The sequence below is a fragment of the Streptomyces maremycinicus genome (assembly GCF_001184025.1).
GTDB classification, from domain to species: domain Bacteria; phylum Actinomycetota; class Actinomycetes; order Streptomycetales; family Streptomycetaceae; genus Streptomyces; species Streptomyces maremycinicus.
Map to the genome: position 1 here is coordinate 169386 of NZ_BBYG01000014.1, position 57671 is coordinate 227056.

At 73.6% G+C, this 57671-nt stretch carries 44 protein-coding genes (2 of these 44 cut by a window edge); 21 read left to right on the forward strand and 23 right to left on the reverse strand.

Translation table 11 applies throughout. The features are described from left to right. The 3 genes in view from AOQ37_RS19040 to AOQ37_RS19050 are tightly spaced (at most 59 nt apart) and all read right to left on the reverse strand, a layout consistent with a single transcriptional unit that may run on beyond the window. Positions 1–1448, reverse strand: the 5' portion of a protein-coding gene (locus AOQ37_RS19040) for a prolyl oligopeptidase family serine peptidase (RefSeq protein WP_062645759.1). 784 nt of this gene lie to the left of the window's left edge; 1448 of the gene's 2232 nt are visible here — the first part of the coding sequence; the start codon lies at positions 1446–1448; its stop codon lies beyond the left edge, outside the window. Further along, positions 1421–3205 (reverse strand): N-acetylglutaminylglutamine amidotransferase, encoded by a 1785-nt coding sequence (locus tag AOQ37_RS19045; protein ID WP_062645760.1) that lies wholly within the window; start codon positions 3203–3205, stop codon positions 1421–1423. The genes AOQ37_RS19040 and AOQ37_RS19045 overlap by 28 nt, the downstream gene beginning before the upstream one ends. 59 nt (positions 3206–3264) lie before the next feature. After that, positions 3265–4452 (reverse strand): carboxylate-amine ligase, encoded by a 1188-nt coding sequence (locus tag AOQ37_RS19050; protein WP_062645761.1) that lies wholly within the window; start codon positions 4450–4452, stop codon positions 3265–3267. A gap of 338 nt (positions 4453–4790) precedes the next feature. On the opposite strand from AOQ37_RS19050, the gene AOQ37_RS19055 reads away from it, so the two are divergent. Next, positions 4791–6989 carry a DUF4139 domain-containing protein gene (locus AOQ37_RS19055; protein ID WP_078890264.1) on the forward strand — a complete coding sequence of 733 codons (2199 nt, stop codon included), beginning with the start codon at positions 4791–4793 and terminating at the stop codon, positions 6987–6989. Positions 6990–6997: 8 nt separating this feature from the next. Continuing rightward, positions 6998–8557, forward strand: coding sequence for a mucoidy inhibitor MuiA family protein (locus AOQ37_RS19060; RefSeq protein ID WP_062645763.1), 1560 nt, complete (start codon positions 6998–7000; stop codon positions 8555–8557). A 97-nt stretch (positions 8558–8654) separates the two neighbouring features. Here the strand turns inward: AOQ37_RS19060 and lexA are convergent, their stop codons facing one another. The 4 genes from lexA to AOQ37_RS19080 all read right to left on the reverse strand — a co-directional run bounded on the left by lexA (position 8655) and on the right by AOQ37_RS19080 (position 12244). Continuing rightward, entirely contained in the window at positions 8655–9326 is a 672-nt protein-coding gene (lexA, locus tag AOQ37_RS19065) for a transcriptional repressor LexA (protein ID WP_062645764.1), read from the reverse strand. Between the two features lie 138 nt (positions 9327–9464). Further along, positions 9465–10523 carry a threonine aldolase family protein gene (locus tag AOQ37_RS19070; RefSeq protein WP_062645765.1) on the reverse strand — a complete coding sequence of 353 codons (1059 nt, stop codon included), beginning with the start codon at positions 10521–10523 and terminating at the stop codon, positions 9465–9467. A gap of 92 nt (positions 10524–10615) precedes the next feature. Then, positions 10616–11266, reverse strand: coding sequence for a TetR/AcrR family transcriptional regulator C-terminal domain-containing protein (locus AOQ37_RS19075; protein WP_062645766.1), 651 nt, complete (start codon positions 11264–11266; stop codon positions 10616–10618). 624 nt (positions 11267–11890) lie between these two features. Beyond that, on the reverse strand, positions 11891–12244 hold the full coding sequence (locus AOQ37_RS19080; protein ID WP_062645767.1) for an ArsR/SmtB family transcription factor: 354 nt from the start codon (positions 12242–12244) through the stop codon (positions 11891–11893). A 137-nt stretch (positions 12245–12381) separates the two neighbouring features. Between AOQ37_RS19080 and AOQ37_RS19085 the strand changes: the two genes are divergently transcribed. Both AOQ37_RS19085 and AOQ37_RS19090 read left to right on the forward strand, forming a co-directional pair. Continuing rightward, the gene (locus AOQ37_RS19085; RefSeq protein WP_062645768.1) at positions 12382–13362 is read left to right on the forward strand and encodes a quinone oxidoreductase family protein; all 981 of its coding nucleotides are present in this window, start codon (positions 12382–12384) and stop codon (positions 13360–13362) included. Positions 13363–13603: 241 nt separating this feature from the next. Beyond that, positions 13604–15415 carry a serine/threonine-protein kinase gene (locus tag AOQ37_RS19090; protein ID WP_062645769.1) on the forward strand — a complete coding sequence of 604 codons (1812 nt, stop codon included), beginning with the start codon at positions 13604–13606 and terminating at the stop codon, positions 15413–15415. A 13-nt stretch (positions 15416–15428) separates the two neighbouring features. Here the strand turns inward: AOQ37_RS19090 and AOQ37_RS19095 are convergent, their stop codons facing one another. Continuing rightward, positions 15429–15851 (reverse strand): VOC family protein, encoded by a 423-nt coding sequence (locus AOQ37_RS19095; RefSeq protein WP_062645770.1) that lies wholly within the window; start codon positions 15849–15851, stop codon positions 15429–15431. A 92-nt stretch (positions 15852–15943) separates the two neighbouring features. On the opposite strand from AOQ37_RS19095, the gene AOQ37_RS19100 reads away from it, so the two are divergent. Beyond that, the gene (locus AOQ37_RS19100) at positions 15944–16996 is read left to right on the forward strand and encodes a helix-turn-helix transcriptional regulator (RefSeq protein ID WP_062645771.1); all 1053 of its coding nucleotides are present in this window, start codon (positions 15944–15946) and stop codon (positions 16994–16996) included. Between the two features lie 94 nt (positions 16997–17090). Further along, positions 17091–18269: a spore photoproduct lyase family protein gene (locus tag AOQ37_RS19105; RefSeq protein WP_062645772.1), complete on the forward strand. Its 1179-nt coding sequence runs from the start codon at positions 17091–17093 to the stop codon at positions 18267–18269. A gap of 418 nt (positions 18270–18687) precedes the next feature. Here AOQ37_RS19105 and AOQ37_RS19110 read toward each other — a convergent pair whose 3' ends face one another. Next, the gene (locus tag AOQ37_RS19110) at positions 18688–19371 is read right to left on the reverse strand and encodes a ScbR family autoregulator-binding transcription factor (protein ID WP_234436951.1); all 684 of its coding nucleotides are present in this window, start codon (positions 19369–19371) and stop codon (positions 18688–18690) included. 222 nt (positions 19372–19593) lie between these two features. Then, complete coding sequence (locus AOQ37_RS19115; protein ID WP_062645773.1) at positions 19594–20328, reverse strand: SDR family oxidoreductase; 735 nt, start codon at positions 20326–20328, stop codon at positions 19594–19596. 111 nt (positions 20329–20439) lie between these two features. On the opposite strand from AOQ37_RS19115, the gene AOQ37_RS19120 reads away from it, so the two are divergent. Beyond that, positions 20440–21054 carry a TetR/AcrR family transcriptional regulator gene (locus tag AOQ37_RS19120; RefSeq protein ID WP_062645774.1) on the forward strand — a complete coding sequence of 205 codons (615 nt, stop codon included), beginning with the start codon at positions 20440–20442 and terminating at the stop codon, positions 21052–21054. A 192-nt stretch (positions 21055–21246) separates the two neighbouring features. Next, on the forward strand, positions 21247–22167 hold the full coding sequence (locus tag AOQ37_RS19125) for an SGNH/GDSL hydrolase family protein (protein WP_199825052.1): 921 nt from the start codon (positions 21247–21249) through the stop codon (positions 22165–22167). Between the two features lie 40 nt (positions 22168–22207). Here the strand turns inward: AOQ37_RS19125 and AOQ37_RS19130 are convergent, their stop codons facing one another. Next, positions 22208–22525, reverse strand: coding sequence for a hypothetical protein (locus tag AOQ37_RS19130; protein WP_062645775.1), 318 nt, complete (start codon positions 22523–22525; stop codon positions 22208–22210). Between the two features lie 165 nt (positions 22526–22690). Between AOQ37_RS19130 and AOQ37_RS19135 the strand changes: the two genes are divergently transcribed. After that, the gene (locus tag AOQ37_RS19135; RefSeq protein WP_062645776.1) at positions 22691–24835 is read left to right on the forward strand and encodes an FUSC family protein; all 2145 of its coding nucleotides are present in this window, start codon (positions 22691–22693) and stop codon (positions 24833–24835) included. A gap of 57 nt (positions 24836–24892) precedes the next feature. Here the strand turns inward: AOQ37_RS19135 and AOQ37_RS19140 are convergent, their stop codons facing one another. Next, positions 24893–26275 (reverse strand): cytochrome P450, encoded by a 1383-nt coding sequence (locus AOQ37_RS19140; RefSeq protein WP_062645777.1) that lies wholly within the window; start codon positions 26273–26275, stop codon positions 24893–24895. Between the two features lie 163 nt (positions 26276–26438). Between AOQ37_RS19140 and AOQ37_RS19145 the strand changes: the two genes are divergently transcribed. Both AOQ37_RS19145 and AOQ37_RS19150 read left to right on the forward strand, forming a co-directional pair. After that, positions 26439–26840, forward strand: coding sequence for a DUF6153 family protein (locus AOQ37_RS19145; RefSeq protein WP_199825053.1), 402 nt, complete (start codon positions 26439–26441; stop codon positions 26838–26840). A gap of 91 nt (positions 26841–26931) precedes the next feature. Then, entirely contained in the window at positions 26932–27627 is a 696-nt protein-coding gene (locus AOQ37_RS19150) for a DUF305 domain-containing protein (protein ID WP_062645778.1), read from the forward strand. A gap of 140 nt (positions 27628–27767) precedes the next feature. On the opposite strand, the gene AOQ37_RS19155 is transcribed toward AOQ37_RS19150, so the two are convergent. The 4 genes from AOQ37_RS19155 to AOQ37_RS19170 form a co-directional block, all read right to left on the reverse strand. Continuing rightward, the gene (locus AOQ37_RS19155; protein WP_062645779.1) at positions 27768–28562 is read right to left on the reverse strand and encodes a class I SAM-dependent methyltransferase; all 795 of its coding nucleotides are present in this window, start codon (positions 28560–28562) and stop codon (positions 27768–27770) included. A gap of 193 nt (positions 28563–28755) precedes the next feature. Beyond that, positions 28756–29754, reverse strand: coding sequence for a type I glyceraldehyde-3-phosphate dehydrogenase (gap, locus tag AOQ37_RS19160; protein WP_062645780.1), 999 nt, complete (start codon positions 29752–29754; stop codon positions 28756–28758). Between the two features lie 311 nt (positions 29755–30065). Continuing rightward, positions 30066–31022: a GlxA family transcriptional regulator gene (locus tag AOQ37_RS19165; protein WP_062645781.1), complete on the reverse strand. Its 957-nt coding sequence runs from the start codon at positions 31020–31022 to the stop codon at positions 30066–30068. 54 nt (positions 31023–31076) lie between these two features. Continuing rightward, positions 31077–31511: a DUF7144 family membrane protein gene (locus AOQ37_RS19170; protein WP_234436952.1), complete on the reverse strand. Its 435-nt coding sequence runs from the start codon at positions 31509–31511 to the stop codon at positions 31077–31079. Between the two features lie 256 nt (positions 31512–31767). Here AOQ37_RS19170 and AOQ37_RS19175 point away from each other — a divergent pair, with 256 nt between their 5' ends. Continuing rightward, a complete protein-coding gene (locus AOQ37_RS19175; protein WP_062645783.1) occupies positions 31768–33591 on the forward strand; it encodes a glycoside hydrolase family 15 protein in 1824 nt (607 codons plus the stop codon). Between the two features lie 144 nt (positions 33592–33735). Here the strand turns inward: AOQ37_RS19175 and AOQ37_RS19180 are convergent, their stop codons facing one another. Both AOQ37_RS19180 and AOQ37_RS19185 read right to left on the reverse strand, forming a co-directional pair. Continuing rightward, positions 33736–35064 (reverse strand): DUF2254 domain-containing protein, encoded by a 1329-nt coding sequence (locus AOQ37_RS19180; RefSeq protein ID WP_062645784.1) that lies wholly within the window; start codon positions 35062–35064, stop codon positions 33736–33738. After that, entirely contained in the window at positions 35061–36818 is a 1758-nt protein-coding gene (locus tag AOQ37_RS19185) for a cation:proton antiporter (protein WP_062645785.1), read from the reverse strand. Before AOQ37_RS19185 ends, AOQ37_RS19180 begins: the two co-directional genes overlap by 4 nt. Positions 36819–37164: 346 nt before the next feature. Between AOQ37_RS19185 and AOQ37_RS19190 the strand changes: the two genes are divergently transcribed. Beyond that, complete coding sequence (locus tag AOQ37_RS19190) at positions 37165–38346, forward strand: S1 family peptidase (protein WP_062645786.1); 1182 nt, start codon at positions 37165–37167, stop codon at positions 38344–38346. Between the two features lie 191 nt (positions 38347–38537). Continuing rightward, on the forward strand, positions 38538–43691 hold the full coding sequence (locus tag AOQ37_RS40480; RefSeq protein ID WP_159401356.1) for a hypothetical protein: 5154 nt from the start codon (positions 38538–38540) through the stop codon (positions 43689–43691). A 55-nt stretch (positions 43692–43746) separates the two neighbouring features. On the opposite strand, the gene AOQ37_RS19200 is transcribed toward AOQ37_RS40480, so the two are convergent. Next, positions 43747–45402, reverse strand: coding sequence for a sigma-70 family RNA polymerase sigma factor (locus AOQ37_RS19200; protein ID WP_062645787.1), 1656 nt, complete (start codon positions 45400–45402; stop codon positions 43747–43749). Positions 45403–45716: 314 nt separating this feature from the next. Here AOQ37_RS19200 and AOQ37_RS19205 point away from each other — a divergent pair, with 314 nt between their 5' ends. Together AOQ37_RS19205 and AOQ37_RS19210 are read left to right on the forward strand one after the other, a co-directional pair. Then, a complete protein-coding gene (locus AOQ37_RS19205; protein ID WP_062645788.1) occupies positions 45717–46121 on the forward strand; it encodes a hypothetical protein in 405 nt (134 codons plus the stop codon). A 109-nt stretch (positions 46122–46230) separates the two neighbouring features. Beyond that, on the forward strand, positions 46231–47421 hold the full coding sequence (locus AOQ37_RS19210; RefSeq protein ID WP_062645789.1) for an MFS transporter: 1191 nt from the start codon (positions 46231–46233) through the stop codon (positions 47419–47421). A 477-nt stretch (positions 47422–47898) separates the two neighbouring features. Here AOQ37_RS19210 and AOQ37_RS19215 read toward each other — a convergent pair whose 3' ends face one another. Continuing rightward, positions 47899–49521, reverse strand: coding sequence for an MFS transporter (locus AOQ37_RS19215; RefSeq protein WP_062645790.1), 1623 nt, complete (start codon positions 49519–49521; stop codon positions 47899–47901). Positions 49522–49793: 272 nt separating this feature from the next. Between AOQ37_RS19215 and AOQ37_RS19220 the strand changes: the two genes are divergently transcribed. The 3 genes from AOQ37_RS19220 (at position 49794) to AOQ37_RS19230 (ending at position 53164) form a co-directional block, all read left to right on the forward strand. Then, a complete protein-coding gene (locus tag AOQ37_RS19220) occupies positions 49794–50783 on the forward strand; it encodes a hypothetical protein (RefSeq protein ID WP_234436953.1) in 990 nt (329 codons plus the stop codon). 308 nt (positions 50784–51091) lie between these two features. Further along, entirely contained in the window at positions 51092–52570 is a 1479-nt protein-coding gene (locus tag AOQ37_RS19225; protein WP_062645792.1) for a glutamate-cysteine ligase family protein, read from the forward strand. A 96-nt stretch (positions 52571–52666) separates the two neighbouring features. Further along, positions 52667–53164 carry a peptidylprolyl isomerase gene (locus AOQ37_RS19230; protein WP_062645793.1) on the forward strand — a complete coding sequence of 166 codons (498 nt, stop codon included), beginning with the start codon at positions 52667–52669 and terminating at the stop codon, positions 53162–53164. 149 nt (positions 53165–53313) lie between these two features. On the opposite strand, the gene AOQ37_RS19235 is transcribed toward AOQ37_RS19230, so the two are convergent. Further along, positions 53314–54045 (reverse strand): flavodoxin family protein, encoded by a 732-nt coding sequence (locus tag AOQ37_RS19235; RefSeq protein ID WP_062645794.1) that lies wholly within the window; start codon positions 54043–54045, stop codon positions 53314–53316. A gap of 145 nt (positions 54046–54190) precedes the next feature. On the opposite strand from AOQ37_RS19235, the gene AOQ37_RS19240 reads away from it, so the two are divergent. Then, complete coding sequence (locus tag AOQ37_RS19240; protein WP_062645795.1) at positions 54191–55192, forward strand: NAD-dependent epimerase/dehydratase family protein; 1002 nt, start codon at positions 54191–54193, stop codon at positions 55190–55192. 43 nt (positions 55193–55235) lie between these two features. Here the strand turns inward: AOQ37_RS19240 and AOQ37_RS19245 are convergent, their stop codons facing one another. Together AOQ37_RS19245 and AOQ37_RS19250 are read right to left on the reverse strand one after the other, a co-directional pair. After that, positions 55236–56345 carry a sensor histidine kinase gene (locus AOQ37_RS19245; protein ID WP_062645796.1) on the reverse strand — a complete coding sequence of 370 codons (1110 nt, stop codon included), beginning with the start codon at positions 56343–56345 and terminating at the stop codon, positions 55236–55238. Positions 56346–56347: 2 nt separating this feature from the next. Then, on the reverse strand, positions 56348–57079 hold the full coding sequence (locus AOQ37_RS19250) for a response regulator transcription factor (protein ID WP_062645797.1): 732 nt from the start codon (positions 57077–57079) through the stop codon (positions 56348–56350). A 122-nt stretch (positions 57080–57201) separates the two neighbouring features. Here AOQ37_RS19250 and AOQ37_RS19255 point away from each other — a divergent pair, with 122 nt between their 5' ends. Then, positions 57202–57671, forward strand: partial view of a glycosyltransferase family 2 protein gene (locus AOQ37_RS19255; RefSeq protein ID WP_062645798.1) — the 5' portion only. The gene runs 220 nt beyond the window's last position; 470 of the gene's 690 nt are visible here — the first part of the coding sequence; it begins with the start codon at positions 57202–57204; its stop codon lies off the right edge, out of view.

A 57671-nucleotide genomic window follows, 5' to 3' on the forward strand; every position in this document is an offset into this window, starting at 1 on the left:
CGGCCCGGCGCGGTGGCGTCCTCGTCCCGGGACGACCAGGGCGTACGCGTCAGGGTCACGCCGGCGGCGGCCCACCACACCCCGGGGCGGCGCTGGGAGCCGGACAGGGCGGGCAGCAGTCCGCGCGGGCCGACCGCCACGACACGGGTGACGACCTCGTGGGGCAGCGGGATCGGTGTCGTCGGCAGCGGTTCGTAGAGGGCGCGGCGCGTGGGGAGCGGCTCGACGAGTTCGAGCCGGCTCTCGCCCCGTTCGTTCCAGGACAGGGCGGCGGTGCGGCCGTCGTGCGACAGGGCCAGCAGGTCCAGGTCGCTGTCCGGCCGTTCCGCCATGACGGACGTGCCGTGCGGGCGGCCGTCGGTGTCGAGGGCGACGGCGAGGAGCGCCGCGAACTCGCGCCCGGCGTCGCTGCGCAGCCACAGCGTCCGCCCGTCGGGCGAGAACCGTCCGATCCACGGATCGCCGTCGGCGACCGGCACGGTGCACGTCACCTCGGAGTCGGCGGTGCGCCGCACGACCGCCTCACGCCGTCCGCGCGGCCCCCGACGCAGCAGCACGAGGCCGCCGTCACCGCTGATGTCGCACACCCGCAGGGTGGCGGCGTGCGTCTCCGTGGCGAGCAGCACGGGCGACGCCAGACCGTCGGGATCGATCAGGTAGGCCGAGAGGCCGCCGTCGGGCCGGGCCGCCGGCACCGCGGAGGCCATCGCGCCGGTCTCCGTCCCGGTCTGCCCCTTCCCTCCTGCGGCGTCGTGCGGGGTTCCGCCCAGCAGCGTCGCCCGGCCGCCCCGCTCGGCCCACTTCGCCGGCGCGCCGGTGTCCGCACGGGCCGGTCCCGCCCCGTCCGGTCGCGCCCGGGCGCCCGGTCCGGCGAGCGTGACGGCGACGGCCGAGCCGTCGTGCGCCCAGCAGCCCAGGTGGGCGGTGCTGTCCGGGTCGGCCCCGGCCAGGATGCGGTGGCCGGAGCCGTCGGGCCGTACGCAGAGCACCCTGGTGTGCTCGCCGCCGCCGGGCGCGGTGGTGTAGGCGATCCAGCGGCCGTCCGGTGACCAGGACACCTCTTTGACCGGATCCGGGTAGGAGTCGAGCAGCCGCACCTCGCTCCCGCCCAGGGGGCCGGCCCACAGCTGGGGGACGCCGCCCCGGTCGCAGATGAAGGCCGCCTCGGTGCCGTCCGGGTCGGCGGAGGGGTACCAGCATCCGTGCGCCCGCAGCCGGGTCACCGCGTCCCGCGGACCGCTCGCCTCCGGCAGCGGAACCGGCGCGGGAGCCGGGGCCGGAGCGGCACCGGTCGCGCCCGGCGACCAGGTGTCGGGGGCGTCGGCCGTCCGGAGGTCAGGGGCGTCCGCGGGCCGCAGGGCAGAGGGCGGCGGAGCGGCCGGTCCGCCGCCCGGGGCCGTCGCCGCGCTCGGCGTGTCACTCACGTGATGCCGTGTGTCTGAAGCCATGTCTCGAGCAGCGCTACTTGCCACAGGGCGTTCGCTCCCCGTCTGGTGCGGTGGTCGTCGGGCGCGTCGAGGAGTTCGGACACGTAGGACTCCTGGAAAAGTCCGCGCCGCCTCGCCTCGGGTGCCTCGAGGGCTTCGCGCACCCGTTTCAGGACCGGGCCCGCCATGTGCTTGATCGCCGGGACCGGGAAGTAGCCCTTGGGACGGTCGACGATGTCCCGGGGCAGCAGTTGCCGGCCGGCCGCCTTCAGCACGCCCTTGCCGCCGTCGGCGAGCTTGAGCTCCGGCGGGCAGGCCGCGGCCAGTTCGACCAGTTCGTGGTCGAGGAACGGCACCCGGGCCTCCAGCCCCCAGGCCATGGTCATGTTGTCGACCCGCTTGACCGGGTCGTCGACGAGCATCACGTGCGTGTCCAGGCGCAGGGACGCGTCCAGGGCCGTCTCCGCTCCGGGGACCGCCATGTGGTCCCGGACGAAACCGCCCGAGACGTCGTCGCCGGTCAGCATGCCGGGCTCGAGGATCCGGGCGAGGTCGGCGTGCGGCCGGTCGAAGTAGGTGTCCGCGTACCGCTCGGCCGCGTCCTCGCGGGCGACCTCGGCGAGCCGCGGATACCAGTGGTAGCCCGCGAGCACCTCGTCGGCGCCCTGCCCGCTCTGCACGACCTTCACCTCCTTCGACACCTGCTCGGACAGCAGATAGAAGGCGACCACGTCGTGGCTGGTCATCGGCTCGCTCATCGCCGCGACGGCGCCGTCCAGTGCCGTCGACACCCGGTCGGAGGGAACCATCAGCCGACGGTGGTCGGTACCGAACTCCCGGGCGACCAGATCCGAGTACCGGAACTCGTCGCCGTCCTCCCCGCCCTCCGACTCGAAGCCGACGCTGAACGTCATCAGGTCCCGCTGTCCCGCCCGGGCGAGCAGCGCGACGATCAGGCTGGAGTCCAGGCCGCCGGAGAGCAGGACGCCGACCTGCACGTCGGAGACCATCCGGCGGCGTACGGCCGTGCGCAGCGCGTCCAGGATCGCGTCTCGCCAGTCGTCGGCGCCCATCGCCGCGTACTCGGCCCGGCGCGCGTACGACGGCTGCCAGTAGCGGTGGTCACGGTGGGTGCCGTCCGGTTCGACGACCCGCACGGTGGCCGGCGGGAGCTTGCGCACGCCCCGCAGGACGGTGCGCGGGGCGGCGACCGTCGCGTGCCAGCTCAGGTACTGGTGGACGGCCACCGGATCGAGCGAGGTGTCCACGTCACCGGCGGCGAGCAGGGCGGGCAGGGAGGACGCGAACCGCAGCCGTCCCGGCGTCCGTGCCAGGTACAGGGGTTTGATGCCGAGCCGGTCGCGCCCCAGCACCACGCGCCCCGACCGGTGCTCGACGAGGGCGAAGGCGAACATGCCGTAGAGCCGCTCCACACAGGCGGTGCCCCACTGCCGGTAGGCCTTCAGCACCACCTCGGTGTCGGATGTCGTGACGAAGCGGTGTCCGAGGCCCCGCAGTTCCTCGCGCAGCTCCCGGTAGTTGTACACACAGCCGTTGAAGACGCCGGTGATCCCGGCGCGGGCGTCGGTCATCGGCTGCGCGGCGAGGTCCGACAGGTCGATGATCTTCAGGCGCCGGTGTCCCAGGGCCACCGCCCCCCGCGTCCAGGTCCCCCGGCCGTCCGGACCGCGGGCCACGAGCCGCTCGCTCATGCGCTCGACGGCAGCGAGGTCGGGTCGGTGACCGTCGAAGCGGATCTCCCCGCTCAGACCGCACATGAATGGCCGCCTCCGTCTCGTCCGGCGTCGGAAAAGGGGTCGTCAGCGTCCATGCCGGGTCACCTGCGGGTCAGCGGCCGCAGGAACCGCGGGGAGGGAGCCGTCACCCCGGTGGCGGACGCGACGCTCCCCGGTCCGCCGGACGACGCCCTGCCGGGCGCGCGCTCGCCGCGGGTCTCGGCGATCAGCATGTCGACACAGGCCAGCAGATCCTCCCGCTCCGCGACCCGGCGCATGCGGTGGGCCGCACTGCCGTCGGCGAGGGCCTCCTCCGCCAGCGAGCTGACGGTCTCCCAGTCGCCCTCGGCCTCCAGGACGGGCCGCAGCCGGGCGAGCAGCCGGCGCACGACCTGCCCGGCCGGCGCCTCGCGGTGGGTCTCGGGATCCACCAGACCGCCTTCGAGCCCGGACCGGGCCGCCCGCCACGAGGCGCCGCGCAGCCATTCGTGCCGCCCCTCGCACCCCGGGTCGGCGCCCGTCCGGAGCCTCTCGCGGGCCTCGGCGACCAGGGCGCGGAACAGTCCGGCGACGAGGACGACGGTCTCGGCGCGCGGGCAGGAGTCGCCGACGCGCAACTCCAGCGTTCGAAGGTGCGCGGAGGGCCGTACGTCGTAATAGATCATCCCGGGGTCGCTGATGACCCCCGACCGGACGAAATCGCGCACCGTGGCGTCGTACGCGGCCGCGTCGGGGAAACAGCCGACCGGGCCCGCGGTGGGCCAGCGCTGCCAGAGCATGGTGCGCCAGCTCGCGTATCCCGTGTCGGAACCCTGCCAGAACGGCGAACTGGCGGAGAGCGCGAGCAGGACGGGCAGCCAGGGCGAGACCGCGCACATCACCCGCACCGCGGTGTCGCGGTCGGGGACGTCCACATGGACCTGGGCACCACAGATGAGCTGTTCGTCGGCGACGGTGCGGTAGTCCTCGACCATACGGCGATAGCGCGCTCCGGCGGTGGGGTGCGCGGCCGCAGCGGGGGCGAGCGGTGCGGCACCGGCGGCCACCACGGCGAGTCCCAGCGAGGACGCGGCCGCGTCGAGCTGCCGCCTGGTGTCGGCGAGGTCGGCGTACAGGTCACGGAGGGAGGTGTGCACCGCGCTGTTCGACTCCACGGTGGACTGATGCAGTTCGGTGGTGAAGGTGCGCGGCGGGAGACGTCGCAGAAGTGAATCGGCGCGCGGCACGAGCAGCCCGCTCTCCACCTCCAGGACGTGGAACTCCTCCTCCACTCCGATACGAACGCTCACGGTCACTCCTCGGGGTGGTGCGGAGCGGCGGTCCGCTGCCGCTGAAAGACCCCTCACCTGCGCGTTCGGCGGTAGGTGAGGGAATCCGAGTCACCAGAACGCCGGTTTTCAAGCGTGCATCGCGTATGGGACGTCGGCAAATCACGGATGAGCGGGCGCCGCGGCGTCGGCACGGTGCCGGCGGCGCGGGGTCCGGCCGAGGGGGCGGTCCGCGAGGCCGGACCCGGAGGCCGCACTCGAACTCCGCGCCGCGGGAAGGCGTTCCGGCCCGCGCGGCCTGGTCCGCCGCCGGTCCGCGTAGGCTTCGCTCAGCACGGACGCGGCGGGGGGCGAGGCACATGCAGGCTCGGACGGAACAGGGCCGGACGGCACGGAGGTGGGGGTCCACCCTCGACTCGGTGGTGGTGTACGCGCAGGGCGCGGTGTGCCGCCGCCTGGCCGCGGGCAACGTGCCGCCGGACGGCCGGGTGCGGGTGACGGGACTGCCCCGCTCGCTGGACCCGGGGTCCCTGCGCGCCCGCGTCGTCGGCACCGCCGGTGTGCGCGTCACGGAGGCACGGGTCGAGGTCGAGGCCGAACCGCTCGCCGAGGCCGCGCCCGACGCGCTGCGGCGCGAGGTGGAGCGCCTGATGGACGAGAGCGCGGCCGCGCGCGGCCGCCGGGACCGGCACCTGAACCTGATCGAGGAGGTCAAGGCGCTGCGGCCGGTGCCGCCTGCCCGCAGGCGCGACGACCCGCACCGGCGCACGCCGGTCGACGCGTGGCTGGGGCTCGCCGAGTTCGTCGACGAGCGGCTGACCGGGCTGCACGCGCGCCTCGTCGAGCTGGAGGAGGCGCTGGGCCAGGCCGATCACGCGCTCTCCGTCGCCGCAGACCGGCTCGCCCGCGCCTCCACCGACGCACCGGCGGCACACGTGGAGACGACGGTCTCGGCGCTGCTGACCCTCGACGGCACCGGTGACGCCGAAGTGGAGCTGGAGTACGGCGTGCCGGGCGCGGTCTGGGTGCCGGCCTACCGCCTCACGCAGCGTCAGGGCGACAGCAGCGGCCGTCTCGTGCTGCGCGCCTCGGTGGCCCAGCGCACCGGCGAGGACTGGACCGGGGTGCGCATCGCCCTGGCCACCGCCGACCTACGGCGTCGTACCGACCTGCCCAGGCTCCGTTCCGTCCGGATCGGACGCCGTCAGCCCGCGCCGCTGCCGTCCGGCTGGCGCGAGCCGCCGACGGGCCTGGCCGACCTGTTCGCCGGGTACGACGCGGCACCCGCCCGGTCCGCCGCGGCCGTCGCTCCCCCGGCCCCCGGAGGCTCCCCCGTGGCCATGGCGGCCGGAACCGCGCCCGGCCCGGTTCCGCCGGTGTACCCGACGCCACCGCAGAGCTACGACGAACAACTCGTCGGGGCAGCTCCGGGCTACGGCGAGTCCTACGCCGGGGCGGCCCCGGGTTACGGCGCGCCGCCCCCCGTGCCGCCGGACAGCGGCGTGTATCCCCAGCCCTTCGGTGGCGGCGCGAACCTGTCCGCGCAGTCGGCGCCGGTCCGGCCGGGCGGCATGCCGCGGGCCCGCAGCATGCCCCTCGCACCGGCCGCCGCCATGGGTCCCCCGGCTGCCGCCATGGCTCCCCCGGCCGCCGCCGCCCGGGCGGCGGCACCACCGCCGCCGGCACCCGCGGCCCCCGGCGGCGCGGCACCGCAGCCGGCGGCGGGTCCGCCCCGGCCCAGCGGTGCCGAACTCGACTACACCGGCCTGGTGTTGTGCGGCCCCGACGAACAGGGCGGCCGCCGGGGCCGGCTGTTCGCGGACGCTCCCTTCGACCCGGTGGCGGCCGAGTACCGCCGCCGCGCCGAGGCGGTGACCGCTCTCCCGCTGCCCGGACACGCCGTGCGGCCGCGCGAGTCGGCAGGCTCCTTCGACCACCGTTTCGACGCCGTCGCCCGCGCCGACATCCCCTCGGACGGCACCTGGCACACCGTCACCGTCGGTGAGATCCCGGTCGGTCTGCGCACCGAGTACCTCTGCGTCCCGTCCGTGGAGCAGACCGTCTACGCGACGCTGGTGCTCTCCAACTCCACCGACCAGGCCCTGCTGGCCGGCCCGGTGGAGGTCACCGCCGGGGACGACTTCCTGCTGACCACCGCGCTGCCCACGCTGGCGCCCGGCGGTGAGCGCCGGGTGGGGCTCGGCCCGGCCCAGGGCATCCGGGTCACCCGTCGGACGAACGTGCACGAGTCGACGGCCGGGCTGCGCAACAACACCACCGTGCTCGACCACCGCGTCCACGTGGAGCTGGCCAACCAGCTCGGCGAGCCGGTCACCGTCGAGGTCCACGAGCGGGTCCCGGTCACCTCCGACGCGGACATCCGGATCGAGGAACGGGCCGACTGGACGGCGCCCCAGGACGGCGCGGAGCGGCACACACCCGGCACCCGCGTCTGGCGGGTCGACCTGCCCGCCGGCGCCACCACCGCCCTCGACGGCGGCTACGAGATCCGTATCGCGTCCGCCAAGACGCTGACCGGCGGAAACCGCAGGAGCTGACACACCCCATGTCCAAGGCACCGGAACCGATCCCCGTACCCGTCACCGCCGTCACCTGTCTGGAGGACCGCGCCCAGATCGAGCGCACCACCGTGCTCGACCTCGGGGCGGGGGTCCAGAAGCTGCGTCTCGGGCCGGTCAGCGCGCTGGCCGTGGACCGTACGCTGCACGCCGAGCTGACCGCCGGACACCCGGCGAGCGTGCTCGACGCGCGGATCGTCCGCGGCTGGACGCCCCGCGGGCCGCGGCCCGCCGCCGACGACTCCGCCCTGCGCCACCGCGTGCACACCCTCGAAGAGGAACTGCTCTCCCAGCGGCGTCGGCGCGACCGGCTGCACGCCCGTCTCGACGCGCTGGGCCGCCTCGCCGCCGATCTGCTGCGGGAGATCGGCGAAGGCGCCGGCTCCGGAGAGACCGAAGGGCCGCGGTGGGCCCGGGAACTGGACCGGGTGGACGGGGAGCGCGACTCCCACGGCGAGCAACTGCGCACCGTGGAAGCGCGGCTGTCCGTCCTCGCCACCGAACTCGCCGAGACACGGCGCGCCTTGGAGCTCGCGGAGGAGCGGCCCGCCGAACTGGTCGCCCACATCGAACTCACCGTGGAGGCGACGGCCGCCGGGCCGGCCGGCCTGCGCCTCAGCCACCTCACGCCGTGCGCGTTGTGGCGGCCCGCCTACCGGGCCGTGCTCGACGGCGACTCCCTCACGCTGGAGACCGACGCGATGGTCTGGCAGCGCACCGGCGAGGACTGGTCCGACGTCCGGCTGACACTGTCGACGGCACGCTCGGCGCAGTCCACCGAGCCGCCCCGGCTGAGCGAGGACCGGCTGACGCTCCAGGACCGCACCTCGGCGGAGCGGCGCACCGTGGACGTCGAGCTGCGCGAGGAGGACATCGCCGATCTCGGTCCGGTACCGGTACTCGGTCTGCCGGGGCTGGACGACGGCGACGAGGTACGGGTGCTGAACTCCCCGGCGCCGGTCTCCGTGCCCTCGGACGGCCGCGCCCACCGGGTGCCGCTCTCCTCCTTCAGCACGACCGCGAGCCTCGAGTACTCCTGCGCACCCGAGCTGTCCCCGCTGGTCACTCAGGTGGCACGGTTCGACAACCGGTCCGGCCACGCGCTGCTCGCCGGGCCCGTCGACCTGATCCGCGGCAGCGGGTTCACCGGTCGCGGCACCCTGGACTTCACCGCTCCGCACGCGCCGGTCGAACTCGCCTACGGCAGCCGCGACGACCACCGGGTCGTCCGGCACACCGAGGAGACCCGCGACACCGCGACGCTCACCCAGCGGACCGTGGTCACCCGGACGGTCCGCCTGCACGTGTCCCGGTTCTCCACCCCCGGCGAACAGGGCGACCGGGTCGTCGTCCTGCGCGAAAGGATCCCGGTCTCCGAGGTCTCGGCGGTGGAGGTGCGGCTCCGCAAGGAGGCCTGCTCCCCGGCCCCCGACACGGTCGACGCCGATGGCATCGCCGTCTGGAGCGTGCCCCTGCCGCCCGGCGGCCGGCGCACGGTCACCCTGGTCTACGAGTTGTCGGCGAGCGCGAAGGTCGCCGGGCTCTGAGCCGCCGTCCCCAGATCGCTCCCGGCGGCCCGCCGCCCGCCCGTCGAACGGCACGGGCCGGGCGTCGCACGGCTCCGCCTCTCGGCGGAGGGCTGACTCAGAGCAGGCGCAGGACTCCGACGACCTTTCCGAGGATCTGCGCCTGGTCGCCGCGGATCGGCGCGTAGGCCGGGTTGCGGGGCATGAGCCACACCTGTCCGTCCTGCCGTCGCAGCACCTTGACGGTGGCCTCGTCGTCCAGGAGCGCGGCGACGACGTCCCCGTGATCGGCGCTGTCCTGGCGTCGTACGGTCACGATGTCGCCGTCGCAGATCGCGGCGCCGATCATGGAGTCGCCGGAGACCGTCAGGGCGAACAGGTCGCCGTCGCCCACGACTTGGCGGGGCAGGGCGTAGACGTCCTCGACCATCTCCTCGGCGAGCAGCGGCGCGCCGGCCGCGATCCGCCCGACGAGCGGCACGTCCACCCGGGTCTCGCTCCTGCCGCCCAGGTCGGGCGCCCACGAGGGGCGGACCCGGTAGGCGCGGGGACGCTGCGGATCCCGGTAGAGCACGCCCTTGCGTTCGAGGGCCATCAGCTGATGGGCGACCGAGGACGTGCTGGCGAGCTCCACGGCCCGGCCGATCTCCCGCATCGATGGCGGATAGCCCTGCCGCTCGACGGACTGCGTGATGTAGCGGACGATGGCCGACTGGCGGCTCGTCAGCTCTCCTTCGGCGGTCCGGGGACCGGGGGGACGGCCCCGGCGGGCGGACGCGGTGTTCTCCATCCGGGGCACCTCCGTGCAAGATCGTTCGGAATGACCCTAACCTGTCATCCCCCATAAATGGAACACCTTATCGAATTCCGGAGGCCCTGGACCCGGGATCCCGGAATTCGGCGGCGTCCCGCCGAGACCCCGGGCACGTCAGCCCGCGTGGCGGACGACATCCCGGAGCAGCTGGTCGACGTCCTCCGCGGTCGTGGCGAAGGAGGTGACGAAGCGGACGACGCCCGGCTCCCAGCGGTCGTGATAGAAGGCGTAACCGTCCGCCAGGAGCCCCTCGGTGACCTGTCGGGGCAGGCGGCAGAAGACGATGTTGGCGTCGGCGGCGCCGAGCAGTCCGACCCCGGGTACGGACTTCAGCCCTTCCCTGAGACGGACGGCCATGGCGCCCGCGCGGGCCGCGTTGCGCAGCCAGAGACCGTCGGCGAGGTAGGCGTCGAGCTGGGCGGTGTGGAAGCGCATCTTGGAGGCGAGCTGACCGGCGCGCTTGGCGCGGAAGGACAGTTCGGGGGTGAGGGAGCGGTCGAAGACCACGATCGCGTCGGCGGTCATCGTGCCGTTCTTGGTGGCCCCGAAGGACAGCAGGTCGACGCCCGCCCGCCAGGTCAGGTCGGCGGGAGCGCAGCCGAGTGCGGCGACGGCTCCGGCGAACCGGGCGCCGTCCATGTGCAGCCGCAGGCCCGTCTCCCCGGCGATCGAACCGAGGGCGCGGATCTCGTCGAGGGTGTAGACCGCGCCGGTCTCCGTGGCCTGGGTGACGCTCACCACCGAAGGCTCGACGCTGTGCACGTCCCCGGCCTTGTGCCGTGCGGCAGCGCGCAGTTCGTCGGGGTCGATCTTGCCGTCGTCGCCGCCGAGCGCCACGAGCTTGGCGCCCGCCGTGTAGAACTCGGGTGCCCCGCACTCGTCGTTGTTGATGTGGCTCTCGCGATGGCACAACACGCTCCCCCAGGGCGGCGTCAACGCGGCCAGGCTCAGCGCGTTCGCCGCGGACCCCGTGGAGACCGGCAGCACGTCCACCTCGCGCTCGAAGATGTCGCTCAGACGGCGGCGGACCGCGGCCGTGCTGTCGTCGGCCCCGTAGGGCAGGGCCTGGCCGGAGGCCGCCCGGGCCACGGCCTCGATGATCTCCGGGGAGGTGCCGGCGGCGTTGTCGCTGCTGAAGACACGCGCGGTGGGGGCGGGAGCGGTGGTGCCCATGACAGGAATCCTCGCTTTACGTCGACGGCTCGACGGGGCAGGGCGGCGGCGCGTCGTGCGGGACGGCCGGGGGAACGGGGGAACGGGGTGTGTCACAGGGCGCGGCGGCGCGGGTCCGCCGCCCGGATGAGCTGGTCCAGGGCGCCGTAGTAGACCTCGTCGTCGGTCACGGCGGACACGATCGCGGTCAGGCCGCCGGTCAGCGCCGGGAACTCACCCGGGTCCAGCGCGGCCAGCGCGGTGCGGGTCAGGGCCTGGGCGGACCTCGGGTCCCGGTGGTCGACGAAGCTCGCGCTGCCGAGGGTGAGCAGATACAGGCGCCGGTACGCGACGATCGCCTCCTCGGTGCTCATCCCGGCGGCGAGACTCGCCGCGATCTGCGGCTCGACCAGACGGGCCAGCAAATTCGGGCCGAGCCAGGGCCGCGACCCGCGCAGGGCCAGCAGGCCCGGATGAGCCGCCAGCAGCCGGTACAGCGCGGTGAAGCGGGTCGCGGTGGCGGCCGCCCAGTCCGCGTCCGGGCCGACCTGCGGGAGCCGGGCGGCCAGATGGTCGGTGCACAGGTCCAGCAGTCCGGCCAGATCGGTGCAGCGGCGCTGGAGGGAGGCGAGGGAGATCTCCAGGCGGCCGGCCAGCGCCCGGAAGGTCAGGGCCTCCGGGCCGCCCTCGTCGATCAGCAACAGGGCGCACTCGGCGATACGGTCCGGCGTCGCACGGTCCAGCGAAGGAGAGTGACGGGGCATGCGGGTCATCGTACGGTACGCCGTATCGCGGGGATGCCGACCCTGACGCACGGGCGTCCGCCCGCCAACCGGAATGCCGAGTTGGCGGGATGCCGGGATGCCCGGGTGCCCGGGTGCCGGGATTTCGGATCACCGCACCGCCGCACCACCACCGCCGGATCGCCGGCCGCCACCGCCAGAACGCCGCACCGCCGTACCGCCGCACAAGGCGGGGGCACGACAGGAACGGCCCGTCGGCGACCGCAGCCGCGTGCGACATCAGGACGGCCGCTCGTTCGCAATGCCGGAGCGATTCGAGGCCGGCCGCCGGACAGAACCGATGACCACCAGGCAGACCGGATCACCACGCGAAGCCGACCGCCGGGCAGAGCGGACGAGCGGGGCGGAGCCGCCGGGCAGAGCAGAGGGCCGGGGCGGAGCCGACCGCCGGGCAGAGCACTTGACCGGGGCAGAGGTGGCCGCCAGGCGGAGCCCAACGCCGGGCAGGCCGGCCGCCAGGCAGAGCAGACGGCCGGGCAAAGGGGGCCGGGGCCGCCCGGGACGGACTCACCGGCGATGTGTCGGTACGCGGCCCCGCCGCAGCCCGGCGTCCGGCGTCAGACGCCGGTGCGTGCGGCCCGACGCTCACTCGGCGTCGGCGGCGCCGTCCTCCCGCAGAAGCAGGTCGAGCAGCCCCGGAAAGCGCTCCTCGAACTCCTCACGGCGCAGCCGGTTGACCCGTCTCGGCCCCTCGTCGCGCTGTTCGACCAGACCGGCGCCGCGCAGGACCGAGAAGTGGTGACTGAGCGCGGCCTTGCCGACGGGCACGTCGAAGCTGCCGCAGCTGCGCGTCCAGTCGGCCGAGCCCGCCAGCTCACGGATCAGTGTGATGCGCACGGGATCGGACACCGCGGACAGCGCCGTCAGCACGGACACCTCCTCGGGATCCGTGTGCACCGGCGCCGCACGGTGGCCACCGCCCGCAGCCTGGTTCGCCATGCCCCTCCTGCCCCAACGTCTGCCGGGCGGGACACCTCGCGGAGCGTCCCGGCCGGTTGCCGAGTGTTCGATGGATATCTTACAGTCCCAGTGTTCGCTTTCCATTGAACACTCATCGAGAGGTGCGGTGATCCGTCATGCGCGCGGTCGAGTTCCAGGAGTACGGCGCCCCCGAGGTGCTGGAGATCGTCACGGCCGGGATCCCCGAGCCGGGGCCGGGCCAGGTCACCGTCGAGGCCGCCTACGTCGGCGTGAACTTCGCCGACCTCAAGGCGCGCGCCGAGGGATACCGGGTGCGGTCGCTGCCGTTCCGGCCCGGCCTCGAGGTGTCCGGACGGATCCGGGCCGTCGGCGACGGCGTCCCGGGACTGCGGCCGGGGCAGGAGGTCGCCGCCCTGGTCGACGGCGGAGCCTATGCGGAGGTGGTCCTCGCCGACGCCGTCACCGTCTTCCCGCTCCCCGAGGGCCTGGACCTGCGCACCGCCGCCACCCTGCCCACCGTGGTGCCGACCGCCTACGCCCTGCTCCACGAGGTGGGGCGGCTGCGGGCCGGCGAGAGCGTGCTGGTGCAGGGCGCGGCCGGCGGCGTCGGCACGGTGGCCGGTCAGCTGGCACGGGCGGCGGGCGCCGGGGCGGTGTACGGCGTGGTGTCGTCCGCGGCGAAGGCCGAGCACGCCCTCGCGCACGGCTACGACGAGGTGTTCACCGGCGACAGGTTCGCCGCCGACGTCCGCCGCGCCACCGGCGGCAAGGGGGTCGACCTGGTGCTCGACCCGGTGGGCGGCGACACGCTGCGCCGAGGCCTCGACACACTGGCCGTCTTCGGCCGACTGGTGTCCTTCGGCAACGCGAGCGGCGCCGAGCCGTGGCAGGTGGGACAGCCCGAGCTGTACGCGCAGGGCCGTTCGGTCGGCGGTTTCTCCGTCCTGGGGCTCGCCCGGAGCGCGCCCGACGCGCTGCGCGCCCTCGCCGAGCGCGCCTTCCGTACGGTCTCCGACGGCACCGTGAGCCTCCCCGTCACCGCCGAGTTCCCGCTGGCGGACGCGGCCGAGGCGCACCGGCTGATGGGCGGGCGCACGTCGACGGGGAAGCTGCTGCTGCGCGTCGCCGACCGCTGACGGGCGCCGCACGTGCCGCCTGCCGTGGGTGCCCGGGACGCACAGGAGTCGCACATCTGTACTGATAAGTGCTGAATATCCCCTGACGGGGTTTCCGCCAGTAGGGTGAGCGGGCGGTCGAGCGAAAGAGACACCGCCACCGGGGAGTTCCGGATGTGCCGCCCTTTCGTCCGCCGCAGTACCGGAACTTCGGGCGGCCGGGCCCTTGCCGCGCCGCCCTGTGCCACCAGGGGGGCAGGCCATGCGGGTGCTCGCGGACAGATACGAACTGGTCGAGGCGGTCGGTCGCGGAGGGATGGGGGAGGTCTGGCGCGCCACGGACCGGGAGCTGGGCCGCACCGTCGCGGTGAAGGTGTTGCCGCCGGAACTCACCCAACACGAGGAGTTCCGCATCCGGTTCCGCCGGGAGGCGCGCACCGTGGCCTCGCTCAACCACCGCAACGTCGCCGTGCTGCACGACGTCGGTGAGGACACCGGCGACGACGGGACGACGCCGTTCCTGGTCATGGAGTTCATCGAGGGACGCACCCTGACCGCCGCCCTGGCCGACGGCGCGTTCACGATCGTCAGGGCGCTGGCGGTCGCCAGGGACATCGCCGACGCCCTCGCCCACAGCCACGCCCAGGGCCTGATCCACCGCGACATCAAGCCGTCCAACGTCATGCTGACCTCCGAGGGCGGCATCAAGGTCCTGGACTTCGGGATCGCGAAGGTCGTCGCGGAGACCAGCACCCGGCTCACCGCGACGGGCATGACCGTGGGCACGCCCGCCTACCTCTCCCCCGAGCAGCTCACGGGCCGCCCCGTGGACGGCCGCTCCGACCAGTACTCCACCGGCTGCCTGCTCTACGAACTGCTCACCGGCCGGCCCCCGTTCCTCGGCGACTCCCCGTTCGCGGTGATGCACCAGCACATCAGCCAGGAACCGGTCGCGCCGTCCCGGCTGCGCCCGCAGATCCCGGCCGTGGTCGACGACCTCGTGCTCCGGACCCTGGCGAAGGACCGTGAGGAGCGGCTCGGCAGCGCGGCGGAGCTGCGGGACACGCTGGCGGAGACCCTCACCGCCCTGAGCACCCCGGCGGCGCCGAGGCCGCGGACCGCCGTACCGGCTCCGGGCGCGCCCCCAACGCCCGTCGTGCCGCCCGCGCGCACGAAGGCCGACACCAGCGCGGGCCCGGGGCACACGGCACTCGCGCAGCAGGAGACCCGTACCGCGCCGACGCCGCCCAGGCCGGTCGTCCCGCCCCCCGGTGGGCCGGTCGACCCGTCCTCGCCCGGCGCCGGGACCGGAGCCCCGACGCCGCTCCCGGCGCCGCCGGAGACCGGTCCGTCGTCCGCGTCGGGCGAAGGGCGGTTCTCCCGCACCGGCGGCAAGGTTGTCGCCCTGCTGGGCCTCGTCGTCTCCGGTGTCGTCGCCCTCGGCTACCAGGACGTGTACGCGGACTCGTCCGACGAACTCGTCGGCGTGTGGGGGGCGGCCGCCGTGCTCGGGCTCGTCCTGTTCCGCTGGCTTCCGCTCGCCTCGACCCTGGTGTGGTGGGGAGCCGGGGCCCTGGTCATGGCGAGCGTGGCCATCGGCGGCGCGGCCGACGACTACGACTACACCTCGGTCACGGAGTCCGACTTCAGCACCCTCTACTACTACGACTCGACCTACGGGTCGTACTACGAACTGCCGGCGGACTCCTCCGGCTACCACCTCTTCGAGGACGACTACGCCGGCGGTTACGACCCCGCGCAGGCCGACGTCAGCAGCGACTACACCGCGCACGACAACATCGAGATCCTCGCCGCTCCGGCGCTCGTCCTGGCCACGCTCTGTCTGCTCCGCGCGCTGAGCCGCCAGCGCCCTTCGCCCCTCGCGGCGGCCGCCGGGCTGACCCTGGGCGGCCTGGGCGTCGGCTGGCTCGCTCTCGGTCCGGACGAGCAGACCGGGGTGTTCTCGGTGGCCTGGGCCGTGGTCGTCATCGCCGCCGTCGTCCAGGAGATCCGGGCCCGCAAGGACGCGCCGCCCCGTGTCCGCCGTCGGCTGCGGTTCGTCTCGGCCGAATAGCGAGCCGCCCGACTCACGAGGTCGGTGCAGCCCGGCGGGCCGGGGCGGCCTTCGCGATCGCCGCCGGGGTGACGGGGGTGAAGAAGTTGACGAGGTTGCCGTCCGGGTCGCGGAACAGCAGCGACCGGTTGCCCCAGGGCATGGTGGTGGGCTCGTTGACGAAGTCGGTCACGAAACCGGTCAGGTTCGCGTGCACGCGGTCGACGTCGTCCACCAGGAACTCCAGGATCACGCTGTGGTTGTCGGCGGGGCGGGCCGAGCCCGGCGCGAACAGGGGGACCGTGCGGGTGCCGGCGAGGGCGAGGGTGGCGCCGGGGGTGGTGAGTTCGGCGAAGTCCTCGGTGAACCACGTCGCCGGCACCCCGGTGGCCTTCTCGTAGAACTCGACGAGGCGGGGGACGTCGGCGGTGATGATCCGGATCGAGACGAAGTCCATGGTGTTCTCCCTGGTCGTGAAGCCGTTGCACCTCGCACGCTAGATCGGATACAGGACAGGATCGGTCCACTATCGACGCTAGGGTCGAAGACATGTCCCGACCCACCGGCCGCGTGCTCACCCTCCTGGAACTCCTCCAGTCGGGCGGCACCCGGACCATCCGCGAACTCGCCGACCGGCTCGGCGTGGACGGCCGCACCGTGCGGCGGTACGTGGACCAGCTGATCGACCTCGATGTGCCCGTCGAGTCGGTGCGCGGCCGCTACGGCGGCTACCGCCTCGCCCCCGGCTACCGGCTGCCGCCGCTCATGCTCAGCGACGACGAGGCGATCGCCGTGCTGCTCGGCCTGGTCGCCGGCCGCCGGACGGGGCTGACGACGGCGACAGCCACCGCGAGCGAGACGGCGGCGGCCAAGATCAGGCGCGTGCTGCCGGAGCGCCTCGCCCGCCGGCTCGACACAGTCCTGGCCTCCCTCGCCTTCACGCACCCGCCCGGCGACTTCGCCGCCCCCGACGCCGGGGTGCTGCTCACCGTGGCCGACGCGGTACGCCACCGCCGCCCGGTCGCGGTCCGGTACACCGACCGCGACGGCCGGCGCAGCGACCGCACCCTGCACCCGTACGGGATGGTGGCCCATGAGAGCCGGTGGTACGTCACCGGCAGGGACCCGGGGATCGGGGAGGAACGGACTCTCCGGCTCGACCGCGTCACCGACGCGAGGACCCTGCCCGGGTCGTTCGAGGCACCCGACGGACCGGACCCGGCCGAGCGCGTCCTGTCCGGGTTCGCCACGGCGGCGTACCGGCACGAGGTGACCCTGCGGATCCACGGGACGCCCGAGCAGATCCGCGCCCGGCTCCCCGCGAGCGTCGCGACCGTGAAGGATCTCAGCGATGGGGCGGAGCCCACGGTCGGCGCGGATCCCGGCGTCGGCGCGGAACCCACCGTCGGGGCGGGCGCGGATCCGGGGGCCGAGCGCTGGCTGCTCGTCGAACTCCGCGCCGAGCGACTCGACTGGCTGCCGCCGGTGCTCGCCTCCCTCGACCGGCCGTTCACCATCGAGCGTCCCGACGCACTGCGCGACCTCGTCATCGCGCTCGCTGACCGCCTCGCGACCCACGCGCGGCGGTCGGCGGCCCGCTGACGTGCGCCGTAAGGTGGGCGGTACGGATCGATCCGTCGGACCCCCTCGGTCCGGCCGCCGCCTCGGTCCCCTCCCCAGCCGAACCGGAAGGTCCATGCACTCCCCGTCCGCCGCCTCGGACGACGACTCCGACGCCCTGTTCGGCCTCGACGCCCTCGGCCCCGAGCCCGCCGCAGCGCACCCAAGCCGGCCGTCCTTCCGCGACTCCGAAGCCGCCCGGCGCCTGCTGCCCGTCCGGGAGATCCACGCCGAACCCGCGGCCGCCGCCTCACCGCGCGGACGGCAGATCATCGCCCGGTTCCCCCAGGCACGGCTGGTGGAGGTCGAGTCCCACTGGGGCATCCCGGGGCTGCACGGCAACGAGGGCAACGTCGCGCGCTGGGTGCGGGTCAAGGGTGAGACGCTCGTCCTCGGGGAGCGGAAGTCGCCGAGGACACGGCCCAACGGGCGGTCCGCCGACTGGATCGCGCCGGGCGCGTCCAACGGCTGCGCGATGGCCTGCGCCTACTGCTATGTGCCGCGTCGCAAGGGATACGCCAACCCGGTCACCGTCTTCACCAACATCGACCGGATCATCGCCCACATCGGTCGGCACATCGCCCGGCAGGGCCCCAAGACCGAGCCGAACCAGTGCGACCCCACGGCCTGGGTGTACGACATCGGCGAGAACGGCGACTGTTCGGTGGACGCTCTGATCTGCGACAACACCGCGGATCTCGTCCACGCCTTCCGCCGGTGGCCGACGGCCAAGGCGTCCTTCGCGACCAAGTTCGTCAACCCGGACCTGCTGACGCTGGATCCGCGCGGCCGGACCCGCGTCCGCTTCTCGGTGATGCCCCCGGAGGACTCCCGGCTGCTGGACGTGCGCACCTCACCGGTCGACGAGCGGATCGCCGCCGCCGCGGACTTCCTGGACGCCGGTTACGAGGTGCACTTCAACCTCTCCCCCGTCGTCCTCCGCCCCGGCTGGGAGGACGCCTGGGCGGAACTCCTCACGCGTCTGGACGACGTCCTGCCCGACCGGGTGAAGCGGCAGGCGGCGGCCGAGGTGATCATGCTGACGCACAACCGGGAGCTGCACGAGGTCAACCTCGGCTGGCACCCCCGTGCCGAGGACGCCCTGTGGCGACCGGACTTGCAGGAGACCAAACGCTCCGAGAACGGCGCGCTCAACGTCCGCTACGCGGGTCCCGTCAAGGCACAGGCGGTGGACCGGCTTCGCACACTGATCACGGCCCGGACCCCGTGGCTGCGCGTGCGCTACGCGTTCTGAGCCTCCCGCCGCCCCAACGCTCGGTCACCCACGGCGTCACGTCGGCCGACTGGAGTCCGGGTGACTACAGCCGCGTAGACGGTCTGCCGCGCGGTGGTCGAAACGAGAGTCGAGGGCGTTCCCGGGGAACAGGGCGCAACAGGAGCCACGCCCCCGAGTTCATCGGAGGCAACCCGACAGTTTCACGGACCGCAACCGACCGGCTGATTCACGGCATCCACCGACCCGGCTCGTCCAGGGTGCTCCGCCGTGACGCTCGATGCCGGGGCAGCCACGGCAACGCAAGGCAGCGCAAGGCAGCGCAAGGGGCTGACGAGGTGGAGGGGTGGCGATGTTGTCGGTGGCATACCGCGCGGCCCGTACGGGAAGGTTCACTGGTGCGGTCGGGCGGTCGGGCCGCGCAGGAGCCGTGCGTCGGTCAGGGGGAGTCGGTGCCGTTCTCGATGGTGTTACCGCCGGGGCCGTCCCGCGTGGCGCGGACCGTCGTCCGCGTGGCCAGGTCGTCCAGTGCCTCGCCGATCCCGGACAGCAGCGGGGCGTGGTCCGGTGAGCCGGCCAGCCACGGCAGGAGGAAGGTCCACAACTGCGTGACGCGGTCCACCGAGAGCCAGTCGCGGTCCGCGGCCCCCAGCACCTCGAACCCCGCCGTCGCGGCCACTATCACGGTCGTCGCGGCCTCGATCGAGACGTCCCGGGCGAGCTCCCCCTCGTGCTGTGCCTGGACGATGAGATCGTGCACCCAGGTCCGCCACCACTGCAGCATCTGGGCCCCGTTCTTGCGGGAGGGGTCACCGCTCAGCCGGAACCCCGCCCTGATCACGGGATCGGTGACCACGGCAAGGAGCAGACCGCAGGCCGTGTGCACCAGGGACTCCAGCAGTGTGTCCGCCGAGCTGCGACAACGGGCCGCCAGCTCCTCCACCGAGTCCGCCGCAGCCCTCTCCACCTCCCCCGCGAGATCGCTCTTGCTGGCGAAGTGGAAGTGCAGGGCGCCGGTGCTCACACCGGCCCGCTCGCTGATGACGGGGAGGGAAGCCCGCGCGTACCCCTCGGCGGCGAACAGCTCGGCAGCCGCTTGGACAAGAGACTGACGTGTGCGCACCGCTCGCGCCTGCATGACCATCAGGTCTCCCTCCCTCACCCTGTACAGGACGACGCGGAACCGGGCCGCCCGTCCGGAACGTTGAGAGCATCCCACCCATGATCTTCAAGTAAACCGCGCGTTTGGTATTTTTATACAGGATGATGTCGTCCCGATCGCCACCGGGGCCAGAAGTGCGAGACCGTGGCCAGAAGTGCGGGACGGACAGGGCGCGTCGCCGGTTCAGGCGATGCCGCCGTTCGCGAAGAGGACCTGCCCGTTGACCCAGCGCCCCGGACCGGCCAGGAAGGCCACGGTCTCGGCGATGTCCTCGGGCGTGCCGAGCCGCTCCAGCGGGGGCTGCGCGGCGAGGCGGTCGATCGTCTCCTGATCCTTGCCGTCCAGGAAGAGCGGTGTGGCCGTCGGGCCGGGCGCGACGGCGTTGACGGTGACGTCCCGGCCGCGCATCTCGCGGGCCAGCACCAGCGTCATGGCCTCGACGGCTCCCTTGCTCGCCGCATAGGGCGCGTACCCGGGGAAGGCGAGCCGGGTCACCGACGTGGAGAAGGTGACCACCGCTCCGCCGTCGCGGACGCGGCGCGCCGCTTCCCGGGCCACGACGAAGGCGCCCCGGACGTTGGTCCGCATCAGCCGGTCGAAGGCGTCGAGATCGAAGGCGTCGACGGGCCCCAGGGTCATCACGCCGGCGGTGTGCACCACGACGTCGATCCCGCCGAAGGCCTCCTCCACCGCGGCGAACGCGTCGGCCATGGCGCCCTCGTCGGCGACGTCGCCATGGACCGCGACCGCCCTGCCGCCGGCCGCTTCGACGGCCGCGACGGTCTCCTCGGCGGCCGCCTTGTTGCCCGCGTAGTGCACGCCGACGGCCATGCCGTCGGCCGCGAGCCGACGGGCCACGGCCCGGCCGATGCCCCCGGAAGCGCCGGTGACGAGTGCGACGCGTGTGGTCTCGGACATGATGCTGCCTCCAGTTCGTTTATGAACGATGAGTCCATATAACCACGTTGTGAACGCCGCGTCCATATGTCAGGCTGGGGCCCGTCGGACGATGCCCGGAGGTCGGCGCCCATGCAGGAACGGTCGGAAACCCCCACCGCCCCCGGACCACGGCGCGGCCGCGGCCGGCGCCCGGCCGCGGAGGTACGCGCGGACGCCCTCGACGCGGCGGGCGCCCTGCTCCTGGACGGAGGCATGGCCGCCTTCACGTTCGAGGCGGTCGCCGAGCGGGCGGGGGTCAGCAAGACGACGCTCTACAAATGGTGGCCGTCCAAGGGCGCGCTCGCCCTCGACGGCTACTTCCACGCCGTGGAATCCGTGCTGGCCTTCCCCGACAGCGACGACATCGAGGCCGACCTCACGGCGCAGCTCCGCGCGTTCGTCCGGATCCTCACCGAGACACCCGCGGGTCGGGTGATAGCCGAGCTCATCGGCCAGGCACAGACCGATCCGGAGCTGTCCGCCGCCCTGCTGGAGCGCTACTCGGGCCCGCGCCGGGAACTGGCGGTCCGGCGGATGCGGCGGGCACAGGCCCACGGCCAACTGCGCGCCGACGTCGACCCCGAGGTCCTGGTGGACCAGCTGTGGGGCGCCTGCTACCACCGCTTGCTGATGCCCAGCCTGCCGCTCACCCAGGACTTCGCGGCGAGCCTGGTCGCCAATCTGCTGCCCGGCGTCCGCGCCTGACCCGACGCGGAGGACCACCGGCGCGGTACGCTCCCGCCGCGGAGGCGGGCCCGCGCCCCTTCCGGCAACGCGTTCACTCCCGGCTCTGGCCCCGGTGACCTACCGGGCGGTATACAAGCCCAGTCGAACGGAATGCCGACCGGACGGGACGGCGTCGTCGACGGGGCATGGGCCTCGAGGGGGAGGAACTCGATGCAGCGCGACGTTCGCACCGCAGGACCGGCCGGCGGCCGGCGAAAGGCCGTCACCTTCCTTGCCGCGCTGGGCAGTTGCGCCCTGGTCGCCGCTTCCGCGGGCCCGGCCGCGGCACACGGCGGAGGCGGGGGCGGGCACGGCATTCGTTACGTGGCGCTCGGCGACTCCTACACCTCCGGCCCGCTCATCCCCCGCCAGGTGGACGCCAACTGCGCCCGTTCCGACCACAATTACCCCTCGATCGTGTCCGCACGGCTCAGGACGGCCACGTTCAAGGACGTCAGCTGCGGTGGGGCGACGACCGAGCACATGTGGAAGGCGCAGGGGACCAACGGCCCCCAGCTCGACGCGGTGGGACGCAACAGCGACCTCGTGACCGTCCAGATCGGCGGCAACGACATCGGCTTCGGCTCCATCATCGGCACCTGCGCCCAGCTCTCGGCCCAGGACCCGACCGGCAACCCGTGCCAACGCCACTACGGCGCCTCGGGCGTCGACCAGCTCACCGTCGCGATAGCCAAGACCGCTCCGAAGGTCGCCCGGGTGCTTCAGGCCGTGCACGACCGGGCCCCGCACGCCCGGGTCCTCGTCGTCGGCTACCCGGACCTGCTGCCCGACGACGGCAGCGGCTGTGCGCCCACGGTGCCGTTCGCGACGCGGGACTTCCCCTACCTCCGGGACACCGGCAAGCGGCTCAACCTGATGCTCCGCCTGGTGGCCCGCTGGAACCACGCCGAGTACGTCGACACCTACGGCCCGACCGTCGGCCACGACATGTGCAAGTCCCCGGCGGACCGGTGGATCGAACCCTTGCAGCCCACCTCCCCCGCCGCTCCCGCGCACCCCAACGCCAAGGGTGAGGAAGCCATGGCGGGGGCGGTGTGGCAGCGCCTGACGCACGGGCGGGGCGGCCGCTGACCGACGGCCGGGGCTGCCGGGCCCCGGCCCTCCGGCCTGCTCACACGTCGGAGTCGATGCCGGTGACCACCGCCGGTCCCAGGGGCGCGCTGCTGTCGTCGAGCCCGGCGGTGTGCAGGGCGGAGTCCGCGAGCCTGCGGGCGTCCTCCTCCGCGTGCGGACCGCTGTCCGCCTCGACGGCGAGCCGGATGGTGAACGTGTCGTCCTCGTTCACGGTGAGCGGGTCCAGGTCCTGGGCGCTGCCCAGGTGCGTGCGGTGCGGATCGGCGGGACGCAGGGCCTGACTCAACCGCTTGCGCGTCTCGTCCTCGACCCCGGCGGTGAAGGTGCCGGGCACGGTGATCACGTAGGTCGTCATGGTGTTCCCTTCCTCGGGTTCCCTCCCGCATACCCCGGAGCGGGCGGTCGATCTCCGCTCTTTTCGGGTGACCCGCCGGCCCGGCCCCTTCTCCGCTGCGCGACCACCCGACCCGCGCGACACTGAAAGCCGCGGATGATCCACGGGTGGCGGAGAGGAGCGGTGATGCCCAAGCGGCCGTCGCTCGCCGAATCCGTCCGGGCGGGGCGACGCGCGACGCGTGTCACGGCCGCCGCGGCGGCCGGGTTCTATCCGGCGGCGTATCTCCTCGATCAACCCGTGACCGCGGTCTACGCCCTGTTCACTCCCATCGCGTTCGGCGTCCTCTCACCGGTGCCGGGGTCCGGGCGCCGACGCGCCCTCACCGTCCTGCGCGCCCTGCCGGCCGCGGCCGTCCTCACCGTCGCCGGTACCGCCCTCGCCGTGCGGACCTGGGCGGCCGTGGCGGGCATGCTGATCGTCGGGTTCGTGCTGGTGTTCGGCTCGGTCTGCGGTCCTCGTCTGGCCGGTACCGTCCCGGGGCTCCAGTTGTTCTACATCCTCGCCTGCTTCCCGCCCTTCGCCCCGGAGACGCTGCCCCAGCGACTGACCGGGGTCGCCGTCGGCGGGGCCTGTCTCGTCCTGTGCGAGGTGGCGGTGTTCCCCGATCCGCCGGATCCGTCATATCGCGAGCGGATCGCCGGCACGCTCGAGCTGGCGGCCCGCGCCACCCGCTCCCTGATCCGTACCGACGGCCCGGAGCCCGGTCCGGCCGCACCGCTGAGGGAGGCCGGCCGGGGCCTGCGCTTCTCCCGACAGCCCGCCGGTGCGAGGCCGACCGGCGCCGGAAGGACGCACCGGGCGCTCGCCCAGGCGGGTTCCGCGTCCCGGCGGCTCGTCGACCAGTTGGCCGCCCTCACCGAGCTGCCTCCCGCGCCCTCGGACACGGCCTCGCGGAACCTTCTGAGCGGCATCGCGGCCGCCTGCGACGAAACGGCGGGCGCCCTGCGCCGGTCCCGGCCCGCGGCAGGGCCCGAGCTGCTCGAGGAGATGATCGCCGAGTTCCTCACCGCGCGCGACGGAGACCCCGCCGGGCGCGTTCCCCGCCCGCACGAGGTGCTGGTGCGGCAGTCGACGGTGCTGACGATCGCGGCCTCCGCCGTGACCGTGCGCACGGCCGCCGCCCTGGCGCTCACCGGCCGACAGCCCGTGCACGGGCTGCCCCGGGAGCAGTTCTGGTACGCGCGGACGCCGACGGTCCGGCTGTTCGCCGTCCGCCTCACCGGCAACCTGACGCGGCGCTCCGTCGTCTTCCAGAACGCGCTGCGCAGCGCGTGCGGTCTCGCGCTCGCGCGTCTGGTGGCGGGATCCCTCGACCTGTCGCACGGCTTCTGGGTGCTGCTGACGGTGCTGACCCTGGGGCGTACCACGGCGGGGGCCACCTGGTCCGCCGTCCGGGCCGCCGTCGTGGGCACCATGGCCGGTGCGCTCGCCGCCGGTCTGCTCCTCATCGGGGCGGGCGGGTCGACCGATGTGTACGCGTACCTCCTCGTGCCGATGATGCTGATCGCCTTCGCGGTCGGGCCGTTGGAGGGGCCGGCCTGGGCCCAGGGACTGTTCACCCTGGTCGTGTCCACGGCGTTCGCGCAGATCGCGCCCGTGACGTGGCGGCTCGCGGAGATGCGGGTCGTGGACGTGCTGACCGGGAGCGCGGTCGGACTGCTGTGCGGTGTGCTCGCCTGGCCGTTCGGCGCCCGCGCCGAGACGCGGCGCAGTGTGACGGCGCTGCTCCGGTCCGCCGCACCCGTGGTGCGGGCCACCACGGTCGCCGCGACCGGTGACGGGTCGGCAGGCCACGGCGACGCCGCCCCTCAGGCCGTCCGGCTGACCCTGCACCGGCTCCGTATCGCGGAGGGCTCGTACGCGCAGTACCGCACGGAGCCGTCCGCACCCGCCCGGGGGCCCGAACCCGACTACCTCGCCGCTCTCAACGTCGGCTCCCGTGTCCTGGTCGGCGCCTACTGGGTGCCCCGGGCGGACCCTTCGCCCGAGATGCCTCCCGACGCCCTGCGCTGGGCCCGGCGCGTCACCGACGAGGCGGAGACAGCGATCGACCGGGCGGCCGACTTCCCGCCGGGCGGCGTCCATGTCCGGCTGACACCACCGCCGGCACTGCCTCCCGGGGTCCCGCCCCGGGTCCTGTCGCTCCTGACGGACATCGAGGTATGGCTCGACGCGATCGCCGCCGACCTCAGAACCACTACCACCGGCACCAGCACCAGCACCAGCACCAGCACCAGCCGGGGGGCTCCCCGGACGACCGCCTCCTGAAGGCCTGCCCGGCCGGGAATCGTCCTCGCGGAGGCCCGGTCCGCGCCCCAGTGGTCCCTACGACACCAGCGTCGCGACAGTAGGTCCGTCGGGGCGCACGGTGATGCCGTACGCCGCCTTGGCCGGGGTCGAGGCGAAGGCCAAGGTGTGGACCGGCAGCAGCTGTTCGAGCAGGACGGTCGCCTCACGGAGTGCGAACTGGACTCCGAGGCAGGCACGGGGACCGATGCCGAAGGGGAAATAGGCGCCCGGGTGTGCAGGCCGGCCGCCCGGGGTGAGGAACCTCCGGGGTTCGAAGTGCTCGGGATCCGGCCACAGTTCGGGATCGCGGTGGGTGAGGTAGGGACAGACCAGGATGTCCGTGCCCGCCTCGACGGTGTAGCCGCCGAGGATGTCGTCCTCGGTGGTGTGGCGCGGCAGGATCCAGGCGGACGGGTAGAGCCGGAGCGTCTCATGGATCAGTGCCTGGACGGCCTCGCGGCGTTGCGGTGAACCCGCGCCGCCGGCGGCCAGAGCCTGTTCCCGGGCGGCGGGGTACCGGTCGAGCAGGAGGTAGAGCCAGGTCAAAGTGGTCGCGGTGGTCTCGTGCCCGGCCGCGAGCAGCGTGACCAGCTCATCGCGGATCAACTGGTCGGAGTATGCGGGGTGTTCGGCATCAGCGTCGGCACCGACACCTGCCCCCGCAGCCGCACCGGCACCGGCACCGGCACCGGCACCGGCACCGATGAGAACGTGCAGCAGTCCCGGGCCGTCCGGGCCGGCCTCCCCGTCGCGGGCGGCCTCGATGGCGCGCCTGGCGACCGCGTCGATCCGGGAGAGATCGGCGGCGACGGCGTCCCGGGCGCCGGAGCCATCGGCGGGCAGCGTCGGAAGGGCGGTCGCCACGGCTGCCACCGCGTCCAGTTCGCGCTCGGTCCCGTCGTCGAGGGGATGGCCGGTGAGGGAGCGCCAGATGGCGTCCAGGGCGAAGCGGCGCATCTCCCGCCCGACGTCGAAGCTCTGTCCGGTGCGGGCGTACCCGGCCCAGCGTTCGGCGGTGGTGCGGGCGGCGCCGGTGATCCGCTGTTCGTAGCGCCGCATCCCGATGCCGGTGAACTGGGACTGGAGCAGGCGGCGTTGACGCTTCCACGCCGGACCCGTGGCGGCCAGGACCCCGCCGCCGATCAGCAGCCGGGCGCGGTGGGAGCGTTTGACGTACTGCTCGGGGTGACGCGCGAGGACGTGCTGGACCGCCGACGGGTCGGTGACCAGGACGGTGGGAGACGGTCCGAGACGGAACGCGGCGACACCGCCGCACCGTTCACGCACCCGGGCCAGCAAGTCGACCAGCTCGCCCCGCTCCGAGCGCCAGCGCTCCACGACCGCGGCGTCGACTTCGGGGAGGGGCCGCCCTGTCGCGGAATCGAGCGGGAGCGAGCCGGGACCGGCTTCGGATTCCATGATTCTTCTCCTGGTCGACCACGGCGCCGGGCCGCGACGGAGCACTGACGCTGTGCGGACTGTACGGGATCGGGCACCTTGGGTGACAGCGCGCCCGGGCGCCCGGAGGCGCACTCCCGCTCCCGTGCCGGCGCCCGGCAGGGCTCCGCCTAGGATGGCGCCGATGAAGAGTCGCGAGCGGCACCACCCCGCGCGACCGCCCGTGCGGCGGTGGCGGGCGCTGCTCGTGCTCGGACTGCTCGCCGGGCTGCTGGGGATGCACGCCCTGGCCCCCGGCGACGCCGTCCACGAAGACGGCGGGCCGCGGCCCATGACGGCGGTCTCGGCCGGCGCTCATCACGACTGTGCGGGACACGACGGCGACTGCGACGGCGGACACCTCCATCACGCCGATCCGACCTGCGTGGCGGCCGCGGTGAGCGGCGCGCCGGATCTGCCCGCGCTCGTGCCCGACCCGGTGGCCGTCCCTCTGCCCGCCGACGCGATCGGCTCCCACGCGGCCGGTGCCCCGGACAGCGCACGCGCGCCCCCCTCCCTGGCGGAACTCCAACTCCTGCGGATCTAGACACCGCCCGGCACCGCGTCACCCGTACGGCGACGTGGTGCGCCCTCGGCATGTCCGGATCCCTTTCGCACAGCACAGCAGGAGTCTCCCTATGCGCAACACCCGTCGTAGCCGTAGCACTTGCAGGACCCGCGGCACTGGTAGGCCCCGTGCCCTGACCCGCCGCGCCGCTCTCACGGCCGCTTCCCTCACCGCCGCGCTCGTCCTCGTCGCATGCGGCGACGGCGGCAGCGGCGGACACCCGGGCGGTCACGGCTCCGCTTCGTCCGGGGCGAACACCGGCGCCACGGCCGGAGCGCACAACGCCCAGGACGTGTCCTTCGCCCAGGGCATGCTCCCCCACCACCGGCAGGCCCTGGAGATGGCCGGACTCGCCCCCGACCGGGCCTCGTCCGCCGAGGTCAAGGACCTCGCCTCGCGTATCGAGAAGGCGCAGGGCCCGGAGATCAGGACCATCGGCGGCTGGCTGACGTCCTGGGGCGAGAAGGCCCCGACGTCGTCCGGCGGCGCGACGGACTCCATGCCCGGCATGGAGCACCCCGCCGGGTCCGCGATGCCCGGCATGATGGACGGCTCGGACCTCGGCGAACTGGGCGAGGCGTCCGGCACGGACTTCGACGCCCTGTTCCTGACGATGATGATCGACCACCACGAGGGAGCCGTGGCCATGGCCGCGGTCGAGAAGAGCAAGGGCGAGTACGGCCCGGCCAGGTCCATGGCCGCCGACATCATCGCCGCGCAGACGGCAGAGATCGCCGAGATGAAGAAGCTCCTCGGCAAGAACTGAGGAGTCAGGACCGAGTACTGAGAACTGAGTACTGAGAACCTGCGTACCGGGGACTGACGGACCTGAGTACCGAGGACTGACGGACCGGAGGCAGGGGGCCGGAAATCTCACCGCCCCCTGTCTCCGCGCGGGTCCGGGGCCTACGGACGTCGGCCCCGGACCGCCCAGGCACGGGCGGTGAGCGCGATCGGTCCGTCCGGCCGCGCGGCGACAGCTCCTCGGAGCGCTGCACACAACCGGTCCCGGGCCGCCGGGGCGAGGGCGGCGACGTAGTCGGGGGCGGGGCCCTGCCCGCCCAGGAACGGTTCCCACATATCCGTGAAGTCGGCGAAGACGGTGGGCACTTCGATCGGGACGACCTCGACGTCGTCAAGTCCCGCCCCGGTCCACAGCGTTCGCAGCTCGGCCGGTCGGCAGTGCGGGAACCTGTGGCCCTCGTCCAGCGCGGCAGCGGAGGGATCGACCGAGACCGCCGCATCCCAGAAGCGCCGCAGGAGCGTCATGCCCTCGGCGTAGTCCCACACGTACGCCGCGACCTGTCCGCCCGGCCGGACCGCCCGGGTCGCCTCCGCCACCGCCGCGCCGGGCGTGGAAAGGAAGTTGAGCGCCAGGCCGCTGACGACCGCGTCGCACGCCTGGTCGCGCACCGGCAGGGCCAGCGCGTCCGCCGTCACCCAGCTCACCGGCGCGGCGACCGTGGCACGGGCCGAGGCCAGGAAGGCCGCCGACCGGTCCAGCGCGACCACGGTCGAGGGCCGGCACCGGGCGGCGACCACCGCCGTCAGGGCTCCGGTCCCGCACCCCACGTCCAGCCAGCGCAGACCGTCCCCGCAGCCGAGCCAGGCCACGAACCCCTCCGCGACCGGACGGCTCCACCGGCCCATGTACCGCGCGTAGGCGTCCCCGACCGCCCACATGTCGCGTCGCTCGCGCATACCCCCACGATGCCCCTGAAGACGGGGCCGCGCGGGCTGAACGGCGAGTCGCCTCGGGTACGCCGGACCTGCCGCCGGTCCCGCCCGGTCCCGCCCGGTGCCGTCCGGTTCCGGCTGGAGCCGTCCGGCCACATGCCCCCGGCCGCTCGCGGGTCGGTCCACGAACGGCCGGCGGGGTCGGCAGGGCCTGCGGTCAGCGCGCGGCGAGCAGCTCGAGCGTGTCGATCACCCGGTGGGAGAAGCCCCACTCGTTGTCGTACCAGGCGACCACCTTGATGTGACGGCCGTCGACACGGGTGAGCGCCGAGTCGAAGATCGACGAGGCCGGGTTGCCGGTGATGTCGGACGACACCAGCGGGTCCTCCGAGTACTCCAGGACGCCGGCGAGCGGGCCCTCGGCCGCGGTGCGGTACGCCGCCAGCACGTCCTCGCGGGTCACGTCACGGGCGACGGTCGTGTTCAGCTCGACGATCGAACCCACCGGGACCGGCACCCGGATCGAGTCCCCGGAGAGCTTGCCCTCGAGGTTCGGCAGCACGAGGCCGATCGCCTTGGCGGCGCCCGTCGTGGTCGGCACGATGTTCACTCCGGCGGCACGGGCGCGACGAGCGTCGCGGTGCGGACCGTCTTGGAGGTTCTGCTCCTGGGTGTAGGCGTGCACCGTGGTCATGAAGCCGTGCTCGATGCCGGCGAGGTCGTCGAGCACGGCGGCCAGCGGGGCGAGCGCGTTCGTCGTGCACGACGCGTTCGAGACGATCGTGTGCAGCTCCGGGTCGTAGGCGTCGGTGTTCACGCCGTACGCGAGCGTGACGTCGGCACCGTCCGAGGGCGCGCTGACCAGGACCTTCTTCGCACCCGCGTCGAGGTGGGCGCGGGCCGCCTTGGCAGAGGTGAACCGGCCGGTGGCCTCCAGCACGATGTCGACGCCGAGTTCGGCCCACGGCAGTCGCGCCGGCTCGCGCTCGGCGAGCACCTTGATGCGACGGCCGTCGACGACGAGGACGTCGCCGTCGACGGTGACCGGGCGGCCCAGTCGGCCGGCCGTCGAGTCGAAGGCGAGCAGCCGCGCGAGCGTGGCCGGTTCCGTGAGGTCGTTGACGGCGACGATCTCCAGGTCGCTGTCGCGCTGGAGGAGCGCGCGCAGCACGTTGCGTCCGATGCGGCCGAATCCGTTGACGGCGATGCGAGTCATGAGTGATGTCCCTTCGGTTCGCCACCAGCATCACGCGCGGCGCGCTTCCGTGACCGGGGCGTGAGCGCCATGGTTCGAAAGGATCTCGCCACTCGGGCCGTCCGGCCCGTCACGGCCCCGCCCGGCCCGTCCGGTCCCCCCGTCCCGGCCCGTCCGGTCCCCCTGTCCCGGCCCGTCCGGTCCCCCTGTCCCGGCCCGTCCGGTCCCCCTGTCGCGGCCCGTACGATCTCCTGCCCCGGCCCGTCCGAACACCCGCCCCCGCCCCCGCTCCGGCCCCCGCTCCGGCCCCGGCCCCGGCCCCGGCGTACCCGCTACTCGCCCTTCGTGAAGGTGCGCCGGTAGTCGCTCGGTGTGGTGCCGAGGATCTGCTGGAAGTGCGTCCGCAGATTCGCCCCCGTGCCGAGTCCGACGTCGCCGGCGATCTGCTCGACGCTGCGCTCGGAGCGTTCGAGCAGCTCACGGGCCATGTCGATACGGGCGCGCATCACCCACTGCATGGGCGTGTACCCCGTGTCCTCGACGAAGCGCCGCGAGAAGGTGCGTTCCGAGACGGCTGCGTGCCGGGCGAGCGCCTCGAGGGTGATGGGCTCGTCGAGCCGGTGCAGCGCCCACTCGCGGGTGGCGGCGAACCGCTCGCCCAGCGGCTCCGGCACGCTGCGCGGCACGTACTGCGCCTGGCCACCGCTGCGGTACGGCGCGGCGACCAGACGCCGGGCGGCGTGGTTGGAGGCGGCCACCCCGAGGTCGCGGCGCAGGATGTGCAGGCACAGGTCGATCCCGGAGGCGGCGCCGGCCGATGTCAGCACGCTGCCCTCGTCGACGAACAGGACGTTCTCGTCGACCTGGACGTGCGGGTGCTTCGCCGCCAGCGCCCGGGTGTAGTGCCAGTGGGTCGTGGCGCGTCTGCCGTCGAGCAGGCCGGTGGCGGCGAGCGCGAAGGCCCCCGTCGAGATGGCGGCCAGCCGGGCGCCCCTGGCGTGCGCGGCCAGCAGGGCGTCGAGGACCTCCCGCGGCGGGTCGTCGAGATCGGGAAAACGGTAGCCGGGCAGGAACACGACATCGGCCCACGCGAGCGCGTCCAGACCATGGGCGACGTGGTACGAGAGCCCGTCCCCGCCGGTCACCAGGCCGGGCGCCGCGCCGCACACCCGCACCTCGTACGGCATGCTCGCGCGGGTCGTGAACACCTGCGCGGGAATACCGACGTCGAGCGGCTTGGCGCCTTCGAGCACGAGGACGGCGACACGCTTCAGGCGGGAGGACGACACGCGGACCAGGGTACGGGGAGGCCAGGGCCTGTCCGGTGGATCAGGTGGGGAACCCTAGACGCGCGCCCCCGGCACGTGTCGCGGCTCGGCCAACAGCCCGTAGAGGACCAGCGCGGAGACGACCATGGTGGCCAGGGACCAGAACGGGTAGACCGGAAGGAAGATCATCTGTCCGACCAGACAGAACGCCGCCAGGCAGATGCCGGTCAGTCGCGCCCCCCTGGAGCCCACGAGCACACCGATGCCGGCCAGGGCCATCACGATGCCGATGGCGACCCAGATCCAGCCCCAGGCCGTGTAGTTGAGGATGAGCAGCCGGTTGCCCTGGGAGTAGACGGTCGAGTAGTAGCCGTGATTGAAGACCGCCACGAAACCGTTGAGCAGGTTGAAGAGGGCGCTGACCAGCAACAGGATCCCGGCGAAGGCCACCCAGTGCGAGCGTTCCATCGGGGGTATGGCGTCGTCCGTGCGAGAGGCTTGTGGCTGCATGGGCACCATGAGAGGCCGCCCGGCGGCGGGTCGCCATCCGTGCTGGACCGTTGGGGTGGCCGGGGCGTCGGCGCTCGCGGGCGGCCGGTCGCCCGGTGCGAGGCCGGCTGCACGCTGGCGCCGACGTGCAGCCGGTCGTCCCTCGGTGCCGAGGTGCCGTCCGCCACGGCCGCGAGGCCCCTCGTCGGCTCCGGGAGGCGCGGGCACACGGCCTGTCGGATAGTGGATCTCGTCGGCACCCTGGGATTGGACGCTCATGGACCGCTATCCCCCCATCGCCAACCACGGCCTGGTGGGCGACCTCCAGACCGCCGCCCTGGTCTCCTCCCAGGGAGTGGTGGACTGGTTCTGCTCGCCGAGGTTCGACTCCCCCAGCGTCTTCGCCGCCCTGCTGGACCACGACCGCGGCGGGTACTTCCGGCTGGCGCCGGAGCATGCCGACGTCACCTGCAAGCAGCTCTACTACCCGGACACCGGCGTACTGGTCACACGGTTCATGTCGGTCGAGGGCGTCGGCGAGGTCATCGACTGGATGCCGGCGAACACCCGGCGTGTCCCCACCGACCGCCACCGCCTCACCCGGCTGATCCGCGTGGTGCGCGGCACCCTGCGGTTCCTTCTGGAGTGCAGGCCGCGCTTCGACTACGGCCGGGCGGACCACGAGCTCGAACTGCGGACCCAGGAGGCGGTGTTCCGGGGCCCGGGGATCGCCGGTCATCTGCAAGCGAGCTTCCCGCTGACGCGGGACGGGCAGGACGTGCGGGGCTCGGTCACCCTGAACAGCGGCGAGTCGGCCGTCGCCGTGTTCACCACGTGCGCGGCGGGCGGCGAGGCGCCGCCGCCGCTCACGGTCGAGGGGGTGACCTCGGAGATGTGGCGCGAGGTGGACTTCTGGCAGAAGTGGCTCTACACCTCCCACTACCGGGGGCGCTGGGGCGAGATGGTGAACCGCTCCGCCATCACGATCAAGCTCCTCACCTACCACCCGACCGGCGCCCCGGTCGCCGCCGCCACCATGGGGCTGCCGGAACAGGTCGGCGGCGAGCGCAACTGGGACTACCGGTATTCCTGGGTGCGGGACGGGGCGCTGTCGGTGCGGGCCCTGCTCGACCTCGGGTTCACCGAGGAGGCGTCGGCGTTCACCAAGTGGCTGGGCGACCGGATGCACGACCGTGCGGACCTGCCCGGCGAACGCCTCCAGATCATGTACCGCGTCGACGGAGACCCGCACCTGACCGAGGAGACCCTCGACCACTGGGAGGGCTACCGGGGATCGAGGCCGGTGCGGGCCGGCAACGCGGCAGCCGACCAGCTCCAGCTCGACATCTACGGCGAGTCCCTCTACGCGATGGCCGAGGGCATGGACATCGGCGTGGAGCTGGGCTACCACGGCTGGAAGGGGCTCGCCCGGACGCTGGACTGGCTGTCCGAGAACTGGGACCGTCCGGACGAGGGCGTCTGGGAGACGCGCGGCGGCCGCAACGACTTCACCTTCAGCCGCGTGATGTGCTGGGTCGCTTTCGACCGGGGCATGCGCATGGCGACCGAGCTGAGCCGTCCCGCCGACATCCCGCGCTGGCGCGACGCCCGGGACAGCATCCTCGAACAGGTGATGGACAAGGGCTGGAGTCAGGCGGAGCAGGCCCTGGTGCAGCACTACGGCGGGGATGTCCTCGACGCCTCCCTGCTGCTGATCCCGCGCGTGGGATTCCTCGCCGCGAAGAGCCCCGGCTGGCTCTCCACCCTGGACGCGATGGAGCGCAAGCTGGTCTCGGACAGCCTCGTGTACCGGTACGACCCGGCGGCGTCCCCGGACGGCCTGCGCGGCTCGGAGGGCACCTTCAGCCTCTGCACCTATCTCTACGTCGACGCGCTCGCCCGGGCCGGGCGCGTCCGGCCTGCGCGCTACACCTTCGAGAAGATGCATACCTACGCCAACCATGTCGGGCTGTTCGCCGAGGAGATCGGCCCGAGCGGTGAGCAACTCGGCAACTTCCCGCAGGCGTTCACCCATCTGTCCCTGATCATGGCGGCGTCGACCCTGGACGAGGCCATCGACCGGCAGCGACGGCGCGACTGAGCGAGCTCCCCCGCCCGGCGCCCCGGACCGGCGTCGTCCCCCTCCAGGTGCGGGTAACGGGCCCTGTCGGGCGAGCCCTTGGCACGCGAGGCCCGTCGACAAGCGAGGCATTCGGTCAGGCGAGGCGTTCCGGCAGGCGAGGTCCTACGCGCCGGGCTCGTCGGGCCGTGGGGCGCCGGGGGCCGGCTCCCGGGTGGGCCGTCCCCCGATGCCCTGGGAATCGGCCGTCCGTGCCCCGGCGCGGCGGAGGTCGTCCCCGAACTCCCTGTCGACGGCGGCGTCGAGGAGCCGGAGTTCCGCCTGGAGCGCCGGCCCGCACTCGTCCGGCAGACCTGCGAGGAGACCTTCGAGCAGGGCCCTCAGCCGTCGGCAGACCTGGACGGAGGTCACGCCGTACTCCCGGATCTCGGTGACGGCGAGTTCGAGGTAGTTCTCCCAGGGCCGTCCGGCCAGCACGAGGCGTAACCGGCCGCGGTCGTCGGCCAGTTCGTAGTGGGCGCGGGTCCCGGCACGGCCGACGGTGTGCAGGAACGCCTCGATGTGGTTCAGCACCTGGATGGCGGTGGTGGGGTCGTTGACGGCGGGTGACAGGGCGCGGATGGCGATGTCGACCAGGATGCGCAGCGCGAAGGCCGGGTCCTGTTCGATGGTCCGTTCCACCCCGAGGGCGACGAGGCCGGTCACCCGGTCCGGTGCGGGCGGGGACGCGCCGCCGTGCACCTCGACGACGGTGCCGCCGGGCGGCACGAAGTCGCCGACGGAGGCGGCCAGCACGAACACGCAGTCGTGCCGGGCCGCGAGCGAGACCAGGCCGGGTACGTTCAACGCCTGGATGACACCGCCGCGTTCGGTCCGGATGCGGGTCACCGAGCCCGTCGTCGAGCCCGTCGTCGTCGGCGCCCCGTCGGGTGTCGCGGTGCTCCGCGCGTGTGCCACCGCGCGGGCGATGACCTGTTCGCCCGCGCGTCCCACGATGTCCGCGATGGCCACCGGCCGCAGGTTGTGGGTGAAGCGGTTGAGGTAGATCAGCAGCAGCAGGAGGCTCACGGAGACGGCGATCCCGGCCAGGGTCACGCCGAGGTTGGGCACCGAGTCCGTCTCGATGCTGCGCAGCAGCGTGTAGGCGAACGCGAAGGTGCTGGTGAAGGTGCCCAGCACGGCCTTCTGCAACCGGTCGCGGTACCAGAGCCGCATGTACCGCGGGGAGAGGGTGCCGGTGGCCTGCTGGATGACGAGGACGCCGATGGTGACGACGAACCCGAGCAGGGCGATCATCGATCCGACGACGGAGCTGAGGACGCTGGTCGCGGTGGACGCGGAGTAGTCCCAGGTCTTCGGCAGCCAGGACGCCCCGTCCGCGGAGGCCGCCGCCTCGGCGAGGCCCACGCCGAGCAGCAGCCCGAACAGCGGCGCGATCCAGAGACTGGCCTTGATGTACTGCCGCAGCCGGAAGCGGGCGGCCCAGGAGGTCATACGGAACTCATCAGTACGGCGGTGTCGCCCGGCAGCGGGGTGATCGTCCGGGTCCCGGTGACCGGGGCCAGCCGGCCGTCGGCGCGGACGACGAACAGGATGTCGTGGTCCGGCGGGACCGGCCGGGACCCGGGCTGTACGTGGAAGCGGGCCCCCCGCTCGTACCGCTCGTCGAGGCGCTGCCGGACGAGCGCCCGCCCGAACAGGATGTCGCCGCCGGTGTAGGGGGCGACCACCCCGTGGCTGTCCTTCGGCGGCCCCACCCGGTAGACGGGCCCCTGCACGTTGTCCTTGATGACGACGGAGGCGAGGGCGTTGAAGTCGTCGTCGTCGGTGAGCAGGAACACCGCCGTCACGCCCTCGAGGCGGGCGCGGGGGTTGGTCGCGGTCGCCAGCATCTCGCCCTGCGCGAGTTCGAGCCCGGCGGCACTGATCCGCTCGCGTTCTTCCTCGAGCCCGGCCCACATCAGCACCTGGAGGCCGGCGGCCTCCAGCGCCTGTCCCAGGCCGATCACCCACGGGGCCCCGCCGACCAGGAGGGGCCGCGTCCGCGCCGACCGGACGACACCCAGCTTCCGGGCCATGGGGGCGGCGGTCAGGGCGTAGATCAGGACCGTGCCCACGATCACGAGGAAGGTGATCGGAAGGATCTTGGACGCGCCGGGCAGTCCCTTCTCCACCAGGGTGGCGGCGAAGGCGGACGCGGTCGAGGCGGCGACGATGCCGCGTGGTGCCATCCACCCGATGAAGCCCCACTCGCCCCTGGTGAGATCGGACCCCCGGGCCGCCGCGTACGCGACGAGCGGCCGGATCAGCAGGACTAGTACGGCGATCAGGATCAAGGAGGGAACGAGGACGGGCACCACGGACGCGGGGGTGACGGAGGCGGAGATGGAGACGAACAGCAGGCCGATGATCATCTGGACGAGTGTCTCCAGGAACGGCCTGCGGGCGGGCATGTCCATCCCGGGCAGGTTGGTGATGGCCAGTCCGGTGACGATGGCGGCGATGAGACCGGTGTCGTCGCGGACGATGTCGCAGACCGCGGAGACCAGGATCACCGTCGCGAGCTGGGCGAGGGTGCCGAGCGTCTCGCCGAGCCTCAGCTTGTGCAGGGCCAGCCACAGGACGGCCGTGGCCACCGCACCGCCCGCGAGGCCGACGCCCATGCTGAGGAGGAACTGCCCGAGCTGGTAACCCCGGCCGATGTCGATCCGGTGGGTGGTCGCGACGGCGTGGAAGACGATGGCTCCGAGAATGCCGCCGATCGGGTCGGTCAGCGTTCCCTCCCAGATCAGGATGCGCCGCAACCTGTCGGTGGGCCTGACGTATTCGAGCAGCGGGCCGACGACGGTCGGCCCGGACACCACGAGGATCACGCCGATCATCGCCGCCACCCGCAGCGGGACGCCGAACAGTGCGGGTCCGACGCCCGCGACGGCGAAGAAGGTGACCAGGATGCCGATGATCAGCAGCCGTACGACGATGGCGCGGGTGCGGCCGGTGAGGCTGCGCAGGTTCAGCCCCAGGCCGGCGTCGTAGAGGATCACGGCGACGGACAGCGAGACCAGCGCGGGGAAGTCCGGTCCGACGAGCCGGTCGGGGTGGATGATGTCGGTCAGGGCACCCGCGGCGAAGCCGACGGGGAGCAGGACGATCAGCGCGGGGACCCGCAGTGTGTTCGCCAGGATCTGGGAGCCCGTGGCGAGGGCCACGGTCAGGGCGATACCCAGGAGGATGTCCTCGCCGGTCATAGCGGTTGTCCTCCTCGTGACGCTCGGGCCGGTGGGATTCAATCGCGTCCACCCGCCCCGGCACCCGCTCATCGCGGTCTGACACGGCGCCCGCCACCCCATCGGCCCCCCGGGAAGGCCGCACAGCGGCCCCGCGCAGGCCCTACGAAGGCCCCGCGCATACCCCACGAAGGTCCCGACGAAGGCCCCGCCGCGGGCCGCCCGTAGGCCCGAGGCGGAAACAGGACCCGCATTGGCCTAGACCTGACAACCGGACCCGGCTAGGCTCTGCCGCGCCACATTTGAGAGCGCTCTCACCCAACCGCTGTTCCACCCCCACTTCCTGGAACGACGAAGGGCAACTCCCATGAGACGCAGAAGGTTCCAGCACGTCTGTCTGGCCGCGCTCCTGGCGCTGGCCGGACTCGGTGGCGCGGGCACGGTTCCCGCGATGGCGAGCGGGGGCGGTGCCACGGCCCCCGCCTCCCCGTCGGCCACCGACGCCGCCCCCGCCTCCGCCGCCCTGCTCGACGCCATGCGGCGGGAGTTCGGGCTCACCGAGGAGCAGGCGGTGGCCCGGCTCGACGCCGAGCGGGCCGCCACCGCGCTCGAACCGAAGGCACGCCGCACGGCGGGCGCCGCGTTCGCGGGGTCCTGGTTCGACGCCGCCGACGGCCGCCTGACGGTGGCCGTCACCCCGCGGAGTTCACCGTCCACGCGCGCCGCGCTGCGTGCCGAGGGAGCCGCTGTCCGGGTCGTGGAGCACAGCGCGCGGGCGCTGGACGCGGCCAAGTCCCGGATCGACCGGCTCTCCGCCCCCTCGGGGGTGGGTGGTTGGCACGTCGACCCGGCGGCCAACACCGTGGTGGTCACGGTGGTTCGCGGCAAGGACTCCGACAACGATGTCCAGCGGTTCCTGACACGGGCCCGCGCCGCGGGTCCCGTCACCGTCGAGACGACCGCCGCGGCGCCGCGCACCTTCGCGGCGGGCACCGTCGGCGGCGATCCCTACTACACGGGCAACGTCCGCTGCTCGATCGGCTTCTCGGTCCACGGCGGGTTCGTCACCGCCGGTCACTGCGGCCAGGCCGGCGCGGGCGTCCGCGGCTGGGACGGCTCCTACGTGGGCAACTTCCAGGGCTCCTCGTTCCCCGACAACGACTACGCCTGGGTGAACGTGGGCAGCGGCTGGTGGACGGTGCCGGTCGTGCTCGGCTGGGGCACGGTCTCCGACCAACTGGTGCGCGGCTCGGCCGAGGCACCGGTCGGCGCCTCCGTCTGCCGGTCCGGGTCGACCACCCACTGGCACTGCGGCACGGTGCTGGCGAAGAACGAGACCGTCAACTACAGCCAGGGGGCGGTGCACCAGATGACGAAGACGAGCGTCTGCGCCGAAGGGGGCGACTCCGGCGGCTCGTTCATCAGCGGCGACCAGGCCCAGGGCGTCACCTCCGGCGGCTGGGGCAACTGCACCGGCGGCGGCGAGACGTGGTTCCAGCCGGTGAACGAGATCCTCAGCCGCTACGGTCTCACCCTCCACACCTACTGACTCCCCCACCCACCGACCACGAGGAGCGGTCCGAGGGGTTCCGCGCGTCCGGCGTACGCCGGGGGTGCGGGGCCCCTCCCGGAGCGGTCGCACGCCTTCGGTGACCAGGTCCGACGACGCCCGGGCGTACGGCAGTTGAACACTTCGCGCACCGCCTGTCGTGCCCTCCGAGCCTCCTTACGCTGACGCGCGTGCGACATCAGCGGCAGACGGGCGACGACCGTCAAGGCAGTGCCCTCGAACGGCCCGCGCGGGCGACCCGGGTGGCCGGTCGGGGCAGTGGCCCGAACCCCCTGCTGGGGCTTCAGCAGAGCGCCGGGAACGCGGCGACCGTCGCCGCGCTCAACGCGGCCGGACCGTCAGCGACGCGCCGCAGACCCGCCCAGGTCCCGCCTGCGATCGAGGAGGTGAGCGACGACGCGCTCGAACTCCCCGCGTACCTCCGGGACATGGAGGCGGCGGGGCTGTCCACGGCGTACGGGCTCACCGGCCACGAGTTCGTCACCACCACGCTGGCCGACGCCGTCGGGCGGCGCGACGGGGTGGTCGCCGAGATCGCCGCGGAGCTCGCCGGGCGGCCCGAGTCGTTCTACGGGCGCGGCCGTGCCTTCGCCGTCACCGGGGTGCGCGGTGCGGAGCGGTTCGACGTCACGGTGCGCGTCTCGCCCGCGGACGACGACCGTCCCGGCGTCTTCTCCGCCGCGGGTCCCGACAGCGAGGGCGCGGCCACCAAGGTCGACGTGCAGCACAACACGGCCGCCACCGTGGCGCAGAGCACGAGCGGATCGGCGTCGAAGGGCGTGGCGTTCACCGGGTTCGGGCTGGCCCCGGTCGCCCCCGGCGTGTGGGTCGGCGGAGCGGCCACCGTCAACGCCCAGCCCTTCCAGTCCTCGCGCGACTCCCGCACCCAGCGGAACATGGCGGAGCCCCGGGTGCTGCGCAGCGACAAGGGCTCGGTCGAGGTGCCACGCCGGGTCCGGTACCACGTGCGGATCATGAAGGACGGCGAGCGCTCGCCGCGGAACGCGGCCGGGTCGGGCTCCCTCACCATGCGGGTGCCGGTGGAGCACCTCGTGCCCACGGCCGCCGGGCCGGTGCCCCGTCCGCGTCCGCTGGCGCCGGAGACCGCGCGGGCGGTGTCGCTGGCCGACTCGATGGCCCCGCTCGCCGTCTCGGACCGGGCCGCGCCGCACCAGGGCGGCGGCGGACTCTTCGACGCCGTCGCCTCCGCGCTGCATCCGTCCCTGACCTGGCCCGGTGCTCCCGGCCGGGCCAGGCTGTACGAGGCGACCGCCACCGCGACCGTGCTGGAGGACCTGCCCCGGCTGCTGCGGGACGGGATCGTCGGCGAGGATCTGACCAGCAGGGACGGCAGCACCACCGGCACTTACCGGATGCGGGCCGCGATCACCGAGCTGGCCCCCGGGTGGAGCACCGGCAAGACGCAGTTGCGCACCCATCAGCAGTCCCAGCACGCGGTGACGGACACGGCCGGCAAGGGCCGGGGCGGTGCCTTCGGCGCCGGTCCGGCGGCGGGCTTCGGTGTCCTCGGCAACGCCGCCGCCGTCCGCGGCACCGTCATGCCCGTGGCCGGGGCGCGCAAGGCTCGGTTCAGCGTGGCCGAGCAGACCGTGTCCAGCCGCCAGGGCGCGGAGGTCCGCGGCGAGAAGGTGCTCTATCTGGGCACCGTGCTGTTCACCGTCGAGGGCACCGGCCCCAGCTCGCCCCTGACCCGGGCGCGCGGCGGCGGCCGCACCGCGCACCACTCGATGCGGGTCTGGGTCTCACTGCGGGCCGACGAGGCCCAGGAGCTGGGGCTGCCCCTGCCCGAGGGGGTGACGGCGGGTGAGTTCGTCAAGCGTCCGGAACGTGCCGGGAAGGACGTCAAGGGCAAGGGTCGGGCGACGGCCGCCGCGCCCGGACAGGACCTGACGGAGGGCGACGAGCGGGCGGCCGGGGACGGGGCCGCCGAGCGCGACGAGCGGCACCTTCCGTTCGGCGCGATGGGCTCCAGCGTGGCGATCAGCCGGCTGGACACGGCGCCGATGATGCGGGCCGTGACCCGGCTGTTCGCCACCGACGCCCGGCTCGCCGGATATCTTCCCGCCTTCGGCGAGGAGGAGCAGCCGCGTGATCTCAGCCCCGAGGACGCCGAGGTCCAGCGGCGCAACTACCGCGAGCTGGTGACCGTGCTGTCGGAGACCAACCTGCGGGTCAACAAGGACCAGTTGCTGTCCACCGGGATCCGGGTGCGGCTGCGCCGCAAGTCCCGCTTCCACGCGCACGACGTACAGCTGAAGGTGACGGGTTCGCTCCGGGAGACCGGCCACCTCGGTGAGACCAAGGACTGGCTGGTCCGCAGCCACGCGGGCGTCACCAGCAACCTCCAGAGCGGGCGGGCGAGTTCACGTACGGTCGGCGGGATGGCCCTCGGCCAGTTCCGGCTGATACCCGGCGCCCTGACCCTGTCGGCGCGTGCCGAGAAGGGCCGTACGACGACCCGGAGGGGCCTGGCCGGACCGACCCTGCGCACCGACGTGCTGACCAACGGTTCCGAGGACGCGAGCGTGTTCGGCGGGGCGCTCAGCCTGAACGTCGACGTCACCATGACGTCCCGGCAGCGCAAGGCGGCGCGCGCGCTCACCCCCGGCGCGCCGGGCCGGGACGCGCCCGCCGCCGAGCGGGTCGGGACCCTGGGCCTCGACGCGCAGGACGTGCGGCTGCTCACCCCGAGCGCGTTCACCCTGGACGGCGACGCCAAACGGCACCTGGACGAGTCGACCGCCGCGCGCAGGGCGGGCCATCGCGACACGCGGACGGAGTTCGCGGCGGCGGGCATCGGCGACCTGGCCGGTCTGGCGTCGCGTCAGCTGGGCGGCAGGCGGGGAGTGCGGGACTGGACGCTCGTGGAGACCGTGGGTGACGGGCAGCCGGTGCGCGACCTGGCCTTCGAGCTGCTGGCGCGGGCCGCCGCCCGCAACAAGGAGGCACGCGAGGACCGGGCGCTGGAGACGGAGGGGCTCGCGCCGCGCCTCGCCATCGAGGACCGGTTCAGCCCGCAGGCGGTGACGGCGGCCCTGCGGCAGGCCGTCTCGGCCGGCTGGGTGGTGCAGAACCTGCGGCACGCACGGCGGCTGGCCGGACTGACCGGCGCGGTCGGCACCCGGTTCGCGCTGACCGGTGGACGGGTCGTCCATCAGGGCACGGGGGCGGGCACCGAGACCTTCGTCCTGGGCGGTCATCAGGTCACCGGGCAGGAGGGCACCAGCCACAACGTCTCGCTGCAGGGAGGCCTGACGGGCGCGGAGAACGGCGCCGAGTGGCGGCTCGCCGAGGGGGTGGCGGCCGGCCGGAACCTGGGCAGCGGCGACACGACGGCGTCCACGCTGGCCGGCACGGTCGAACGCAACGCGCACACCCCCCGCAAGAGTCCGCTCTACCTCGTGCAGTGCGATCTGGTGGTGCGCATGGTCGCCGAGGTCGCGGTGACGGGCGGCGGCCCGTACGTGGCGCGCGGTGGCCGTACGGTGCCCGGGGCGGTCGCGGTGTGGCTGACCGCGAGTCAGCTGCGGGCGGCGGGGCTGAAGGTACCGGGCGAGCGGGCGCGCGAGGACACGGCCTCCGGTTCGGGCACGGCGCCGGCGGGGACGACGACCGGGAAGTCCGGGACCTCCGGGACGTCCTCGCGGCCGGCCGGGACGACGACACGGGCCGGCCAGGAGGAGGAGACCCCGAAGGCGTCCACGTCGGCTGCGGGCGGCGCGGGGAAGAGCGCGCCGCTGCTGCCCCCGGCCCCGGTGCCGGCCCTCGCCGCGTCGCTCCCGCTCGGCTTCGGCATGATCGAGGACATGCCCGACTTCGTGCCGCTGCTGGAGGGGATCCGGGGCCGCCTCGGTGCCTCCCTCGCGGACGACCTGCTGCCGCGCACCCGGCTGACGGACCGCAACGACAACGTGCAGCGGCTGTTGCGGGTGCTCGACCGGGACGGTGCGGCCGGCCTGCTGTCGAGCGCGATGGACGGCGGGGTGGGCGTCGAACTGCTGGACGGCCGCAAGCGGCCCTACCGGGCGCTGTTCCGTATCCGCAGGACCGGGCCGCGCAGCTATGTCGAGACCGCGTCGGACGGCCGGGACATGGAATACATCACCTCCGCCGCCGCCCAGCGGGCCACCGCCCACGACGAGAGCGACAGCCGGGGCGTCGAGGCGGTGGTGGCCGGATCGGGTAAACCGGACGGGGGCGCCGGCCAGTTGAAGAGCCTCGGCGCCGCCGCCGGGCTCGGGGTCGGCACGAGCGACTCGCGCCGCTCCGTGGGTGTCGGGCGGGCCCAGCTGGGCGTGAAGACCGTCGCCGAGGCGGCCTCCGCGCCCTCGGCCCTGATGAACGTGCCGATCGAGGCGACCCTGGAGGTGTTCTCCGGCAACCGCCGGGTGGCCCTCGCTCCGTTGAAGGGCCTGAGCCTCACCCATCGGGTGCTCGCCGCGGACCTGCGGGCGCTGTCCCGGTTGTCCCCGGTGCCACCCCAGCAGATCGGTGTGCACGCGGTCGCCGCCGAGGACGCGGGTGCCGACCGGCTCGGTCCCTGGCGTGACTCCGGGGTCCGGCTGCCGATGGAGGCCCAGGTCAACGGGTTCCGGGGGACGCCCAGGGTGCAGCAGGCGGTGGACGACGCGGTCCAGCGGGCGGGCGGCGGCGCGCGGTTCCGCACCGGTGGCGAGGCCGCCTACCACCTGCTGCGGGAGGCGGTGTCCACGGAGTGGCTGATCGCGGCGATGCCCCTGCTGACCGCCTCGGGCGTGGACCTTCCGCCGGTGCACGCGACCGGCGCGTCGGGCCAGGACCTGCGCGCCTCGCTGCACGCCCGGCTGCGCGCCGGCCGGGTGCTGGGCGTGGGCGACAAGATGACGTTCGAGACGGTCGCGCAGAGCGGGCTGGACGCGCCGCGCCCGTCGGGTACGGACGGCCAGCGGGCCGACGAGCACGGCCGGTCGGCGCGCGGTCTGCTCGGCGCGGGGGTGCTGAACGCGGACGAGTTCCGGATGAACCAGCTCCTCGGCACCGTGGACGGCTCCGGCTCCGGCACGGCGACCGCCGCCAACGCCGCCGGGTCGATACCGCTGCACAAGCCCAAGGCCGAGTCGGTGCTGGTGCAGTTCACGCTCGACGTGCGGGCGGTGGCGGCGGTGAACGACCGGGTGCGTCCGGGACGCCGGGGGACGGCCGTGCAGGAGGTCACCCTGCCGGACCCGGTGGTGATCCGGATGCCCGCGCCCGCGGTGCGGCGCATGCTGGCCGACGCGGCGAACGCGGGCCGGCTGCGGGATCCGGGGGGCCACCTGGCCTGATCCCCCGGTGCGGCCGACCCGTGTGCCGTCCTCCGCCGGGGGCCGGGTGCGCGGGTCAGAGCTTGGCGCCGAAGGCCTGTGTCCACCACGGGCCGCCGGAGCCGTCGTGGATGCCCACACCGATGTTCTTGAAGGAGCAGTTCAGGATGTTGGCCCGGTGGCCTTCGCTGTTCATCCAGGACGTCATCACCGCCGAGGCCGTCTGCTGCCCCTTGGCTATGTTCTCGCCGTACGTGGACCAGCGGTATCCGGCGGCCGTGATGCGCTGGCCGGGGTCGGCGCCGTCGGGGTTGGTGTGGTCGAAGAAGTCACGGGCCGCCATGTCGTCGGAGTGGCCCTGTGCGGCTTGGCGCAGTTGGCTGTCCCCGGTGAGGGGGCCGCAGCCCGCCGTCGCCCGCTCCTTGTTGACCAGGGCGATCACCTGGCTCTCGAGATCGGACGACCCCGCCTGCGCGTTCGGCGTCGCGGACGCGGTGCGCTCGGGTTCGGCCGGTTTCGCCGGCGCCGCCGCCACGACGGTCCTGCTCGGGCGGGGAGTCGGCGAGGCGCTCGCGCTCGCGGACTTCGACGCGGACGCGGAGGCGGAGGCGGACGGGGAGGCCGACGCCGACGGCGAGCCGCCGGCGCTGTCCGGCGTGGGGCGGTCGGAGGCGAGCGCCTCGTCCGCGGGCTGTACGGCGGTGCTCTCCCCCGTGCCGCCGTCCGGCTGCGTGCCGAAGTAGTAGAGGCCGCCGCCCGCCACGCAGACGGCCACCACCGCGCCGCCCACGGCCCGTCGGCGGGTCCGACGCCTCCGGCGGGCGTCGGTGCGGGAGGCGGGACGGTCCTTCGTGGCGCGGTGGTTCACCGACGGGAGGGACCCGCCCAGGTCCTCGGCGCCGGCGAGCGTCGACGCCGAGCCGACCACGGCGACGGTGTCGGCGGCGGAGTTCGTCCTCGCGAGCAGCGCGGACGACACCGCGACCAGCGCCAGACCGGCCAGCAGCCCCTCGGCGGGCATCAGCCCGCTCCACAGGCCCGAGCAGCGCGCGCAGCCACGTGCGTGCCGGGCGGTGCGCTTGCGCCACAGCGCCGAGGGCCGGCCGTCCCAGCCCGTGAGAGCCTCCCGCAGTTCCGGGCACTGCGGCCTGGAGTCCAGCGCCCGCACGACCACCCGGGCCGCTTCCAGCTGGGCCTTCATCCGCTGTACCCGGACCGCGGTGTGCTCCGGCGTCAGGTCCAGGGCCGCGGCGATCTCGGCTCGGGTCAGTTCACCGGCGCACTCCAGCCACCACAGGGACAGCAGTCCGCGGTCGTCGGGCTCCAGCCAGCGCGTCGCCCGCGCGGTCTCCTGCCGCTGGCCGGACAGCTGGAGTTGCACGATGGTCAGGTCGACGAAGTCGGCGCCCGGGTCGGCGACGTCGTCGGCCTCCTCCATGGCGCCCTGGACGGGCTGCTGACGGTTCCAGTGCGCCCGGACCTGGTTCATCGTGATGGCGACCAGCCAGGAGCGGAAGCTCGCGGGGTCCCGCAGCGCCCCCAGCGAGTCGAGGGCGCGCAGCATGGTGTCCTGCACGACGTCGTCGACGTCCACGGAACCGTTCAACGCCCGGCCCACGATGTTGTAGACGAGCGGCAGGTACGCGCCGACGAGCGCGTCCCGGGCCGCCTGGTCGCCCGCCCGGGCGGCGGTGACGAGCGCCACCGCCTCCACCGTGTGCCGTGTACTCATGAGACTTCCCTGTCCTCGACGCCGAACGATGCTGTCCGTCGTATGGGGGATCTCGGCGGGAGCGACGGATAACAGTTCTTCGGAAACTCGTGCGAGGAGAGACTCACCGCTCGGGGCCGTCCGTGCAAGGGCACCCGTCACATCGGGCCCGGGGCACCGTCGCGGTGGCGGGCCGTCAGGGGTGCGCGACGCGTCGTCGCCGCCTTCGTCCAGGGGGTGTCGGCCTGTCGGCCCCGACGACTACGGTGGCCCGGCCGGGCGGCCGTGTGCCACGCGACCGGCGACCTACGTCCGCGCGCCCCGAGGAATCCCCTATGACCCGTATGCCTGTCACCACCAGATGTGCCCGCGCCCTGCTCGTCGCCGTGGGCCTGTCGGGCATCGCCGGCTCGGTACGGCTGGCCGCGGCCGCCGCGGCCTTCGAGTCCGGCGCGCTGGGGGCCCTGGTCGTCGGGCTGCTGCTGCTCGCGGCTGCGGGGTGCGCGGCGCTCGCCGTGGCCTCACTCGTCATCTCGGCGCGGTTCGCCGACGGCGGGGGCGCGGTGCGTTCGGGCGCGGTCGCCGTCGGCTGGGTGCTGCTCCTGGGCGGCCTGACCGGGGCCCTGACCCACCACTTCGCCTGGGGCGCCGGTGCCGCTCCGGGCGCGTCGCTGGTGGCCCTGTCCAACGCCGCGGCGACCAGGGAGTGGTTCGGCCGAGCGCGGCTGCTGACCGTCTGATACGGCATCAGGCCCACCTGATCGCCGCCCGAACGACCGTGGCGACTCGCGGAAGGCGGCCGGGCACGTCGGACTCGGCGGGGCGCCGCACGGGGTTACTGTCGCCGGCATGGACCGTGATCACCGGGGCTGGCTCCCCTGTCTGCTCGGCGGAGCCGTCTTCGCCGTGTGCATGGCGGGCACCACGCTGCCGACCCCCCTCTACGGCCTCTACCGGGAGAAGTTCGGCTTCTCCGAGCTGACGGTCACCGTCGTGTACGCGGTGTACGCCTTCGGAGTCATCGGAGTGCTGCTGCTGGCGGGCAACGCCTCGGACAGCGTCGGCAGACGCCCGGTACTGATCGCGGGGCTGGGCTGCGCGGCGGCGAGCGCCGTGTGCTTCCTGGCCGCCACCGGGCTGGGCTGGCTGTACGCGGGACGGCTGCTGTCGGGCCTGTCCGCCGGTCTGTTCACCGGAGCCGCCACCGCCTACGTGATGGACCTGGCGCCGCCCGGCGGCACCTCCCGGGCCACGTTCGTCGCGACCGCCGCCAACATGGGCGGGCTGGGCTGCGGTCCGCTGCTCGCCGGGGTGCTCGCGCAGTACGCCGCCCGGCCGCTGTACCTGCCGTTCGCCGTGCATCTGGTCCTGGTGGCGTGTTCGGCCGCCGTCGTGGCCTGGCTCCCCGAGACCGTACGGCACCGCGGACCGCTGGGCACGGTACGGCCCCGGCGGCCCGGCCTGCCCCCTCAGGTGCGGTCGGTGTTCGGGCCGGCGGCGGTGGCCTCGTTCGTGGGGTTCGCCCTGTTCGGCGTGTTCACCTCGGTCAGCCCGGCGTTCCTGTCGGACTCCCTCGGCGTGAGCGACCACGCACTGAGCGGCCTCGTCGTCGCGCTGGCCTTCTTCGCGTCGACCGCGGGGCAGTTGCTCGTCGGCCGGGTGGGGGTCGGACGGTCGCTGCCGCTGGGCTGCGCCGCGCTCCTGGCCGGACTGGCGCTGCTCGCGGGCGCCCTGCGCTGGGAGGTGCTGGCGCTGGTGGTGCTGAGCGCGATCGTCGGCGGGGTCGGGCAGGGGCTCGCGTTCCGCGGGGCGCTGTCCGCGGTGGCCGGGGCGTCGCCCGAGGAGCGGCGTGCCGCGGTGATCTCGACGCTTTTCGTGGTGGCCTACACCGGCATCTCGCTGCCGGTGATCGGCGTCGGTGTGCTGGTCGGGCCCCTGGGCCTGGAGGGTGCCGGACTGGTGTTCATCGGGTGCATGGCCGTCCTCGTCTCGACGGCCGGGGCCTATCTGCTCCGGCGGCCGGTGCGGGTGGGTACCTGATCCCCGAGCCCTCGCACGAGGCGTACCGGGCGTCGGCTCGCGCGGCGGGTCGCGGCGCCGGTGTCGCGGGACGGAGCGGCCCGCACACACGCTTGGCCGCATCCGTACGGGTGGGGTCGGTCCGGGGGCGAAGCGGGAGAGGGCCGACCGGCGTTGTGCAGAACCCATCCGCCATCACGGGAAAGGCCCCCCGATGCGACGTACCGCCCTCCTCGCCGTCTGTGCCCTGCTCAGCGCCGCGGCCACGGGATTCTTCACCACCAGCGCCGTCCGCAGCCGCTGAGGTCCGGAAGCAGGGACATCCGGGAAGCCGGGAAGGCCGAGCGGCTTTCCCGGCTTCCGGCTGTCGGCTTCCGCTGCCTGGCCCCACTGCCGGGCCTCCGGAGTAAGGCGTCAGGCGTCTCGGCGTCAGGCGTCTCGGCGTCAGGCCTCAGTCGTCAGGCTCGAGGTGCAGAGTCAGGCTCAAGGCGTCGGGCTTCAGGACGCGCGGCCGGCGGTGTTCGAGCGGTCGTCCGACGGTTTGCCCGCCTGTTGTGGATCGCTCGTGCCGCCGGGGTGCCGGATCGCGCACAGGTATCCGATACCGAGGGCGATCGCCATCCCGTAGAACACCCACTGGTTGGCCTCGGCGAAGTCCATCCGGATCTCCGGCATGGACTCCTGTACCGTCCGCGCGACCGCCGAGCCGCCGCTGAGCTTCTGGTCGTCTGCGGTGCCGGTGATGGCCTCGGCGACGCTCTTCGCCGTGCTCTCCGCGGTCCCGGACGACATGCCACCCGACCGCAGCGTGTCGTCGACGTTCTCCGTCATACGGTGCGTCAGCAGGGATCCGTAGAGGGCCAGGCCGACGCTCGCCGCATAGTTGCGGATCGTCTGGGTGATGCCGGTGACCTCGCCGTAGGAGGCGTCGATCGCCCGGTTCACGGCGTCGGTGGAGGCGGGCGCGAGGACGAAGCCGATGCCGGCGCCCGCGAGGGCCGCGTAGGGCCACTGGTCGTGCATCGACAGGTCGGTCAGCTTCCCGGCCCAGAGCGCGAAGCCCACCGCTCCGACCACACAGCCGATCTTCAGGGTCGGCCGCGCGCCGCGCTTGTCCAGGATCCGCCCGCCCCACTGCGACGCCAGCGCGAAGCCCGCGAAGACGTACAGCAGATACAGGGCCGCCTGGTTGGGCGAGGCGCTCAGGGACACCTGCGCGTAGACGGAGGCGAAGAAGAACAGCGGGACGAACGCGAGCATGGAGAAGAACAGCACGAGTCCGTCGACCACGAAGGCGCGGTCCCGGAAGACGGCGAGCTGGATCAGCGGGTGGGCCGTGCGCTGTTCGTAGCGGCAGAACACCCACAGCACGGCCAGCCCGCCCACGATGCAGACCCAGGTGAGCACGCTGTCCCAACCCCACGCCGACGCCTGCTGGAAGCCGAGCACGCTCACCCCCATGCCGATCGCGATCAGCACGGCGCCCCGCACGTCCAGCGGCTCGTCACGACGGCGGTCGGAGACGTGGGCGAGCGCCGTCAGGATCAACGCGACGACGGCCACGGGCACGTTGACCCAGAAGATCGCCCGCCAGGTCCAGCCGGTGAGCCAGCCGCCGAGGAGCGGCCCGATGGCGGTCAGGGCGCCGGTGACACCGAAGAACAGGGCCAGGGCGCGGCCGCGCCGCTCCACCGGGAAGACCGCCACGACCACGGCCAGCGCCGCGGGGAACAACAGGGCCGCGCCGAGCCCCTGGGTCGCCCGGAAGACGATGAGCCACGGCAGCGCGAAGTCGCCGCTGGGTACGCAGCCGCACAGGACCGACGAGATCACGAACACCAGCGTGCCCACGACGACCACGCGCCGAGGACCGAGGAGGTCCGCCAGGCGACCGCCGAGGGCGAAGAACGCGGCCAACGCCAGCAGATAGGCGTTGACGACCCACTGCATGCCCGAGGCGGACAGGCCGAGTTCGTCGACGATGTCCGGCGTCGCGATCGACACGATGGTCTGGTCGATGAACGTCATCGAGACCGCGAACATCATGGCCGCGAGGGCCAGCGACTGCGACGGCCCGCGCGGGCCGTCGCGCGCACTGCCTGACTGCTGCTTGGTGTACATGCCAGTCACGCGTCCAGTCTGAACCCGCCCCGCCCGCGACGCATCCGCTGCCGCTGAGTCACCGTCACCGTCACCGTCACCGTCACCGTCACCGACCAGCGGACGTCCTCCGCTGAGGTGTCCGAACACCCATGCATCCGTACACCCGTGAACCGTCAACCCCCCATGTCGCCACCGCCCTCGCACGCCACTGTGAGGGCGGTCGTCGGGCCCTCCCCTGTTCCCCGGCGGCCGGGATGCGCGGCGGCCCGGCCGGGTGGAGTCTGATGATCATGGCGCGAAAGGGTGCACGACCCGCTCGGACCGCAGCGCGGCACAAGGCGGGACACGCGGCGGAGGAGGACGTGGAGCGCACGGCGGAGGACGAGGTGGAGCGCACGCTCGACGAGCTCTACACCACGCCGCCGCCCGAGTTCGTCTCCCGCCGTGAGCGGCTGGCCGAAGAGGCCAAGCGGGACGGGCGCGGGGAGGACGCCCGCCGGATCCACGCCGCCCGCCGCCCCACGCTCGCGGCCTGGGCGGCGAACCTGCTGCTGCGCGCGCGGTCGCAGGAGAGCGGACGGTTCCTGGAGCTGGGGCGGGCGCTGCGCGAGGCGTACCGGACCCTGGACGCCGACGGGATCAGGGAACTGTCCGAGCAGCGGCGGAGCATCGTCTCCGCGCTGTCCCGGCAGGCCGCCGAGCTGGCCCGGGAGGCCGGGCACCGGCTGTCGGGGGCGGCGGAGCAGGACGTCGAGTCCACCCTGCGCGCCGTGCTGGCGGACGAGGAGGCGGCACGGCGGTGGGCCACCGGCCGTCTGGAGGGCGCGCTGACCCCGCCGGCCGGCTTCCCGGCCGCCGACGCGGCGACCGCCCTCCCGTCACGCGGGCCCGCTCGTCCGGCCTCCGCGCCGCCGCCGGACACGAAGTCCCGGGTGAAGGACGAACTCGCCGAGCGGCGCCGTCGGCGGGAGCAGCAGCTCGGCCGGGCCCGTCGCTCGGCCGAGACAGCCGACCGCCGGCTCCGTGAGCTACGCGCCGGACGGGCCGACGCCGACACCTCGCTCCGGCGCGCCCGCGACCGGTACGACCGGGCCCGTGAGGACGAGGCCGCGGCGCAGGAGCGGCTGCGCGAGGCGCGCCGGGCGCTGCGGGGTGCCGAACAGGAGCGCGCGGAGGCCGAGGAACGGCTGCGGACCGCCGCCGAGGCGGTGGATCTCGCCGAGCGGGCGGCCCGGGACGCCGAGCGGGAGGTGGCCCGGCTGAGCGAACCGTTCGAGTAGGTCTCCTGACGCCGGGCCGCCGGTCCGCTCGACGGCGCCGGAACGGGGCCCGGTGCGGCGGCCCCGGTCGGGCGGTCGGGCCGCCACAGGGCCCGGGCCGGCCCCGTGCACGGCGGCCGGCGGGAGCGGGACGGGTCACGGGGGGGGCGCGGGGTGGGCGCGGGGTGGGGTCGCACGGCGGGGTCGGGGGCCGGCCCCGCCGACGGGGCCCGTCGGTGCGACGTCGGCCCGGCTCGCCTGGTGAGGGGCGTTCGGTGGTGCGACGCTGGAGGCAAGGGCGTCCGACACAGGACAGGCCGGGAGGGCCGATGGGACGTGATGTCCCGGCGCTGGTCTTCACCCGTGAGGACCGCCGCCGCTACCGGATCAAGATGCAGGACTGCCTCGATGTCTTCGCGCAGATGCTGCGCGAGTCACGCTTCGAGGCCGAGCGGCCTCAGGTGGGTCTCGAGATCGAGCTGAACCTGGTCGACGACCAGGCCGAACCGGCGATGCGCAACAGCGAAGTGCTCGACGCGATAGCGGACCCCGCCTGGTCCACCGAGCTCGGCCGCTTCAACCTGGAGATCAACGTGCCGCCGCGCCGTCTGACGCAGGGCGGTCCCGACGCCTGGGAAGCGGAGATCCGGGCCGCGCTCAACCACGCCGAGCAGGGTGCCAGGTCCGTCGGCACGCATCTGATCATGATCGGCATCCTCCCCACGCTGCGGCAGGAGGACGTGGGCGAGTCGGCGCTGTCGGAGAACGCCCGCTACCGGCTGCTCAACGACCAGGTGTTCGCCGCGCGGGGCGAGGACCTGCACATCGAGATGGACGGTGTCGACCGGCTGCGGACCTACGCGGACACGATCACCCCGGAGGCCGCGTGCACCAGCACGCAGTTCCATCTCCAGGTCGCCCCCGAGGAATTCGCCGCCTACTGGAACGCGGCGCAGGCGGTGGCCGGCGTGCAGGTGGCGCTGGCGGCGAACTCACCGTTCCTGTTCGGGAAGGAACTGTGGCACGAGACCCGGATCCCGCTGTTCGAGCAGGCCACCGACACCCGTCCGCAGGAGATCAAGGTGCAGGGCGTACGGCCCCGGGTGTGGTTCGGGGAGCGGTGGATCACCAGCGTCTTCGATCTCTTCGAGGAGAACCTGCGTTACTTCCCCGCGCTGCTGCCGCTGTGCGACGAGCAGGATCCGCGCGAGACGCTCGCCGGAGGGGATGTCCCCGAACTGGGCGAGCTGACGCTGCACAACGGCACCATCTACCGCTGGAACCGTCCGGTCTACGCCGTCGCCAACGACCAGCCGCACGTGCGGGTGGAGAACCGCTGTCTGCCGGCCGGTCCCACCGTCGCCGACACCCTCGCCAACGGCGCCTTCTACTACGGCATCACCCGGGCCCTGGTGGAGGAGGAGCGGCCGGTGTGGTCCCGGATGTCCTTCCGGGCCGCCGAGGACAACCTGCACACGGCGGCGCGGCACGGCATCGACGCCCGGCTGTACTGGCCCGGCATGGGCGAGGCGCCGGTCGCCGAGCTCGTCCTGCGGCGGCTGCTGCCGCTGGCCCATCGCGGGCTGGAACTGTCCGGGATGGACGCGGCCTGGCGGGAGCCACTGCTCGGGATCATCGAACAACGGTGCGTCACCGGCCGTAACGGCGCCGTCTGGCAGAAGGAGATGTTCCATCGCATCACCGCCTCGGCGCAGGCCGGGCGCCATGAGGCGCTGCGGCGGATGACACAGCTCTACATCGACTACATGCACCTCAACGCCCCTGCTCACACCTGGCCGGTGGACTGACCGCCGGCCCTCGCCGGCTACGTCTGCGGACGGCTGTGAGCCCCGACACCAGACCCTCGATTCGGCAGCGCCCGCCGGACCGTGCAGGATGTAACCATGACCATCAAGATCTACTTCGACATCACCATCGACGACAAGCCCGCCGGGCGGATCAACTTCAACCTGTTCGACGACGTCGTCCCCAAGACGGCGGAGAACTTCCGCGCGCTGGCCACCGGCGAGAAGGGCTTCGGCTACGCCGGCTCCTCCTTCCACCGCGTCATCCCGGACTTCATGCTCCAGGGCGGTGACTTCACCCGCGGTGACGGCACCGGCGGCAAGAGCATCTACGGCGAGAAGTTCGCCGACGAGAACTTCACGCTCAAGCACGACCGTCCCGGCCTGCTCTCCATGGCCAACGCCGGCCGCAACACCAACGGCTCGCAGTTCTTCGTCACCACGATCGTCACCGGCTGGCTCGACGGCAAGCACGTGGTGTTCGGCGAGGTCGCCGACGAGGAGAGCATGGCCCTCGTCCGCAAGATCGAGTCCCTCGGCTCGGGCAGCGGCAAGACCTCGGCGAAGATCACCATCGCGGAGTCCGGCCAGCTCTGACCGGACCGGGGTCGGACCGGACCGTCGTCCGACGGGACCGAGGTCCGACCGGCCGTGGTCCGACCGGACCGCGCGGCGCCCGCCGGCCGGGGGTCCGCCCCCGGCCGGCGGCGCGGGCGCCGTCGGACCGGGCGCGGGTCCGCCGTGCGTCAGCGGTGCTCGGGGTTGGGCGCGTCGAAGCGGCAGCCCGCGTCCCACTCCGAACGCTGGTTGCCGTGCGCGGGGACCCCGCCGTTGCGCTTGAGCAGGGCCGCGAGGTGCATCAGGTTCCACGTCATGAAGGACGTGTTGCGGTTGGTGAAGTCGTTCTCCGGACCGCCCGAGCCCGGGTCCAGGTACGAGGGCCCGGGACCGGCCGGACCGATCCAGCCGGCGTCCGCCTGCGGCGGGATCGTGTAGCCGAGGTGCTGGAGGCTGTACAGGAGATTCATCGCGCAGTGCTTCACGCCGTCCTCGTTGCCCGTGATCAGACAGCCGCCGACCCGGCCGTAGAAGGCGTACTGGCCCCGCGGGTTGAGCAGGCTCGAGCAGCTGTAGAGGCGCTCGACGACGCGCTTCGTCACGGAGCTGTTGTCGCCGAGCCAGATCGGCCCGGCGAGGACCAGGATGTCGGCCGCCATGACCCGCTCGTACAGGGCCGGCCAGGCATCGGTGGCGAAACCGTGTGCGGTCATGTCCGGGTAGACGCCGGGGGCGATGTCGTGGTCGACGGCCCGGAACTCGTCCGTGGTCACCCCGTGCGTCTCCATGACGGACCGGCTCTTGTCGACCAGGCCCTGGGTGTGGCTGAGCTGCGGGGACGGTTTGAGGGTGCAGTTGACGAACAGGGCCCTGAGGTCGGTGTAGCGGTACATGTCGCCGGAGGAGGGCGAGGCTGCCATGACGGTCTCCCTTGCTGAAGGCGAGGGAAGCCTCTCGCGGCGCGTCCGTTTCGTCCCGGTCCGACGCGCGCGCGGCGCCTTACGGAGTGATGACATGCCGGACGGGTCACAGGTTCCGGCGCGGCCGCGCCCCTAGCGTGGCCGTATGCGCGTACTGGTCACCGGCGGTGCCGGGTTCATCGGGTCCCATGTCGTCGACGCCCTGCGGGAGCGCGGGCACGAGCCGCTCGTGTTCGACGTCCGGCAGGACCCCGCAGCCGACGTGCGCGACCCCGTCGCGGTCGCCCGTGCCCTGGCCGGCGTCGACGCGGTCTGTCACCAGGCCGCGATGGTGGGACTCGGCGACGGGGTCGCCGACGCGGCGGAGTACGTCTCGCGCAACGACCTCGGGACGGCCGTGCTGCTCGCCGCCGTGGCCGCGGCCGGCGTCGGACGACTCGTGCTCGCCGGGTCGATGGTCGTGTACGGGGAGGGGCGCTACGAGTGCCGGGAGCACGGGGTGGTGCGGCCGCTGCCCCGCGCCGCAGCCGATCTGGACGCGGGACGGTTCGAGCCGCCGTGTCCGCGGTGCGGCCGGGAGCTCGCCCCCGGGCTCGTCGCCGAGGACGCTCCCGTCGATCCGCGCAACGTGTACGCCACGACCAAGCTCGCCCAGGAGCACCTGGCCGCCGCCTGGGCCAGGTCGACGGGCGGGAGCGCGGTGTCGCTGCGCTACCACAACGTGTACGGGCCGCGGATGCCCCGGGACACCCCGTACGCCGGAGTGGCCTCTTTCTTCCGCTCCGCGCTGGCCCGGGGCGAGGCCCCGCGCGTGTTCGAGGACGGGCGGCAGCGGCGGGACTTCGTGCACGTACGGGACGTGGCCGCCGCCAATCTGGCCGCGCTGGACGCCGATGTGCCGCAGGGGACGCTGACGGCGTACAACACCGGCAGCGGGGAGCCGCACACGGTCGGCGAGATGGCCCGGACCCTGGCCGCCGCGTACGGCGGCCCGCAGCCGGTCGTCACGGGCGAGTACCGGCTGGGCGACGTCCGCCACGTCACGGCGGACTCCGCCCGGCTGCGGGCCGAGCTGGGCTGGAAGCCTCAGGTCGGGTTCCAGGAGGGAATGCGGGAGTTCGCCCGGGCCGGGCTGCGCGGGGAGTGAGGGACGCGTGGCCGGGGCGCGGGCCGCCCCGGCCACGCCTCCTTCAGCGAGCCGTCGGCAGGGTCACCTCGAAACGGCAGCCGCCAGGGATGTTGCGTACGGTGGCCCGTCCCTGGTGGGCCTCCACGATCCCCCGCACGATGGCGAGGCCGAGACCCGCGCCGGCCGGGGGCGTCCGGGCGTGCGAACCGCGCCAACCGGTGTCGAAGACCCGCGGCAGATCCTCCTCGGGGATGCCCCCGCAGCCGTCGGTGACGGAGACGAGGACCCCCGCGGGCGAGCGTTCGGCGGCGACGGCCACCGTGCCGTCGGCGGGCGTGCGCCGGATGGCGTTGACGAGCAGATTGCCCAGCACCCGGCTCATCTCCTTGCCGTCGACGTCCACCGGGAGGGGTTCGACACGGTCGCCGACGAGCCGTACGCCGAGCTCGCGGGCGAGCGGGTCGGCGCCGGCGAGGGCGTCGCCGACCAGGTCGTACACGGACATCCGGGAGGGGGACAGCGCGAGCGCGCCGGCGTGTATGCGGGAGAGCTCGAACAGGTCGCCCACCATGTCGTTGAGCCGCTCCACCTCGGTGCGGATCTGGCGCAGGTAGCGGTCGGGGTCGGCCGCGACGCCGTCCTCCAGCGCCTCCGACATCGCGCGCAGTCCGGCCAGCGGCGTGCGCAGGTCGTGCGAGATCCAGGCGACGAGTTCCCGCCTGGACGCCTCCAGGGCGCGTTCGCGGTCCCGGGACTCGGCGAGCTTCCCGCTGGTCGCCGCCAGCTCGCGGCTCAGTGCGTCCAGTTCGGCGGTGGTCGGTCCTGCGGGGGCGGTGAAGGCGCCGCCGTCGCCGAACGAGCGGGCGGCACGGGTGAGTTCACGGCTGCGGGCGACGACCCAGCGGCCCAGGAGATGGGCGGTGACCAGGGAGACCACGGCGGCCATCGCCACGACCGTCGTCACGACGCTGAGGTCGTGCCCGGACAGGAACATCGCCTGCGCCACGGCGAGCGTGCCCGCCAGCATCGCGGTCACGGCGACGCCGGCCACCACGGTGAGCGAAGCGGTGAACGAGCGGCGGCGCAGCAGCCACAGCGCGAGCGCGCCGAGCAGTCCGGCCAGCAGCGCGCCGAGAAAGGCGAACAGCGCGATGAGCAGGGTGTCGCGCACGGTCACTCCCCCTCTCGGCCGGGACCGGGTTCGAAGCGGTAGCCCACGCCCCACACCGTCTGGATCAGGTGCGGCCGCGCCGGGTCGTCCTCGACCTTGCCGCGCAGCCGGCGCACATGGACGGTCACGGTGGACAGGTCACCGAACTCCCAGCCCCACACCTCGTGCATGAGGTCCTCGCGGCCGAACGCCCGCCCGGGGTGCCGCAGGAAGAACGCGAGCAGGTCGAACTCACGCAGGGTGAGGGCGAGTTCGATGCCGTCCTTGGTGGCACGGCGGGCCCCGGGGTCGAGGGTCAGGCCGGCCGCGCTCAGCGTCCGGGCACCGGTGGCGGGCCGGCTGCGGCGCAGCACCGACTCCACCCGCAGCACGAGTTCGCGGGGGCTGAAGGGTTTGGTGACGTAGTCGTCGGCGCCGACCTCCAGGCCGAGGATGCGGTCGTCCTCGTCGCCGCGCGCGGTCAGCATGATCACCGGCACGGGTCCGTGCCCGCGCATCCGGCGGCACACCTCGAGCCCGTCCATGCCGGGGAGCATCAGGTCGAGCACCACCAGGTCGGGCCGGTGCGCGGCGGCTCGGCTCAGCGCGGTCGGGCCGTCGTCGGCCCGGTCGACGACGTAGCCGGCCCGGTCCAGGTATCCGGCGACGACCTCCGAGACCGTGGGGTCGTCGTCCACGACCAGGACCCGGGCCGATCCCGGCGGAGGGGGCGGGGACTCGTGAGGCTGCTGCATACGCCCAGCCTCGCACCGGACCGGCCCCGTGCGGTGTCCGCGGGCGCCCGGACGGCTCGACGTCCGCGTTTCGTAAGGAGCGGAGGTCCGTTTTGCCTGATTCGTGTTCGTAGGGTGAGACCGTGACCACGGACGCAGAAGCAGATGTCGTACTCCCCTGTCTGAACGAGGCCGAGGCCCTCCCCTGGGTGCTCGCCCGCATTCCTCCGGGCTGGCGGGCCCTGGTCGTCGACAACGGCTCCACCGACGGCTCGGCGGAGATCGCCCGCGCGCTCGGCGCGAGAGTCGTCCACGAGCCGCGCCGGGGCTTCGGCGCCGCCTGCCACGCCGGACTGACCGCGGCCACCGCCGACGTCGTCTGTTTCTGCGACTGCGACGCCTCCCTCGACCCGGCCCTGCTCGTGCCGTTCGTCCACGAGGTCCGCGACGGCACGGCCGACCTGGTGCTCGGGCGCAGGCGGCCGAGCGGCCGGGGCGCCTGGCCCGCGCACGCCCGGGCCGGGAACCTGGCGCTCGCCCGGCTGACGCGCCGCCGCACCGGGCTGCGCCTGCACGACCTCGGCCCGCTGCGGGCCGCCCGCCGTGAGCCACT

Bases quoted from the DNA above. Each gene is read 5' to 3' on its own strand.
- lexA (WP_062645764.1), bottom strand. From the start codon at position 9,326: ATGGAGAACACCGCGTCCGCCCGCCGGGGCCGTCCCCCCGGTCCCCGG.
- AOQ37_RS19090 (WP_062645769.1), top strand. From the start codon at position 13,604: ATGCGGGTGCTCGCGGACAGATACGAACTGGTCGAGGCGGTCGGTCGC.
- AOQ37_RS19220 (WP_234436953.1), top strand. From the start codon at position 49,794: ATGGCGCGAAAGGGTGCACGACCCGCTCGGACCGCAGCGCGGCACAAG.
- AOQ37_RS19150 (WP_062645778.1), top strand. From the start codon at position 26,932: ATGCGCAACACCCGTCGTAGCCGTAGCACTTGCAGGACCCGCGGCACT.
- AOQ37_RS19240 (WP_062645795.1), top strand. From the start codon at position 54,191: ATGCGCGTACTGGTCACCGGCGGTGCCGGGTTCATCGGGTCCCATGTC.
- AOQ37_RS19125 (WP_199825052.1), top strand. From the start codon at position 21,247: ATGCAGCGCGACGTTCGCACCGCAGGACCGGCCGGCGGCCGGCGAAAG.
- AOQ37_RS19060 (WP_062645763.1), top strand. From the start codon at position 6,998: ATGTCCAAGGCACCGGAACCGATCCCCGTACCCGTCACCGCCGTCACC.
- AOQ37_RS19140 (WP_062645777.1), bottom strand. From the start codon at position 26,275: ATGGAATCCGAAGCCGGTCCCGGCTCGCTCCCGCTCGATTCCGCGACA.
- AOQ37_RS19230 (WP_062645793.1), top strand. From the start codon at position 52,667: ATGACCATCAAGATCTACTTCGACATCACCATCGACGACAAGCCCGCC.
- AOQ37_RS19175 (WP_062645783.1), top strand. From the start codon at position 31,768: ATGGACCGCTATCCCCCCATCGCCAACCACGGCCTGGTGGGCGACCTC.
- AOQ37_RS19105 (WP_062645772.1), top strand. From the start codon at position 17,091: ATGCACTCCCCGTCCGCCGCCTCGGACGACGACTCCGACGCCCTGTTC.
- AOQ37_RS19045 (WP_062645760.1), bottom strand. From the start codon at position 3,205: ATGTGCGGTCTGAGCGGGGAGATCCGCTTCGACGGTCACCGACCCGAC.
- AOQ37_RS19225 (WP_062645792.1), top strand. From the start codon at position 51,092: ATGGGACGTGATGTCCCGGCGCTGGTCTTCACCCGTGAGGACCGCCGC.
- AOQ37_RS19075 (WP_062645766.1), bottom strand. From the start codon at position 11,266: ATGCCCCGTCACTCTCCTTCGCTGGACCGTGCGACGCCGGACCGTATC.
- AOQ37_RS19205 (WP_062645788.1), top strand. From the start codon at position 45,717: ATGACCCGTATGCCTGTCACCACCAGATGTGCCCGCGCCCTGCTCGTC.
- AOQ37_RS19170 (WP_234436952.1), bottom strand. From the start codon at position 31,511: ATGCAGCCACAAGCCTCTCGCACGGACGACGCCATACCCCCGATGGAA.
- AOQ37_RS19055 (WP_078890264.1), top strand. From the start codon at position 4,791: ATGCAGGCTCGGACGGAACAGGGCCGGACGGCACGGAGGTGGGGGTCC.
- gap (WP_062645780.1), bottom strand. From the start codon at position 29,754: ATGACTCGCATCGCCGTCAACGGATTCGGCCGCATCGGACGCAACGTG.
- AOQ37_RS19145 (WP_199825053.1), top strand. From the start codon at position 26,439: ATGAAGAGTCGCGAGCGGCACCACCCCGCGCGACCGCCCGTGCGGCGG.
- AOQ37_RS19210 (WP_062645789.1), top strand. From the start codon at position 46,231: ATGGACCGTGATCACCGGGGCTGGCTCCCCTGTCTGCTCGGCGGAGCC.
- AOQ37_RS19185 (WP_062645785.1), bottom strand. From the start codon at position 36,818: ATGACCGGCGAGGACATCCTCCTGGGTATCGCCCTGACCGTGGCCCTC.
- AOQ37_RS19215 (WP_062645790.1), bottom strand. From the start codon at position 49,521: ATGTACACCAAGCAGCAGTCAGGCAGTGCGCGCGACGGCCCGCGCGGG.
- AOQ37_RS19235 (WP_062645794.1), bottom strand. From the start codon at position 54,045: ATGGCAGCCTCGCCCTCCTCCGGCGACATGTACCGCTACACCGACCTC.
- AOQ37_RS19095 (WP_062645770.1), bottom strand. From the start codon at position 15,851: ATGGACTTCGTCTCGATCCGGATCATCACCGCCGACGTCCCCCGCCTC.
- AOQ37_RS19080 (WP_062645767.1), bottom strand. From the start codon at position 12,244: ATGGCGAACCAGGCTGCGGGCGGTGGCCACCGTGCGGCGCCGGTGCAC.
- AOQ37_RS19180 (WP_062645784.1), bottom strand. From the start codon at position 35,064: ATGACCTCCTGGGCCGCCCGCTTCCGGCTGCGGCAGTACATCAAGGCC.
- AOQ37_RS19130 (WP_062645775.1), bottom strand. From the start codon at position 22,525: ATGACGACCTACGTGATCACCGTGCCCGGCACCTTCACCGCCGGGGTC.
- AOQ37_RS19100 (WP_062645771.1), top strand. From the start codon at position 15,944: ATGTCCCGACCCACCGGCCGCGTGCTCACCCTCCTGGAACTCCTCCAG.
- AOQ37_RS19190 (WP_062645786.1), top strand. From the start codon at position 37,165: ATGAGACGCAGAAGGTTCCAGCACGTCTGTCTGGCCGCGCTCCTGGCG.
- AOQ37_RS19070 (WP_062645765.1), bottom strand. From the start codon at position 10,523: ATGGGCACCACCGCTCCCGCCCCCACCGCGCGTGTCTTCAGCAGCGAC.
- AOQ37_RS19155 (WP_062645779.1), bottom strand. From the start codon at position 28,562: ATGCGCGAGCGACGCGACATGTGGGCGGTCGGGGACGCCTACGCGCGG.
- AOQ37_RS19200 (WP_062645787.1), bottom strand. From the start codon at position 45,402: ATGAGTACACGGCACACGGTGGAGGCGGTGGCGCTCGTCACCGCCGCC.
- AOQ37_RS19120 (WP_062645774.1), top strand. From the start codon at position 20,440: ATGCAGGAACGGTCGGAAACCCCCACCGCCCCCGGACCACGGCGCGGC.
- AOQ37_RS19085 (WP_062645768.1), top strand. From the start codon at position 12,382: ATGCGCGCGGTCGAGTTCCAGGAGTACGGCGCCCCCGAGGTGCTGGAG.
- AOQ37_RS19250 (WP_062645797.1), bottom strand. From the start codon at position 57,079: ATGCAGCAGCCTCACGAGTCCCCGCCCCCTCCGCCGGGATCGGCCCGG.
- AOQ37_RS19135 (WP_062645776.1), top strand. From the start codon at position 22,691: ATGCCCAAGCGGCCGTCGCTCGCCGAATCCGTCCGGGCGGGGCGACGC.
- AOQ37_RS19115 (WP_062645773.1), bottom strand. From the start codon at position 20,328: ATGTCCGAGACCACACGCGTCGCACTCGTCACCGGCGCTTCCGGGGGC.